The sequence below is a fragment of the Micromonospora sp. WMMD812 genome (assembly GCF_027497215.1).
Classification (GTDB): domain Bacteria; phylum Actinomycetota; class Actinomycetes; order Mycobacteriales; family Micromonosporaceae; genus Micromonospora.
This window is the reverse complement of the sequence record NZ_CP114904.1, coordinates 5828818-5886107: the sequence shown is the minus strand read 5'-3', so window position 1 is coordinate 5886107 and position 57290 is coordinate 5828818. Positions and strand designations below refer to the sequence as shown.

The 57290-nt window shown below is 72.9% G+C and carries 51 protein-coding genes and 2 pseudogenes (1 of these 53 running past the window's edge); 27 read left to right on the top strand and 26 right to left on the bottom strand.

Annotation, left to right across the window (positions count from 1 at the left end; all coding sequences use genetic code 11):
- The first annotated feature begins 97 nt into the window (after positions 1-97).
- Positions 98-322 (top strand): hypothetical protein, encoded by a 225-nt coding sequence (locus tag O7603_RS27245; RefSeq protein WP_281572592.1) that lies wholly within the window; start codon positions 98-100, stop codon positions 320-322.
- A 31-nt stretch (positions 323-353) separates the two neighbouring features.
- Positions 354-551, top strand: a complete 198-nt coding sequence (locus O7603_RS27240) for a hypothetical protein (protein ID WP_281572591.1) — start codon at positions 354-356, stop codon at positions 549-551.
- Positions 552-614: 63 nt separating this feature from the next.
- On the opposite strand, the gene O7603_RS27235 is transcribed toward O7603_RS27240, so the two are convergent.
- From O7603_RS27235 to O7603_RS27225, 3 genes are read right to left on the bottom strand one after another with little or no spacing between them, the layout of a single operon-like run.
- Positions 615-1157: a DUF1360 domain-containing protein gene (locus O7603_RS27235; protein WP_281572590.1), complete on the bottom strand. Its 543-nt coding sequence runs from the start codon at positions 1155-1157 to the stop codon at positions 615-617.
- A gap of 45 nt (positions 1158-1202) precedes the next feature.
- A complete protein-coding gene (locus O7603_RS27230; protein WP_281572589.1) occupies positions 1203-1538 on the bottom strand; it encodes a hypothetical protein in 336 nt (111 codons plus the stop codon).
- Positions 1538-1876 carry a DUF6158 family protein gene (locus tag O7603_RS27225; RefSeq protein WP_281572588.1) on the bottom strand — a complete coding sequence of 113 codons (339 nt, stop codon included), beginning with the start codon at positions 1874-1876 and terminating at the stop codon, positions 1538-1540. Before O7603_RS27225 ends, O7603_RS27230 begins: the two co-directional genes overlap by 1 nt.
- Positions 1877-2009: 133 nt before the next feature.
- Here O7603_RS27225 and O7603_RS27220 point away from each other — a divergent pair, with 133 nt between their 5' ends.
- Together O7603_RS27220 and O7603_RS27215 are read left to right on the top strand one after the other, a co-directional pair.
- A complete protein-coding gene (locus O7603_RS27220; RefSeq protein ID WP_281572587.1) occupies positions 2010-2465 on the top strand; it encodes a hypothetical protein in 456 nt (151 codons plus the stop codon).
- 26 nt (positions 2466-2491) lie between these two features.
- Positions 2492-2821: a DUF3817 domain-containing protein gene (locus O7603_RS27215; protein ID WP_281572586.1), complete on the top strand. Its 330-nt coding sequence runs from the start codon at positions 2492-2494 to the stop codon at positions 2819-2821.
- 69 nt (positions 2822-2890) lie between these two features.
- Here the strand turns inward: O7603_RS27215 and O7603_RS27210 are convergent, their stop codons facing one another.
- Positions 2891-3418, bottom strand: coding sequence for a DUF6232 family protein (locus O7603_RS27210; protein ID WP_281572585.1), 528 nt, complete (start codon positions 3416-3418; stop codon positions 2891-2893).
- A gap of 500 nt (positions 3419-3918) precedes the next feature.
- Here O7603_RS27210 and O7603_RS27205 point away from each other — a divergent pair, with 500 nt between their 5' ends.
- Complete coding sequence (locus O7603_RS27205) at positions 3919-4896, top strand: C40 family peptidase (protein ID WP_281572584.1); 978 nt, start codon at positions 3919-3921, stop codon at positions 4894-4896.
- A 162-nt stretch (positions 4897-5058) separates the two neighbouring features.
- On the opposite strand, the gene O7603_RS27200 is transcribed toward O7603_RS27205, so the two are convergent.
- The 3 genes from O7603_RS27200 to O7603_RS27190 form a co-directional block, all read right to left on the bottom strand.
- Positions 5059-6048, bottom strand: coding sequence for a sigma-70 family RNA polymerase sigma factor (locus O7603_RS27200; protein WP_281572583.1), 990 nt, complete (start codon positions 6046-6048; stop codon positions 5059-5061).
- Positions 6049-6481: 433 nt separating this feature from the next.
- A complete protein-coding gene (murQ, locus tag O7603_RS27195) occupies positions 6482-7441 on the bottom strand; it encodes an N-acetylmuramic acid 6-phosphate etherase (protein ID WP_281572582.1) in 960 nt (319 codons plus the stop codon).
- On the bottom strand, positions 7438-8352 hold the full coding sequence (locus O7603_RS27190) for a MurR/RpiR family transcriptional regulator (protein WP_281572581.1): 915 nt from the start codon (positions 8350-8352) through the stop codon (positions 7438-7440). Before O7603_RS27190 ends, murQ begins: the two co-directional genes overlap by 4 nt.
- Positions 8353-8649: 297 nt before the next feature.
- Between O7603_RS27190 and O7603_RS27185 the strand changes: the two genes are divergently transcribed.
- The gene (locus tag O7603_RS27185; RefSeq protein ID WP_281572580.1) at positions 8650-9342 is read left to right on the top strand and encodes an SDR family NAD(P)-dependent oxidoreductase; all 693 of its coding nucleotides are present in this window, start codon (positions 8650-8652) and stop codon (positions 9340-9342) included.
- Between the two features lie 16 nt (positions 9343-9358).
- Here the strand turns inward: O7603_RS27185 and O7603_RS27180 are convergent, their stop codons facing one another.
- Positions 9359-10141, bottom strand: coding sequence for a dTMP kinase (locus O7603_RS27180; protein WP_281572579.1), 783 nt, complete (start codon positions 10139-10141; stop codon positions 9359-9361).
- A gap of 132 nt (positions 10142-10273) precedes the next feature.
- Between O7603_RS27180 and O7603_RS27175 the strand changes: the two genes are divergently transcribed.
- The 5 genes from O7603_RS27175 to O7603_RS27155 all read left to right on the top strand — a co-directional run bounded on the left by O7603_RS27175 (position 10274) and on the right by O7603_RS27155 (position 12707).
- A complete protein-coding gene (locus O7603_RS27175) occupies positions 10274-10885 on the top strand; it encodes a nucleotidyltransferase (RefSeq protein WP_348651091.1) in 612 nt (203 codons plus the stop codon).
- A complete protein-coding gene (locus tag O7603_RS27170) occupies positions 10882-11157 on the top strand; it encodes a hypothetical protein (RefSeq protein ID WP_281572577.1) in 276 nt (91 codons plus the stop codon). Before O7603_RS27175 ends, O7603_RS27170 begins: the two co-directional genes overlap by 4 nt.
- Positions 11158-11166: 9 nt before the next feature.
- Positions 11167-11928: a metallophosphoesterase gene (locus O7603_RS27165; protein WP_281572576.1), complete on the top strand. Its 762-nt coding sequence runs from the start codon at positions 11167-11169 to the stop codon at positions 11926-11928.
- A 5-nt stretch (positions 11929-11933) separates the two neighbouring features.
- Entirely contained in the window at positions 11934-12077 is a 144-nt protein-coding gene (locus O7603_RS27160; RefSeq protein WP_281572575.1) for a GPGG-motif small membrane protein, read from the top strand.
- 138 nt (positions 12078-12215) lie between these two features.
- The gene (locus tag O7603_RS27155) at positions 12216-12707 is read left to right on the top strand and encodes a TspO/MBR family protein (RefSeq protein ID WP_281572574.1); all 492 of its coding nucleotides are present in this window, start codon (positions 12216-12218) and stop codon (positions 12705-12707) included.
- 101 nt (positions 12708-12808) lie between these two features.
- Here the strand turns inward: O7603_RS27155 and O7603_RS27150 are convergent, their stop codons facing one another.
- On the bottom strand, positions 12809-13582 hold the full coding sequence (locus tag O7603_RS27150) for a peptidoglycan DD-metalloendopeptidase family protein (RefSeq protein WP_281572573.1): 774 nt from the start codon (positions 13580-13582) through the stop codon (positions 12809-12811).
- A 235-nt stretch (positions 13583-13817) separates the two neighbouring features.
- Here O7603_RS27150 and O7603_RS27145 point away from each other — a divergent pair, with 235 nt between their 5' ends.
- The 5 genes from O7603_RS27145 to O7603_RS27125 all read left to right on the top strand — a co-directional run bounded on the left by O7603_RS27145 (position 13818) and on the right by O7603_RS27125 (position 20109).
- The gene (locus O7603_RS27145; protein WP_281572572.1) at positions 13818-15161 is read left to right on the top strand and encodes an ABC transporter substrate-binding protein; all 1344 of its coding nucleotides are present in this window, start codon (positions 13818-13820) and stop codon (positions 15159-15161) included.
- A 66-nt stretch (positions 15162-15227) separates the two neighbouring features.
- Entirely contained in the window at positions 15228-16274 is a 1047-nt protein-coding gene (locus O7603_RS27140; protein WP_281572571.1) for a sugar ABC transporter permease, read from the top strand.
- A gap of 1 nt (position 16275) precedes the next feature.
- Positions 16276-17241, top strand: coding sequence for a carbohydrate ABC transporter permease (locus tag O7603_RS27135; RefSeq protein WP_281572570.1), 966 nt, complete (start codon positions 16276-16278; stop codon positions 17239-17241).
- Positions 17242-17304: 63 nt separating this feature from the next.
- The gene (locus O7603_RS27130; protein WP_281572569.1) at positions 17305-18369 is read left to right on the top strand and encodes a LacI family DNA-binding transcriptional regulator; all 1065 of its coding nucleotides are present in this window, start codon (positions 17305-17307) and stop codon (positions 18367-18369) included.
- A gap of 66 nt (positions 18370-18435) precedes the next feature.
- Positions 18436-20109: a glycoside hydrolase family 13 protein gene (locus O7603_RS27125; protein ID WP_281576828.1), complete on the top strand. Its 1674-nt coding sequence runs from the start codon at positions 18436-18438 to the stop codon at positions 20107-20109.
- Between the two features lie 60 nt (positions 20110-20169).
- Here O7603_RS27125 and O7603_RS27120 read toward each other — a convergent pair whose 3' ends face one another.
- From O7603_RS27120 to xylA, 4 genes are all read right to left on the bottom strand, one after another.
- Positions 20170-21600, bottom strand: coding sequence for an MFS transporter (locus tag O7603_RS27120; protein ID WP_281572568.1), 1431 nt, complete (start codon positions 21598-21600; stop codon positions 20170-20172).
- A gap of 62 nt (positions 21601-21662) precedes the next feature.
- Complete coding sequence (locus tag O7603_RS27115) at positions 21663-22772, bottom strand: DUF5925 domain-containing protein (RefSeq protein WP_281572567.1); 1110 nt, start codon at positions 22770-22772, stop codon at positions 21663-21665.
- Between the two features lie 170 nt (positions 22773-22942).
- The gene (gene xylB, locus O7603_RS27110; RefSeq protein ID WP_281572566.1) at positions 22943-24394 is read right to left on the bottom strand and encodes a xylulokinase; all 1452 of its coding nucleotides are present in this window, start codon (positions 24392-24394) and stop codon (positions 22943-22945) included.
- A 10-nt stretch (positions 24395-24404) separates the two neighbouring features.
- The gene (gene xylA, locus O7603_RS27105) at positions 24405-25592 is read right to left on the bottom strand and encodes a xylose isomerase (protein WP_281572565.1); all 1188 of its coding nucleotides are present in this window, start codon (positions 25590-25592) and stop codon (positions 24405-24407) included.
- 74 nt (positions 25593-25666) lie between these two features.
- Here xylA and O7603_RS27100 point away from each other — a divergent pair, with 74 nt between their 5' ends.
- Together O7603_RS27100 and O7603_RS27095 are read left to right on the top strand one after the other, a co-directional pair.
- Entirely contained in the window at positions 25667-26920 is a 1254-nt protein-coding gene (locus O7603_RS27100) for an ROK family protein (protein WP_281572564.1), read from the top strand.
- A 132-nt stretch (positions 26921-27052) separates the two neighbouring features.
- A complete protein-coding gene (locus tag O7603_RS27095) occupies positions 27053-28738 on the top strand; it encodes a SpoIIE family protein phosphatase (protein WP_281572563.1) in 1686 nt (561 codons plus the stop codon).
- Here the strand turns inward: O7603_RS27095 and O7603_RS27090 are convergent, their stop codons facing one another.
- On the bottom strand, positions 28739-29314 hold the full coding sequence (locus O7603_RS27090) for a MarR family transcriptional regulator (protein WP_281572562.1): 576 nt from the start codon (positions 29312-29314) through the stop codon (positions 28739-28741).
- A 58-nt stretch (positions 29315-29372) separates the two neighbouring features.
- Between O7603_RS27090 and O7603_RS27085 the strand changes: the two genes are divergently transcribed.
- Positions 29373-30503 (top strand): PP2C family protein-serine/threonine phosphatase, encoded by a 1131-nt coding sequence (locus O7603_RS27085; protein WP_281572561.1) that lies wholly within the window; start codon positions 29373-29375, stop codon positions 30501-30503.
- 24 nt (positions 30504-30527) lie between these two features.
- On the opposite strand, the gene O7603_RS27080 is transcribed toward O7603_RS27085, so the two are convergent.
- The 8 genes from O7603_RS27080 to O7603_RS27045 all read right to left on the bottom strand — a co-directional run bounded on the left by O7603_RS27080 (position 30528) and on the right by O7603_RS27045 (position 40903).
- On the bottom strand, positions 30528-31997 hold the full coding sequence (locus tag O7603_RS27080) for a sugar transferase (RefSeq protein ID WP_281576827.1): 1470 nt from the start codon (positions 31995-31997) through the stop codon (positions 30528-30530).
- Positions 31998-32227: 230 nt separating this feature from the next.
- Positions 32228-33985, bottom strand: a complete 1758-nt coding sequence (locus tag O7603_RS27075) for a substrate-binding domain-containing protein (RefSeq protein ID WP_281576826.1) — start codon at positions 33983-33985, stop codon at positions 32228-32230.
- A gap of 244 nt (positions 33986-34229) precedes the next feature.
- On the bottom strand, positions 34230-35267 hold the full coding sequence (locus O7603_RS27070) for a lactonase family protein (protein ID WP_281572560.1): 1038 nt from the start codon (positions 35265-35267) through the stop codon (positions 34230-34232).
- A gap of 97 nt (positions 35268-35364) precedes the next feature.
- Positions 35365-35925, bottom strand: a complete 561-nt coding sequence (locus O7603_RS27065) for an ATP/GTP-binding protein (protein WP_281576825.1) — start codon at positions 35923-35925, stop codon at positions 35365-35367.
- A 73-nt stretch (positions 35926-35998) separates the two neighbouring features.
- The gene (locus O7603_RS27060; RefSeq protein WP_281572559.1) at positions 35999-36379 is read right to left on the bottom strand and encodes a DUF742 domain-containing protein; all 381 of its coding nucleotides are present in this window, start codon (positions 36377-36379) and stop codon (positions 35999-36001) included.
- Positions 36369-36791: a roadblock/LC7 domain-containing protein gene (locus O7603_RS27055; protein WP_281572558.1), complete on the bottom strand. Its 423-nt coding sequence runs from the start codon at positions 36789-36791 to the stop codon at positions 36369-36371. The genes O7603_RS27060 and O7603_RS27055 overlap by 11 nt, the downstream gene beginning before the upstream one ends.
- A complete protein-coding gene (locus O7603_RS27050) occupies positions 36791-39175 on the bottom strand; it encodes a nitrate- and nitrite sensing domain-containing protein (RefSeq protein WP_281572557.1) in 2385 nt (794 codons plus the stop codon). Before O7603_RS27050 ends, O7603_RS27055 begins: the two co-directional genes overlap by 1 nt.
- Positions 39176-39412: 237 nt before the next feature.
- Positions 39413-40903: a catalase gene (locus tag O7603_RS27045; RefSeq protein WP_281572556.1), complete on the bottom strand. Its 1491-nt coding sequence runs from the start codon at positions 40901-40903 to the stop codon at positions 39413-39415.
- Positions 40904-41166: 263 nt separating this feature from the next.
- Between O7603_RS27045 and O7603_RS27040 the strand changes: the two genes are divergently transcribed.
- From O7603_RS27040 to O7603_RS27020, 5 genes are all read left to right on the top strand, one after another.
- Positions 41167-41895, top strand: a complete 729-nt coding sequence (locus tag O7603_RS27040) for a hypothetical protein (protein ID WP_281572555.1) — start codon at positions 41167-41169, stop codon at positions 41893-41895.
- 13 nt (positions 41896-41908) lie between these two features.
- On the top strand, positions 41909-42922 hold the full coding sequence (locus O7603_RS27035) for a hypothetical protein (RefSeq protein ID WP_281572554.1): 1014 nt from the start codon (positions 41909-41911) through the stop codon (positions 42920-42922).
- Positions 42923-43066: 144 nt separating this feature from the next.
- On the top strand, positions 43067-44725 hold the full coding sequence (locus O7603_RS27030) for a sodium:solute symporter family protein (protein WP_281572553.1): 1659 nt from the start codon (positions 43067-43069) through the stop codon (positions 44723-44725).
- Between the two features lie 16 nt (positions 44726-44741).
- Complete coding sequence (locus O7603_RS27025) at positions 44742-45083, top strand: hypothetical protein (protein ID WP_281572552.1); 342 nt, start codon at positions 44742-44744, stop codon at positions 45081-45083.
- A gap of 76 nt (positions 45084-45159) precedes the next feature.
- Positions 45160-45543 (top strand): hypothetical protein, encoded by a 384-nt coding sequence (locus tag O7603_RS27020; RefSeq protein ID WP_281572551.1) that lies wholly within the window; start codon positions 45160-45162, stop codon positions 45541-45543.
- Positions 45544-45677: 134 nt separating this feature from the next.
- Here O7603_RS27020 and O7603_RS27015 read toward each other — a convergent pair.
- A pseudogene (locus tag O7603_RS27015) lies at positions 45678-45934 on the bottom strand (glycoside hydrolase family 6 protein); the annotation flags it as partial.
- 317 nt (positions 45935-46251) lie between these two features.
- On the opposite strand from O7603_RS27015, the gene O7603_RS27010 reads away from it, so the two are divergent.
- Together O7603_RS27010 and O7603_RS27005 are read left to right on the top strand one after the other, a co-directional pair.
- A complete protein-coding gene (locus O7603_RS27010) occupies positions 46252-47247 on the top strand; it encodes a hypothetical protein (RefSeq protein ID WP_281572550.1) in 996 nt (331 codons plus the stop codon).
- Positions 47231-47947 (top strand): class F sortase, encoded by a 717-nt coding sequence (locus tag O7603_RS27005; protein ID WP_281572549.1) that lies wholly within the window; start codon positions 47231-47233, stop codon positions 47945-47947. The genes O7603_RS27010 and O7603_RS27005 overlap by 17 nt, the downstream gene beginning before the upstream one ends.
- A gap of 82 nt (positions 47948-48029) precedes the next feature.
- On the opposite strand, the gene O7603_RS27000 is transcribed toward O7603_RS27005, so the two are convergent.
- Complete coding sequence (locus tag O7603_RS27000; protein WP_281572548.1) at positions 48030-53090, bottom strand: NAD-glutamate dehydrogenase; 5061 nt, start codon at positions 53088-53090, stop codon at positions 48030-48032.
- Positions 53091-53382: 292 nt separating this feature from the next.
- Here O7603_RS27000 and O7603_RS26995 point away from each other — a divergent pair, with 292 nt between their 5' ends.
- On the top strand, positions 53383-55347 hold the full coding sequence (locus tag O7603_RS26995) for a penicillin-binding transpeptidase domain-containing protein (protein WP_281572547.1): 1965 nt from the start codon (positions 53383-53385) through the stop codon (positions 55345-55347).
- Positions 55348-55920: 573 nt separating this feature from the next.
- Here O7603_RS26995 and O7603_RS26990 read toward each other — a convergent pair.
- Together O7603_RS26990 and O7603_RS26985 are read right to left on the bottom strand one after the other, a co-directional pair.
- Positions 55921-56901, bottom strand: a pseudogene (locus O7603_RS26990) (arginase family protein); the annotation flags it as partial.
- Between the two features lie 84 nt (positions 56902-56985).
- On the bottom strand, positions 56986-57290 hold the 3' end of the coding sequence (locus O7603_RS26985) for a tetratricopeptide repeat protein (protein WP_281572546.1). The gene runs 601 nt beyond the window's last position; 305 of the gene's 906 nt are visible here — the last part of the coding sequence; its start codon lies off the right edge, out of view; its stop codon occupies positions 56986-56988.

Sequence of the window (57290 nt, the reverse complement as noted above, 5' to 3'; positions counted from 1 at the left end):
TGTGCGAGGCACCACAACTGCATGATCGGCCGGCGCGGCGGTCGAGCGGCGCGGGCGGGTGACGTTTGACCGATTCCGGCACGGGTAGCTGACCGCCGTGACCGACGACGCACCCGTGACCGACAAGCCGGACACCCGGCGCCTCGACGACCTGCTCGAGGACCTGTACCACGGCCAGGAGCGGATCAGTCAGGCGGACATCTACCGCCGGGCGATCGCCGCGGAGCTCCCCGCGGAGTGGCTCACCCGGATCGCCGCACTGCCCGAGGGCGAGTACGCGGTCGACGAGGCGGCGGACCTGCTCGGCGGGTCGGTCACCTGAGAACCGCGCCCCCCGGCGAGAGGAGAACGCGATGTCCCAACACGAGAAGAACCCCGCACTCGGCCAACCGCCGGACGGGCTGGACACCCTGCCCGAGCCGGACTTCGCCGACGAGCACGACCGCACCGCGGTCGACCGGGACGTGATCACCGGCGCGGACAAGGGCGAGCGGGAGCCGGAGGCCTCCCGGGGCTGGGCCGGCGAGGACCACGGCACGACACCGACCTGAGCGGGACGGCGGCACGCGGAAGGGGCCGAGCGGATCCGCGTCGGCCCCTTCGTCGCGGCCCGCTCAGTCGTCGTCGTGCCCGCCACCCTCGGCGGCCTGCTGCGCCACCGCGTACCCCATCTGGAGGAAGTCGGACGCGGCGACCGCGGTCAACGCCGTGGCCACCAGGCGGGTCAGCCGGGGGGCGAGCACCAGCCCGCCGGTCAACCCGGTGGCGACCCAGACCGCGAGGCAGAACGGGCAGCTCAGCAGCTCCCCGATCGCGTGCCGGGTGGAGCTGCCGGAGTCGCGGACCTGCTCCATCACCTCGCCGCTGCCGATCGGCCGGTCGTAGCGGGTGAACGGGGCGCGCAGCGGGCTGGTCACCGTGTCCTTGGACAGCAGCCGGCTGAGCTTGTGCGTGGCGATCGACAGGAGCACCACGTCTGCCGGCGAGGGCCGCTCGGGCACCTGCCGGCCCGTCACCCGGGCCAGACCGGCGAGCGCTCCGGCCACCCCCGCGTACGTGCCCATCGCGGCCAGGTAGCCGCCCAGCGGGCGGTGTTCGTGCGGCGCGTACGCCTGGCGCAGCCGCGCCACCCTCTGCCTGATGCGGCTGTCGGTCACCCGGTCTCCTCGTCTCGCGTGCCTGCTGGTCGGGGCCGGTGCGGCTCAGCCGGCCTGGAGGTTGTCGGCCACCTCGCGGGCCAGGTTGTCGAGCGCCTCGGCGGCCAACCGGTCGGCGTTCGCCGCGGTGTCGCCCAGGAGGTCGAACCGGATCACGGCGCCGCCGGCGTCCTCCGGGTCCACCAGGATCTCGGCGGAGAGCCGCGCCGGCGCCGGCGCGCTCCACCGGGCGCGCAGCTCGTCGCCTGCGATCTCCGGCGTGGGGGCGCCGTCCGTGCGCAACGCTTCGGGCAGCCAGGCGGAGGCCCGGTCCGGGTCGGTCGCGGTGTTGAAGACGACCTCCGGCGGCGCGGACATCCCCCGTTCGGCGTGTGCCGCCATCACTCGTCCCGCAGCCGGCTCGGGTCGACCTCCCGACCCGGGTGCCGGGCCAGGTACTCGGTCTCCAGCTCCGCGGTGCGGCGCAGGTGGTTGGCGAGCGCGGAGTCGGCGGCGTGCCGCAACGTGTCCAGCCGGGTGCGGTGCAGGCTGTGCATCTCGCGGATCAGGTCCTCGTCGCTCAGCTCGGCCGGGTCCACCCCGAGTTCGCCGTCCACGTCCGGACCCGCGGTGGCCGGGTCGGCCAGGTGGTCACCGCTCCACTCGGGCACCCGCTGCTCCGGGCTGGCTTCCGCGCTGCCGCTCGACGGGTACCCGTCCTGTCGTACTGATCCGGTCATCGTCGGCCCCCTGGTGTCGTTTGGGCTGGCATCTAGACGGATGCCCACACGTGGTGTCAGCAAACCCTCCCGACGCCCCGACAACTACGACACCGCGTCGGAGAGCACCGCGCCTCCCGGTACCCTCGATGCCATGAAGCGGCTCTGGACCCCGGCGTGGATCGCGCGCCACGTGGCCACGGTCGTGCTGGTCGGCGCGTTCCTCGCGCTGGGCTGGTGGCAGATCAGCCGGGCCGCCGGCGGCAACACCCTCAGCTGGGCGTACGCCTTCGAGTGGCCGATCTTCGCGGGGTTCGTGGTCTTCGTCTGGTGGCGTGAGCTGCGGCACACCCTCCGCGGCGACGGGGATCCGGCCGACGCGGAATCCGCCGACACGGAATCCGCGGACGCGGAGCCGACCGCGCCCACCGCCGCGAACGGCGCGGTCGCGGCGTCCGGATCCCGGCCGGCGGTGCGCCGCCCGGTCCGGGTGAACCGGGTGCCGGTGGCGCCCGACGGGGTGGAGGACGCCGACCTGGCCGCCTACAACCGCTACCTGCAATGGTTGAACGCCAATCCGGGCGCCCGGCCCGGTGACTACCCCGGCTGAGCCGGGCTCGGGAAGGACGGACAGAGGTGGGCGGAGCCCTTACCCGGTACCGCGCGATCGCCTGGATCGTGGGCGTGGTGCTGATCCTGCTGGTCGTGGTCGGCATGCCGCTGAAGTACGCGTTCGACAACCCCGTCGTGGTGGAGACCATCGGCCCGGCGCACGGCTTCCTCTACATGATCTATCTGGTGGCCGCCTTCGACCTGTCCCGCCGCGCGGACTGGCCGCTGAAGCGGATGCTCGCCGTGATGCTGGCCGGCACCGTGCCGTTCGTCTCCTTCTACGCCGAGCGCCGGGCGACCAGCTGGCTCAACCGCCCCGCCGAGCCGGCCCCGGAGCCGGCCCTCCGCGGCTGACCTTCCGGCCGCGTCGGCACCGGCGACCGGTCGGCGCCGGCCGGGGTCGGCCTGACCGGCGCCGACCGGTCAGCGGCTCGGTCGCCAGGGGTCGACCGAGGCGAGCGGTTCGTTCCAGCCGCCGTACCGGTTCATCTCCCGGGCCCGCACCAGGGCCCGGGTCACCTGCCCGAACTGCCGTTCCTCGTCGGCGCTGAACAGCAGCACCTCGTCACCCCGGTACAGCCCCCACAACTCGTACGCCGGCGGCCGCCAGCGGTCGCCGGCCACGGCGATCAGCGCGGGCACCAGCAGCACCGCCCCGAGGATCAGGTACGCGCCGGCGGTGAGCCGTTGCAGGCCGCCGGTGAAGCCGAGCAGCACTCCGACGCCGCCGATCGCCACCCCGCTGGTGGCGACGGCGCGGACGGCTATCCGGTCGTGCGGACCCCGGGTGCTGCGCAGGTGGGTCAGCTCGGCGACCCGGAAGGTGTTGCGGCCGACGGTGAACCGGTCGACCGTCACGATGATGCCGGGACGGGCGTAGAGCAGTGTGGTCTTCGCCTCGGTCACCCTGGGTGATCGCGGCGCTCGCGTGGTCGCACGTTCAGGACTCACGGATCCCTCCCACGGCGGTCCGCCGGGTCGGCTCCCGTCGAGGTGGAGGCATCAATGCCGGTCGACGGGAATCCCGGCTCCGCGCTTCATTGTGTTGGGCCCCCGCCAGCGCGAACTGCCATTTGCCGGACTCTCCCGCCCTGGTGGCGACGGGACATTGCCGGGAAAGGGAATCCATTTCGGTCTTTGTCGGTTATGGAGCGCTGCAATCCGGCGGCATGTGTCCAGAACGACGAATGCCATTGTCTGTGCAAATGGTGCAACCCCGGCGCGTCCTCCGGCCACGCGCCTCGTTGGTGATCACGATGGGTCACCCGTCGCAGCCGCACTTTCCACCACTTTGCCAACATTCGCCCCGACTTCCACTGCGGACGACTCCCGTCCCGGGTTAGGTTGGGCGAGCCGGTCCGGCCCAGCGCCCACCATCCGGAGGGCCCCGGTCCGGTGCCGCCGAGGGCGTCAGCAGCCGCCGGCGGGCGTGGGAGAGGAGCCCTCCGCTCTTGTCATCCCTGAACCGACTGCTGCGCACACTGGCGGTCACCGGTCTGTCGGCCGCACTGGTCGCCCCCGCGACTGCGGCCCGCGCCGAACCGTCCCCCGCCGACCTCACCCAGCGGATCGAGCGGTCCTCCGCCCAGTTGGAGCGGGTCGTCGAGGCGTACAACAAGCTCTCCGAGGAGATCAAGTCCAACAAGGCCGCCGCGGACCGATTACAGGCCCGCATCGGCCCGCTGGAACGGCAGGCCGAGCAGAGCCGCGCCGACGTGGCCGAACTCGCCACCACCGCGTACAAGACGGGTGGCCTGCGGACCGCCGACGCGCTGCTGCGCCCCGGCGGATCGGCCGCGGTGCTCGACCGGCTCGGCACGATCGACCAGCTGACCCGGCAGCGGCAGGAGCAGATCGAGGGGTTCACCGCCAGCCAGCGGCAGTTGCTCGACGAGAAGACCCGGCTGAACACGGTGCTCGCTCGGCAGGCCGCCCAGGCCCGCGAGCTGGCCGCCGCGAAGCAACGCATCGAGCGGGACCTGGCCCGCCTCTACGAGCTGCGCCGCCAGGCGTACGGGCGGGCCACCGAGGCGCCGCTCGCCCGACCGGACGCGGACGTCGCCAGGGCGGCACCCGCCATCTCCGGCCAGGCCGGCGTCGCCGTCCGGTACGCCTACGGGGCGATCGGCAAACCGTACGTCTGGGCCGGCGAGGGCCCGCACGGCTACGACTGCTCGGGGCTGACCCTCGCGGCGTGGCGGGCGGCCGGCAGATCGCTGCCGCACAACGCCCGGATGCAGTGGGGCGCGGTGGCGCACATCGGCCGCGGCGACCTTCGGCCGGGTGACCTGATCTTCTACCGCGGGCTCGGGCACGTCGCCCTGTACATCGGCGACGGCCAGGTGATCGACGCGCCCAGCGCCGGGCGCAACGTGCTCAGGCGCGGGATGAACATGATGCCCATCCACGGCTACGGCCGGGTGCGCTGAGACACCGCAACGTCCGGCCGCCGGAGCGTCGGGGGACCCGAAGCCCCGGCTGCCGGAGCCTGAGGCACACCCGGAGCGCTGTGGCACCGCACACAGGTCAGACGGCGAATGGCCGGCGTCCCCCTATCGGACGCCGGCCACTCGCCGTCGTTACTACCCAGCTCAGGCTGCCTGCAGCCCCTCCGCCCGAGCCAGCTCGCGGAGCCGGCCGAGGGCCTGGATCTCCAGCTGGCGGATCCGCTCCCGAGAGAGCGAGAACCGCGAGGCGACCTCGGTGAGCGAGTGCTCACGGCCGTCCTCCAGCCCGTAACGGGCACGCATGATGCCGGCCGAACGGTCGTCCAGGTGGTTCAGCAGGCCCTCGATGCGCTGCCGCTCCAGCCCGGTCAGGACGATCTCCTCCGGCGACGGGGCGTCGCTGTCGGCGACCAGGTCGCCGAGGTTGGTGTCGCCGTCGTCACCGACCGGCGTGTCCAGCGACACGGTGTCCTGCGACCAGCGGACCAGCTCGTTGACCCGCTCGACGGTCACGCCGAGGGCCTTGGCGATCTGCTCCGGCTCCGGGTCGCTGCCCAGCTCGCGGGTGAGCTGCCGGGCCACGTTGCGCATCCGGTTGACGTCCTCCACCAGGTGCACCGGCAGTCGGACGGTGCGCTCCTGCTGGGCGATCGCCCGGCTGATCGCCTGGCGGATCCACCAGGTGGCGTAGGTGGAGAACTTGTAGCCGCGCTCGTAGTCGAACTTCTCGACCGCCCGGACGAGGCCGGTGTTGCCCTCCTGGATCAGGTCCAGCATGGGCATGCCCGAGCGCACGTAACGGCGGGCGATCGACACGACCAGTCGCAGGTTGGCGCGGATGAAGAGGTCCTTCGCGCGCTCCCCCTCGACGACCAGCCGCTCCAGGTCCTCCCGGTCGACGCCGGCGGGGACGCTGTCCTCGTCGAGCAGGTGCTCGGCGTAGAGCCCGGCCTCGATCGCCTTGGAGAGGTCGACCTCCTTGGCGGCGTCCAGCAGTGGCGTCCGGGAGATCTCGTGCAGGTAGACGCCGACCAGGTCGCGCTCCTCGGCAACCTCGTCGGTTCGCATGCCGATGTTCTTGTCCACGTTGCCCACGGTCCCCTCGCTCGCGCCGGTTGCCCGGTTCCTCGCCATCCCCACGTCCATCAGCTCCCCGTAACTTCCGCTGTGCCCCCGGTGCTGACACCTACACAACAGTTGAGACGTGTCGGGGATTCCATGTCGTGAGTCGAAAGTGTCACGAATGCCTGAGTAGTAGCTGAGAGCCCGGTCCATGTTTGCTGTCAGCACCCCGCCGGGTGGCTCGCCGATGGGCACCACGAACGGGTCGGGGAACCGGATCGTCGTCCGCCCCTCGATATGGCAACATCGCGACGTCGTGGGGCACAGCGACCCGGGTCACCAGTCCGGTGCGATCCTGGTCACTGCCAGATACGCGCCGATGGACGGGTCGGTTCATCCACGGAGTTGGTATTACCCCGCGCCTGGATGAACAATCCGGGGCCGGGTTCTATGCCCGCCGATCCCGACGGGCGCCGGACGCGCTCCGGAGGCGGGCCGGGCCGGGTCAGGGGGCGAGCAGGGCGAGCGCGCCGCGGACCTGGTCGGCCGAGCGGGCGAGCGCGGCCCGGGCGGCGGGGACGCCGGCACCGGAGACCAGCGAGACCAGGGCGGTCTTCAGGTCGCCGTCCGCCTCGGTGAGGGCCCGCCGGGAGACCTCCTCCGAGCAGCCGGTCGCCTCCACCAGGATCGAGATCATCCGCCCCCGCAGCTTGGCGTTGGTGGCGACCATATCGATCATGAGATTCGAGTAGACCCGGCCCAGTCGGACCATCACGGCGGTGGAGAACGCGTTCAGCACCAGCTTCTGTGCGGTGCCCGCCTTCATGCGGGTCGACCCGGTGACGACCTCCGGTCCGGTATCCACCCCGATGAAGACATCGACCGACCGGGCGGCCTCCGCCTCCGGATTGGCGCAGAGCAGCACCGTCGAGGCCCCCTTGGCGCGCGACGCGGCGAGCGCACCCAGGACGTACGGGGTGCGTCCGCTGGCCGCCAGACCGACCACCAGGTCACCGGCGCGCACACAGTCGGCCGCATCGGCCGCGCCGCCCCGATCGTCGTCCTCGGCGTCCTCGACGGCCCGCAACATCGCGTCCGGGCCGCCGGCGAGGTGGGCGCAGAACCAGTCACGGGGCGAGTTGAAGGTGGGGGCGAGTTCGGCGGCGTCGAGCACGCCGAGCCGGCCCGAGGTGCCCGCCCCGAAGTAGTGCACCCGGTGCCCGCCGCGCAGCGCCGCCACGGCCAGGTCGACCGTGGCGGCGATCTCGTCGAGCACCGCGGCGACGGCGGCGGGCACCCGCCGGTCCGCATCGTTGATCAGCCGGAGCACGTCGCGGGTCGACAGCAGGTCGAGGTCGAGGCTCAGCGGGTTGCGGCGCTCGGTGGGAGCACCCACGCGGACGGCCGGGCGGCCGTCCGGGACGGGTGACGACACCTCATCCGGCTCCACGGCGCCGGCGGTCATGCCCGCCTCCGTCCGCCGCCCACCCGATGCGTCTGGACGGCCTCGGCGGTCACCTCGAGGGCTTTCTTCGCCCGGGCGCGGTTGCGCGCCGCCACCCCGACGAAGAGGCAGTCGACCACGGTGAGCTGCGCGAGCCGGCTGGCCATCGCGCCGGAGCGGTAGGTGGTCTCCCGGGCCGCCGTCGTGAGCACGAAGTCGGCCACCTCGGTGATGGGCGAGCGCGGGAAGTTGGTCAGCGCCACGGTGGCGGCACCCCGGGCGCGGGCCTGCTCCAGCACCTCGATCACGTCGGAGGTGGTGCCGGTGTGCGAGATGCCGACGGCCACGTCGCCACGGCCGAGCAGCGCGGCCGAGGTCAGCGCCGTGTGCACGTCGGGGAAGTAGAACGCGGTGCGGCCGATGCGGTGCAGCTTCTGCTGGAAGTCGGAGGCCACGAAGCCGCTCGCGCCAGCGCCGTAGACGTCGATCCGACCGGCGCCGGCGATGGCGTCGACCACCTGCTCGCAGACGGCCGGGTCGAGCTGCTCGGCGGTCTCCTCGACGGCGCGGGCGTCGTTGAAGGCGATGGTGGCGATGATCTGGGCGAGGTCGGCGCCGGGCGGGATGTCACCGCCGACCACCCGGGCGTCCGGCGGCTCGATCCGGCGGGCCGCCTCGGCGGCGAGCCGGATGCGCAGCTGGGGGTAACCGTCCATCCCGACCGAGCGGCAGAACCGGATGACGGTCGCCTCGGATGTCTCGGCGGCGGTGGCGAGATCCGTGATCGTCCGGCGGGCGGCGTCGGCCGGGTCGGCGACGACCAGTCGGGCGACCCGCTGTTCGGCCGGCGACAGCGACGGGAGCAAGCCACTGATGTGGACGATCAGCCCACCGGGCTCGTGACTCGCAGAAATCTTCGGACTCTTCGCCACGGATGAAACTTACTTTCATGAGGCGTGAGCGTCAACCATGACTGCGCGTGTTGAGGAAAGTACCGCTGACCGGGTCCACCGACCGGGACAGCGTGTCATCCCCGCGGCGCCACCGCGTCATCCGCCGGGCCGGGTCGCCGTGCCGGACTTGCGGCCGCCGAACGCGGGACCGCAGCCCCGCCCAACCGTACGGCCTCGCCCGGCGGCCCGTCCGGCAGACCCGGATCGGACGACCCGGCGTGGACGAACCGGGCACCCGACTCAGGGCGGGCGGTCGCCGGCGTTAGCGTGTGCCCCATGGCGCGACGCAGTGTGCTGGTGACTGGCGGGACGGGCGGTCTGGGCGGGGCGGTCACGGCCGCGTTCCGGGAGGCGGGCTGGCGGGTGGTCGTACCGGTGCGGGACAGCCCGACCGGGGCGGGGCCGGCGGCCGGGGACCCGGTCCGCGTGATCGCGGACCTCACCGATCCGGCCGGCGCGGCCCGGGCGGTCGAGGCCGCCGCGAGCGACCCGGCGGCATCGCTGCGTGCGGTGGTCAACCTGGTCGGCGGGTTCGCCAGTGGCGGGCTGGTGCACGAGACGCCGATCGACGAGTTCGAGCGGATGTTCACCGCCAACCTGCGCCCCACCCACCTGGTCACCCGGGCAGCCCTGCCGCACCTGGTGTCGGCCGGCGGCGGCGCGGTGGTCTGCGTTTCCGCCCGGGCCGCGCTCACCCCGTTTCCCGGCGCGGCGGGCTACGCCACCGCCAAGGCCGCCGTGCTCGCCTTCGCCAACGCGGTGGCCGTCGAGTACCGGCGCTCGGGTGTGCGGTGCAACACGGTGCTGCCCAGCGTGATCGACACCCCGACGAACCGGGCCGCACAGCCGGACGCGGACCACTCGCGGTGGGTGGCCCCGGCCGAGATCGCCGCGGTGATCCGCTTCCTGGCGTCCGACGAGTCGGCGCCGACCAGCGGGGCGGCCGTGCCGGTCTACGGGCAGGCCTGAGCGGGCCCGGCCGCGGCTATGGGCGGGCCTGGGCGGCGAGCGGCATGACCGCCCCGGGCGCGGGGCCGAGGTTCGGCACCGCGGGCCGGGGTGGCGCGGCGTCCGCGCCGGCGGCCGTGTCCGCGGCGGCCCGGTCGGCCACTCCGGCCGGCTCCTCGGCATCGTCCGAGGGCAGCCACCCTGCGAGATGCCGCTGGATCTGCTGCGACACCTCCTCCGCCGGCCGGCCGGCGTCGACGAGCACGAAGGTGGGGTACTCGGGCAGCGCCCGGTACGCGGTGTCGGCCGCGGTGAGCCACCCCATCGTCTCGTGGTCGGTGCCGCGCCGCTCGATCCGTCGGTACGCCTCGGCCGGGTCGACGGCGAGCAGGAAGGTCACCTGCGGGCGCGGGAAGACCCGGTAGCCGGCCCGGGCCAGCCGCTCCCAGCGGTGCCCGCCGTGGGCGCGGATGCTGGCGTACTGGCAGGCGGCGTAGCGGTCCATCACCGCGGTCCGGCCGGTGAGCAGGCAACTGAGCAGCGCGGCGGCGATCGCGAGCCATCGCAGCACGGACTCGACCGCGAGCAGCCCGTCCCGACCGACCAGCCGCTGGGCGTCCGGCCGGCCGAGCTGCTGCGCGAGCCGGCCGAGCCAGCGCCGGCCGCCGGCGTTGCGGTGGTAGGTGGCCGGGCGGCCGGCCGCGCTGAGCGCGTCGGCGAGCCGGTGGGCCTGGGTGGTCTTGCCCGAGCCGTCGATGCCGATCAGGGCGACGGTGCGCAACCGGCTCCGGCGGCGTCGCCCTCGCAGTGATCTGACCACCTTGCACAGGCTATCCGATCGGCGCTCTCGGGCATTGTGTTATGTACCGGTCGATCCCGGTTCGCACCCACCCGCGACCGACCCAGGTGTGGGTGACCGGAGTGCCGGGTACGGGAGTTCGAATCCAACCGCCTGTTTCACGACCGACGGGAGAACCAGATGGCCGAGCGCGGGGACGAGACCCTGGTGCACACCCTCAAGAAGGTCGCCGCCGTGCTCAAGCAGTCCGAGATCCCGTACGCGCTCGGCGGGAGCTTCGCCGTGTACGCCCACGGCGGCCACTCCAGCGAACACGACGTCGACTTCCTGATCCGGGAGCAGGACGTCGAGCGGGCGCTGGAGGCGCTGGTGGAGGCCGGATTCACCGCCGAGCGCCCGCCGGAGGACTGGCTGGTGAAGGTCTACGACGACGGGCGGATGGTGGACCTGATCCACCGGCCGATCGAGACGCCGGTGACGGAGGAGACGTTCACCGACACCGTGGTACGACCGGTCGACGCGATCCACATGCCGGTGCTCTCCGCGACCCAACTGATGGTGCACAAGCTGCTCAGCTTCTCGCAGCACTACTGCGACTTCGCCCGCGGGCTGCCGTTGGCCCGCTCCCTGCGGGAGCAGATCGACTGGGAACGGGTACGGAAGGAGACGCAGCACTCGCCGTACGCCGAGGCGTTCCTGGTGCTGCTGGACCGGCTGGAGGTGGTGCCGTACTCCGGCACCTCGGCAGAGAAGGGGACATCGTGACCCAGCATCGCGACACCGGCGTCGGCCCACCCGACGAGTACATCGAGGCGGAGGTCCACCGGCTGCTGGCGGAGGATCCGTCCGTCGCCGAGCAGGGCATCACCGTGGTCCGCCGGGAGACCGGCCTCGTCCTCTACGGCGAGGTGGAGAGCCAGCACCGGCGCGAGGAGATCCTCCGCCGGGTCTCCGAGCGCTTCCCGGACGTGCCGATCACCAGTGACATCGGGGTGATCCGCGCCCAGGCGCCGACGCAGATCGAGCAACTGCCCTGAGGGAGGTTCATGGTGATCCGGATCGCTGCCGTCGGCGATGTGCATCTGGACAAGGACGTGGTCGGCCGGTTCCGGCCGGCCCTGGAGGAACTGCCCGAGTGCGCCGACGTGCTGCTGCTCGCCGGTGACCTGACCCGGCACGGCACCGAGTCCGAGGCGCGCTGCGTCGCCCAGGAGTTCGGCGGGCTGGGCGTGCCGGTGATCACGGTGCTCGGCAACCACGACCACCAGTGCGACCAGGTGCCGCAGGTGGTCAAGGTGCTGGAGGACGCCGGGATCACCGTGTTGGAGGGCACCGGCGTCGTGCTGGAGTGCGCCGGCGGTCGGCTCGGCGTCGCGGGGGTCAAGGGCTTCGGCGGCGGCTTCGCCGGGCGGTGCGCCAGCGATTTCGGCGAGCCGGAGATGAAGGCGTTCGTCCGGACCACCACCGACAGCGCCGACCGGTTGGCCGAGGCGCTGGACAGCCTGGACTGCGACCTGCTGGTGGCCCTGACCCACTACTCGCCGGTGCCGGACACGCTCGCCGGCGAGCCGCTGGAGATCTACCCGTTCCTCGGTTCGTACCAGCTCGGCCAGGCGATCGACTCGGCCCCGACCGCGCTGGCCCTGCACGGGCACGCGCACGCCGGCACGGAGCGCGGCACGACGCCGGGCGGGGTCCGCGTTCGCAACGTCGCGCACCCGGTGATCAAGCAGGCGTACAGCGTCTTCCACGTGGGCGACCAGCTCGATCAGAGCGAGGTTTCCCGCGTCAGCGCGTCGGGTACTTGATCGTCATGGAGCTGATTCTCTGGATTATCGCAGTCGTACTGGTGGTCGCCGGCATCCTGGCGCTGTTCCGCCGGCAGATCCTCTGGGGCGCCGTCCTCATCATCGTCGGGCTGCTCGTCGGCCCTGGTGGTGTCAGCATCTTCAATTGACGCGGCACCAGCTGACCCCTCGACCCGCCGGGGTCGTCGTGGCCGGTCTCCGTCCTCCCGACAGGAGTACCGGGCGCGACGACCCCGGCGCCGTGTCCGGAGACGTTTGAGCCGGCGCCGGCGGGAGATATCTCGACCATGGAGATATCGCGGACGGCGCGCCGCACCGGCGCCGGGACCTGGTGGGCGCTGCTCGGCTTCGGCGTGGCGGTGGCGGTGGCAGCCGGAATCGGCGCGCTCGGCGTCGGGGGGACCTCGGCCGAGTACGCCGGGCTGACCCGGCCGGCGTGGGCCCCGCCGGGGTGGCTGTTCGGCCCGGTCTGGACGGTGCTCTACGCGCTGATCGCGGTGGCCGGCTGGCTGGTCTGGCGGCGGACGGGGCTCGGCCGGGCGATCTGGGCCTGGATCGGCCAACTGGCGCTCAACGCCGCCTGGACGCCGCTCTTCTTCGGCGCCGGCCGGTACGGGCTGGCGTTCGCCGAGATCGTGCTGCTGTGGCTGGCGATCGGGGTGACCGTGGCCCTCTTCGCCCGGGTCTCCCGCGCCGCCACCCTGCTGATGCTGCCCTACTGGGCCTGGGTCACCTTCGCGGCCGCCCTCAATTTCGCCATCTGGAGGATGAACGCCTGACCCAGGTCCGGCCCGGGGGGATGCCGGTCGGCATCGGCTCGACCGCCGCGCGCCGGCCAACGTGGGCCCGACCGGTTTCCGGCCGGGCCCAGCGGGGCGGCTCAGCAGCGTGGCACGCCCGGGATGTAGCCGTCGTGCCCGGTGTAGACGTACGCGTCGGAGATGAAGCGGCCGGACCCGATCCGGTCCCAGATCGTGCTGGTGCCGTACGTGCCGGTGACGCTGGTGCCGCTGGTCTGGCACTGGATGGTCACCTGGGCGCCGTCGGCGACCGTCCCGACCGCGCTGTAGCCGGTGCCCGGGCCGGAGCGGACGGTCAGCGGGGTGCCGCTGGTGTTGACCGTGCCCGTGGCGCTGCCGGAGGAGCAGCCGTTGTCGCTGGTGTACGACTTCGTGCCCCAGTAGAGCGCGAGGGCGCCGTTGAACCGGACCTGGATGTCGCTGCCGTTCAGGCGCTGCTCGTAGTGCAGGTGCGGGCCGGTCGAGCCGCCGGTGCTGCCCACCCAGCCGATCACCTTGCCGTAGCCCACGCTCTGGCCGACCGAGACGTTGAAGCCGTTCAGGTGGGCGTAGTAGGTGTGGTACCCACCGGCGTGGCTGATCCGGACGTACTTTCCGTAGCTGGTGCCACCGAGATCGGTGACCCGGTCGACGGTGCCCGGCGCGCTGGCCACCACCGGGTCGCCCAGGTCGTCCGTCCGGTTGAAGTCGACGGCGTACGCCGGGCTGTGGTCAGACCGGGTCTGGCCGGACCAGGACTGGCCGCAGGGGAACGGCACCTTGAACGTCGGGGCGGCCATCGCCGGGGCCGCGGGTAGCAGGGTGGCGCCGACCAGCAGGCCGGCCGCCATCAGGCTGAACCATCGCTTACGCATCCAGGTCCTCCTATGTTGAAAACCTTCGATGTGGCTCGTACAGCCTGACAGATATCGCCAACCTTCGAAAGAGTCGTGGGAGCGTGACCATCGCAGCCCGCCAGGTTTCCGGATTGTTACTAGTCCGTGTCTGACAGGGGGTGGACCGCGCCGGATGCAAGCGCTTACATGTGGGGACGCCCATCGGACCGGCGCCGGGTCAGACCACGACGCGCCGGCAAGAAAGGAGGACGGCATGGCGGTCTTCACCAGACCACGCCAGGCCTTCGTGATCGCCGGCGTACTGGGGCTGGCTATCAGCGCCACGGCCTGCGGCACCGGCAACGACAAGGGAAGCAGCAACGCGGACTCGGCCGAGTGCGCCGCATATGACAAGTACGAGGGCCACGACGGCAAGAAGGTCTCGATCTACGCGTCGATCCGGGACGCGGAGGCCGACCTGCTGGAGCGCTCGTGGGAGCAGTTCACCGAGTGCACCGGCATCGAGATCGACTACGAGGGCAACGCCGAGTTCGAGGCTCAGCTGCCGGTCCGCGTCGACGGTGGCAACGCGCCCGACCTGGCGTTCGTGCCCCAGCCGGGTCTGGTCAAGCGGTTCGCCGACGCCGGCAAGCTGAAGTCCCTCGGGCCCGACACCAAGGCCATGGCCGAGCAGAACCTGCCGGCCGACTGGCTGAAGTACGGCACGGTCAACGGCACCCTCTACGGCGTGCCGCTCGGCGCCAACGTGAAGTCCTTCGTCTGGTACTCGCCGAAGCTCTTCAAGGAGAAGGGCTGGACGGTCCCGACCAGCTGGGACGACATGATCAAGCTCAGCGACACGATCGCGGCCAGCGGCATCAAGCCGTGGTGCGCCGGCATCGAGTCCGGTGACGCCACCGGCTGGCCGGCCACCGACTGGATCGAGGACGTGCTGCTGCGGACGCAGGGCCCCGAGGTCTACGACCAGTGGACCACGCATGCCATCCCGTTCAACGACCCGCGGATCGTCGACGCGGTCGACCGGGCCGGCACCATCCTCAAGAGCGAGAAGTACATGAACGGCGGCTTCGGCGGCGTGAAGAGCATCGGCACCACCGCCTTCGGTGAGGCCGGCCTGCCGATCACCACCGGCAAGTGCGCCATGCACCGGCAGGCGTCGTTCTACGCCAACCAGTTCCCCGACGGCACCAAGGTGGCCGAGGACGGCGACGCGTTCGCGTTCTACTTCCCGGCCATCGACCAGGCCAAGGGCAAGCCGGTCCTGGGTGCCGGCGAGTTCGTCGTCGCCTACGCCGACCGGCCCGAGGTCCAGGCCGTGCAGACCTACCTGGCCTCGGCCGAGTACGTCAACAGCCGGGCGAAGCTCGGCAACTGGGTCACGGCGAACAACAAGCTGGACATCGCCAACGTCGCCAGCCCGATCGACAAGCTCTCCGTCCAGATCCTGCAGGACAAGAGCGGCGTCTTCCGCTTCGACGGTTCGGACCTGATGCCGGCCGCGGTCGGCGCGGGCACGTTCTGGAAGGGCATGGTCGAGTGGATCAACGGCAAGGACACCGCCTCGGTGCTCCAGGGCATCGAGAGCAGCTGGAAGTGATCTGAGCGGTGGGCCGGTCCGCGTGCGCGGACCGGCCCACCCGCGGATCCGGACCTGGGAGGGTCGATGGAGTTCGACTTCGCGGAGGAACAGCCGAAGTTCCTCATGCTGATGTACGGGCTGATCGCTTTCGTCGCGGTGGTGGGCGGCCTGCTCCTGCTCCTCGACGTGGTGCCGGCCTGGTTCGCCCGCCGTCGGGAGGCGCAGCTCGTCGCCGCGTCCACCAGCGGCACCCCGCTCCCCCGGCGTCCGAAGCAACGGGAGGGGGCCTTCGCGCTCTTCTTCCTGCTGCCGACGATGCTGCTGCTCACCATCGGGCTGGTGGTCCCGGCCATCCGCACCACGCTGCTCTCCTTCATGGACGCGGGCAGCAACAACTGGGTGGGGCTGCGCAACTACAGCTGGATGTTCTCCGACGACTCGATCGTCCGGGTGCTGATCAACACCCTCGTCTGGGTGCTCCTGGTCCCGCTCGTGGCGACCTCGTTCGGCCTGATCTACGCGGTGCTGGTGGACAAGGCCCGGTTCGAGGCGGTCGCCAAGTCCCTCATCTTCCTGCCGATGGCGATCTCGTTCGTCGGCGCCAGCATCATCTGGAAGTTCGTCTACGCCTACCGGGGCGAGGGCGACCAGATCGGCCTGCTCAACCAGATCGTGGTCAGCCTCGGCGGCGAGCCCAAGCAGTGGCTGCTGGAATCACCGCTGAACACGCTGCTGCTGATCGTCATCATGGTCTGGATCCAGGCCGGTTTCGCCATGGTGGTGCTCTCCGCCGCCATCAAGGCGATCCCCGCGGACATCGTGGAGGCCGCCCGACTCGACGGGGTGACGGCGTGGCAGATGTTCCGGCAGATCACCCTGCCGAGCATCCGACCGGCGCTGATCGTGGTGGTGGTGACGCTCTCGATCGCCACGCTCAAGGTCTTCGACATCGTCCGGACCGCGACCAACGGCAACTACGACACCAGCGTGATCGCCAACGAGATGTACAACCAGGCGTTCCGGTACGGCCAGAACGGGCAGGGCTCCGCGCTCGCGGTCTTCCTCTTCATCCTGGTCATCCCGGTCGTGATCTACCAGATCCGCAACCTCCGTCAGCAGCGGGAGGGCTGAGATGACCACCGCCACGCCCACGATTGCCGCCGGCACCCAGCAGACCGACGAACCGAAGACCACCGCCGGGCGGGTCCGCAGGCGGCTGAACAGCCGCACCGCGACCCTCGTCTCGATCGTCATCGCGGTGGTCTGGACCATCCCGACCTTCGGTCTCTTCATCTCCTCGCTCCGGCCGGAGGACGAGATCAAGACCACCGGCTGGTGGACCGCCTTCACCAACCCGCAGTTCACCCTGGAGAACTACCAGGAGGTCCTGTTCGGGCGGTCGGCGTCGTCCGGGCAGCTCGCCAGCTACTTCATCAACTCGCTGGCGATCACCATCCCGTCGGTGCTCTTCCCGCTCGCCTTCGCGGCCCTGGCCGCGTACGCGCTGGCGTGGATCAACTTCCGGGGTCGGGACTGGGTCTACATCGCGATCTTCGCGCTGCAGATCGTGCCCCTCCAGATGGCCCTGGTGCCGCTGCTGAAGTTCTTCTCCACCGGCGTCACCGTCGCCGGCGTCACCCTGATGCCGGCCTGGGACCTGGTCGACGAACAGAAGTTCGCCCAGGTGTGGTTCGCGCACACCTGCTTCGCGCTTCCGTTCGCCGTCTTCCTGCTGCACAACTTCATCTCGCAACTGCCCGGAGACCTGATGGAGGCGGCCCGGGTCGACGGGGCGAGCCACCCGAAGATCTTCCGCACCATCGTGCTGCCGCTGATCACCCCGGCGCTGGCCGCGTTCGGCATCTTCCAGTTCCTCTGGGTCTGGAACGACCTGCTGGTCGCGCTGATCTTCGCCGGAGGCGGCAACGAGACCGCCCCGCTCACTGTCCGGCTGGCCGAGATGGCCGGCACCCGGGGCAACGAGTGGCAGCGACTCACCGCCGGCGCGTTCGTGTCGATCGTCGTACCGCTGATCGTGTTCCTGTCCCTCCAGCGCTACTTCGTGCGAGGCCTGCTCGCCGGCAGCGTCAAGGGCTGACCGCGCCTTCGCCGCCGCCCGGCTCCGGGCGGCGGCGGGCGCGGACCCGGAGCGGGGGAAACCGTGACGAGGATTGATGATGTCGCCCGGCTGGCCGGGGTCTCCACCGCCACCGTCTCCCGGGCACTGCGCGGGCTTCCGACGGTCTCGCCCGCGACCCGGCACCGGGTGCTGGCCGCCGCCCAGCAACTGGAGTACGCCGTCTCGCCCAGTGCGTCGCGGCTGGCCGGCGGCCGCACCGGCACCGTCGCCGTGGTGGTCCCACGGATCACCCGGTGGTTCTTCAGCACGGTCGTCGAGGCGGTCGAGGACTTCCTCCACCAGTCCGGCTACGACCTGCTGCTGCACAACCTCGGCGGGCGGGAGCAGATCCGGCAGCGGGTGCTGCGGACCGCGAACCTGCACAAGCGGGTGGACGCCATCATCCTGGTGGCCACCCCGCTGCGCGCCGCCGACCTGACCGCCCTCGCCGCGCTGGACCTCCCCGGCGTGACGATCAGCTCGGGCACCGGCGTGCCGGGCTGGCCCTGCGTCCGGATCGACGACGTGGCCGCCGCACGGACCGCCACCCGGCACCTGCTCGACCTCGGTCACCGGCGGATCGCGCACATCTCCGGCGACCCCGACGACGAGCTGGCCTACACCACCCACCTGGACCGGCGGCGCGGCTACCAGGCGGAGCTGCGGGCGGCCGGGATCCGGCCGGACCCGAGCCTGGACGTGGAGTCGCAGTTCACCATCGACGGCGGCAACCGGGCCACCACGGAGCTGCTGGCCCGGGGCGAGCCGCCGACGGCGATCGTCGCGGCCTGCGACGAGATGGCGATGGGCGCGATCACCGCGCTGCGCGACGCCGGGCTGCGCGTACCGCAGGACGTCAGCGTGATCGGCATCGACGACCACGACCTCGCCGGCGTGCTCGGCCTGAGCACGATCGCCCAACCGGCGGCGGAGCAGGGTCGACTGGCCGCCCGGATCCTGCTCGACCCGCTCGGCGGCCGGGCGCTCGATCCCGTCGCCGGCCGGCCTCTCGAGCCGGCCGCCGGCCCGGACACGTCGAGTCCGCCGGTGATCCTGCCCACTCGGCTGGTCGTCCGCGAGTCGACCGCACCACCCCGGGCACACTGAACACCGACCGCCCGCCAGCGCCGCCGGGACGCCACCGAGCCACCGCACGACACACAGGAGAAGGCCCTGAACACCAACCAGACGCAGCAGAGTCCGTCCGGCGACCCGATCACCGGCTGGTGGACCGAGGCGGTCATCTACCAGATCTACCCGCGGTCGTTCGCCGACTCCGACGGGGACGGGATCGGCGACCTGCCGGGCATCACCGCCCGCCTCGACCACCTCGTCGAGCTGGGCGTGGACGCGGTCTGGCTCTCGCCGTTCTACCCGTCACCGCAGGCCGACGCGGGCTACGACGTGGCCGACTACCGGGACGTTGACCCGCTCTTCGGTCGTCTGCCGGACGCGGACAAGCTGATCAACGAGGCCCGCGCGCGCGGCCTGCGGGTGATCGTCGACCTGGTGCCCAACCACACCTCGTCGGCCCACCGGTGGTTCAGCGAGGCGCTGGCGGCCGCCCCCGGCAGCCCCGAGCGGTCCCGGTACGTCTTCCGGGACGGCCGCGGACCGGACGGCGAGCAGCCGCCGAACGACTGGCAGAGTGTGTTCGGCGGTCCGGCGTGGACCCGCGTCGTCGACCCGGACGGGCGGCCGGGCCAGTGGTACCTGCACCTGTTCGACACCGGCCAGCCCGACCTGAACTGGGACAACCCCGAGATCCGCACGGAGTTCCTGGACATCCTGCGGTTCTGGCTGGACCGCGGGGTGGACGGCTTCCGGGTCGACGTGGCGCACGGCCTGATCAAGCAGGCCGACCTGGCCGACTGGCAGGAGCCGCAGGAGATCCTCTCCGGCAACGAGGTCGAGAAGCCGCGGCCCCCGATGTGGGACCAGGACGGCGTGCACGAGGTCTACCGCGACTGGCGCCGGGTGCTCGACAGCTACCCCGACGAGCGGGTCCTGGTCGCCGAGGCGTGGGTGGAGCCGGCCGAGCGGCTGGCCCGCTACGTACGGCCCGACGAGATGCATCAGGCGTTCAACTTCGAGTACCTGCTCGCCTCGTGGACCGCGCCCGCCCAGTACGCCGTGATCACCCGCTCCCTGGAGGCGACCGACGCGGTCGGCGCTCCCACCACCTGGGTGCTGTCCAACCACGACGTGGTCCGGCACGCCTCCCGGCTCGGCCTGCCGGTCGGCACGCCCCGCCCGAACGGCATCGGCATCGGCGACCCGCAGCCGGACGCCGCGCTCGGCCTGCGCCGGGCCCGGGCGGCCACCCTGCTGATGCTCGCGCTGCCCGGCTCGGCCTACCTCTACCAGGGTGAGGAGCTGGGCCTGCCGGAGCACACCACGATGCCCGACGAGGCCCGTCAGGACCCGACCTGGAAGCGCAGCGGGCACACCCAGCGCGGCCGGGACGGGTGCCGGGTGCCGATCCCGTGGGAGGCCGATGCCCCGTCGTACGGCTTCGGGCCGACCGACGCGAGCTGGCTGCCGCAGCCGGCGCTCTGGGCCGAGTACGCCCTGGACCGGCAGCGGGACGTGCCCGGGTCGACCTACGAGATGTACCGGACCGCGCTGCGGCTGCGCCGCGAGCACGGGCTGGGCCGGGGCACGCTGCGCTGGCGCGAGTCCGGCGACACGGTGCTCACCTTCGACAACGGCGGGCTGACCGTGCTGACCAACTTCGGCGACGAGCCCGTGGCGCTGCCGCCCGGCGCCGAGCCGCTGCACGCCAGCGGCCCGCTGACCGAGGACGGCGCGGTTCCCACCGACGTCACCGTCTGGTTCCGCGGCTGAGCCGGCCGGCGACGAACCGCGGATGCGGGAGGGGCCCCGGCCGCCGGGGCTCCTCCCTCGTCACTCCGCCAGGCGCCCGGCGCGGGCGTGCAGGAGGTCGCGCACGTCGTCGATGTCCTTCGGCGAGGTGCGCGAGGCGAGCCAGTACATGACGCCGGTGGGCACGAAGAAGAGCTGGAACGCGGCCAACCCCACGGCGAAGTTCAGCGGCGGCGGGAAGGCCGTGCGCAGGCCCTGGAAGGCCGCGCCGACCAGATAGTTGCCGGCCGCGCGGCCCACCCCGTTGACCAGGTTGCCCAGGCTGTACACGGTCCCCCGGTGCTCGGGCGGGTTGACGTCGGCGATCAGCGCGAACCAGTTCGGCGAGTTCGCCGAGGTGAGGGCCAGCGCGAGCAGCGCGGTGAGCAGGCTGAGCCCGACCGACGGCTCGGTGACCACGCTGGCCAGGACGGCCCCCACCACCGCGCCTGTGCCGGCGCCGTCCGGCACGTCGATCCGGATCGGCACGAAGAAGAGCACCAGGTAGAACGGCAGCGCGGCGAGGATGCCGACCGACGCGACGAGGGCGCGCCCTCGCGGCGTACGCCGCTGCACCGCGTCACCGACCAGCCCGCCGACGATGGAGAACACCCCTCCGAGCTGGAACAGGGTGGCGAAGACCGCGCCCACCGCCACCGCAGTCGGCTCCGAGTAGCCCTGGGCCTCGGCCCGCTCCTGGAAGAGCACCGGCAGCCAGACCAGCGACCCGAAGGCGGCCTGCGCGGTCAGCCCCTGGAGGACGAGCCACCGGTTGGTCCGCCGGCCCAGGATCCGCGGCAGGTCGGCCCGGCTGATCCGGTAATCGTAGTCGGCGCCGGCGGCGAGCGCGCCGGCCAGCTCCGGCTCGCTCTGCCCCCGCCGGATGTCGTACGTGAACAGGTACGCCGCCGTGGCGGCCAGGCCGGCGACGGTCAGCACCAGGAACGGCCGACGCCAGTCGGTGCTGCCGAGCAGGCCGCCGACCAGCGTGCCGGCCAGCGTGCCCACCCCCTGGGAGAGCCCCCAGAAGCTCATCACCAAGCCGCGGCGGCGGGGCGAGATCAGGTCGGTGACCACGGAGAAGCCGACCGAGCCGACCGCGCCCAGGCCGACCGCCGCGACCAGTTGCGCCACCAGGAAGGTCGCGTAGTTGCCGGCGATCGCGCTGCCGCCGGTGCCGGCCGCCCAGATCAGCGTGCCGACCATGAGCAGCGGCTTGCGGTGGGTCCGGTCGCCGACGTACGCCCAGCCGACCGCGGCCACCGCGCTGACCAGGAAGCTCACCGCGGTGACCAGCCCGAGCAGCCGCTGCGACACGTCGAACGCGTCGGCGATCGAGCCGTACAGCGGCGGCACCAGACCGATGGTCACGTTGTCCAGCGAGGCGAGCAGCACGAACACCACCACGCTGTAGCCGCGGTGCCACGCCGTCCCGCCCCAGGCCCGCGCCATCCCGCCCCGGGTCAAGGTCATGCGTGGCAGCCAAGCAGTCCAAGGTCACGAGCGGGTGACGGCGCGCCGTCGGGGCGGCCGGCTCAGAGGTAACCGCCGATGGTCGCCGAGGAGTCCGTCACGACGGGCGCGCCGGCACGACGCGCGTACAGCTCGGCGAGGGTGGCGCCGCCGGCCGGCACGCCGCCCGCGCCGCCGAGCCAGGTCGTCGCCTCGGCGTACGACAGCGGCCCGACCGGGATCCGGGCCAGGCACCGGCCGGGCCTGACCACAGCGGGGTGGAGCCGCGACAGATCCTCGTTGGTGGTGATCGCGACCAGCACGTTGCGTCCCTGGCCGAGCAGCCCGTCGGTGAGGTTGAGCAGTCGGGACAACGCCTGCCCGGCCGTCTGCCGGGCCTCGGCCCGGATCAACTCGTCGCAGTCCTCCAGGATCAGCAGCCGCCACCGCCGCTCCGGGCCGTCGTCCTCGTCCTCCGATTCACCGACCGCGACCTCGGACAGGTACGCCGGGTCCGCGAACATCTCCTCGGGATCGAGGACGCAGTCGACCTGGCACCACGCCCGCCACTCCTGGGCCAGCGCCCGCAACGCGGTGGTCTTGCCGGTGCCGGGCGGTCCGTGCAGGAGCAGCAACCGGCCCGACACGCCGTCGGGCGACAGCCGCATCAGGTCGGTCAGCGCCGCTGCGGCGTCGGCCGGATAGTTGGGGCGGATGGCCGCCCAGGCCGGCGCCTCTATCCGGCGGCTGTCGCGCTGGGCGCCGCGACGCGGGTGGTGATGCCAAAAGCCGATCGGGACGGCTCCGGCCCCCACCGGCTCGGCGCCGCTCTTGACGATCTCGTCCAGCACGCCCGCCCCGGTCTCGGCGTCGACCGCGGTGACGGTCACCTCCGCGCCCCGCCCTCGCCAGCTCACCACCCGCACGGTCCAGCCGTCGCCAGCGGCGAGCCGCGCGACCTTGTTGCGCTCGATGGCGGTGCGGATGAGTCGGGCCCGTTGCGGCAGCAACTCCGTCCCGGACCGGAGCTTGGCCAGCCGTACGGTCCGGGCCCAGGGATGCCGGCCGCTCACGAACTCGTCGAGCAGGAGGGCGTCGACCACGTCACAGGGGCTGTCGACGTCGTCGTACTGCATGACCGGCAGCGGGGTGACGCCAGCCGGAGCGGCCGGCGGACGGGGAGAGGAAGGCACGCGGAGATCATCGCCAATGGGCACGATCCGCGTACAGCCCATTACCGTCGCCGGCCGGCCGGGGTCCCAGCGTGGGCCGGGCCCGGCTCGCCTCGGCACGGGCGCGGCCCCGCGCGGGACAGACGTGCCGCCTGCCGCAGGACGGACGTGTTGCCCGCCCCGCGGCGCGGTCAGCGCTCGATGATGTGGTCCCGGGCGGCGGCGTACCGCTCCCGGACCGCGGGGACGGGCTCGGCGGCGTACTCCTCGGTGCCGTCGAGACGCCACGCGGGCGGCGCGTCGCCGCCCAGGGCGACCCAGGCGGCCTGGCGGGCCGCGCCGTCGGCGACGTACTCGCCGGGCGGGGGCACCACCACGGGGCAGCCGAAGACCTGCGGCGCGATGCGGCGCACCGCGGCCGACCGGGCGCCGCCGCCCACCAGGATCACCCGGCGCGGGGTCACGCCCTGCGCCACGATGGCGTCCAGGCCGTCGGCGAGGGCGCAGAGCATGCCCTCGACGGCCGCGCGGGCGAGGTGCGCCGACGTGGCGGTGCGCAGGGTCAGCCCGTGCACGGCACCGGTGGCCGTCGGCCGGTTCGGGGTCCGCTCCCCCTCCAGGTAGGGGACCATCACCAGCCCGTCCGCGCCGGCCGGCGCGGAGAGGGCCAGGTCGGCCAACTCGTCCAGGCCGACCCGGAGCATCGACGCGGCGGCGTCGAGCACCCGCGCCGCGTTGAGCGTGCAGACCAGGGGCAGGAACCGGCCGGTGGCGTCGGCGAAGCCGGCCACGATCCCGGTGGCGTCGGCGGACGGGGCCTCGGCGACGCTGAACACCGTGCCGGAGGTGCCGATCGAGATCACCACGTCCCCCGGGCCGGCGCCCACCCCGAGCGCCGCCGCGGCGTTGTCGCCGGTGCCCGGGCCGAGCAGCGCGCCGCCGCCGGGGGATCCGCCCGGCACCCCGTCGGCGCCCAGGGCGCCCGGGTGCAACTCACCCGCCGGGTCGGCCGGGCCGAGCGCGATCGGCACCGCGGGGCGCCGGCCGAAGGCCCGCTCCAGCAGGTCGGGCCGGTACTCCCCGGTGGCCGGGGACCAGTAGCCGGTGCCGCTGGCGTCACCGCGGTCGGTGCGCAACGCGGCCAGGTCGCTCGCGCCGGTCAACCGCCAGGTGAGCCAGTCGTGCGGCAGGCAGACCGCGGCCACCCGGGCGGCGTGCTCCGGCTCGTGCTGGGCCAGCCAGCGCAGCTTGGTGATCGTGAAGCTGGCCACCGGAACGCTGCCGACGGCGTCGGCCCAGAACCGCCGCCCGCCCTCCCCGCCGCCGGCCTCGGCGATCAGGTCGGCGGCGGCGTCGGCCGAGCGGGTGTCGTTCCACAGCAGGGCGGGCCGGACCACCCGGCCGGTCTCGTCCAGCGCGACCATGCCGTGCTGCTGGCCACCGATCGAGACCGCCGCCACGTCGGACAGGCCCCCGGCGGCGTCGACCGCCGCCCGCAGCGCCGTCCACCAGGCGGCCGGGTCGACCTCGGTGCCGTCCGGGTGCGGCGCCCGGCCCTGTCGGACCAGGGCGCCGGTCTCCGCGTCCCGGATCACCACCTTGCTGGACTGGGTGGACGAGTCCACCCCCGCGACGAGCGGCATGACGACCGCCTCAGCGCGCGCCGAGCAGGTGCTCGACGGCGAGCTGGTTGAGCCGGACGAAGCCGAAGCCGCGCGCGGCGGCCGCGTCCACGTCGAACTCCTCGAAGGCGGACCGGTCGCTCAGCAGGTCGGCGTAGCCCTCCCCGTCGCACAGCGTCGGCGTGGCCAGCTCGGCCACCTTGCTGGCGGCCAGCGCCTCGGCCACCTCGGGGTCGGCCCGGAACGCCGCGGCACGCTCCTTGAGCAGCAGGTAGGTGGCCATGTTCGCCTCGGCCGACGCCCACACCCCGGCGATGTCCTCGGTGCGGGACGGCTTGTAGTCGAAGTGCCGGGGGCCGTCGTACGCGGGCCCGCCCCCGGGACCGCCGTTCTCCAGCAGGTCGACCAGCGCGAACGCGTTCATCAGGTCGCCGTGGCCGAAGACCAGGTCCTGGTCGTACTTGATGCCGCGCTGCCCGTTGAGGTCGAGGTGGAACAGCTTGCCCTGCCAGAGCGCCTGGGCGATGCCGTGGGCGTAGTTCAGACCGGCCATCTGCTCGTGCCCGACCTCCGGGTTGAGGCCGACCAGCTCGGGGTGCGCCAGGGTCGAGATGAAGGCCAGCGCGTGCCCGACGGTGGGCAGCAGGATGTCGCCGCGCGGCTCGTTCGGCTTGGGCTCCAGGGCGAAGCGCAGGTCGTAGCCGCGGTCGATGACGTACTGGGTGAGCAGGTCGACGGCCTCGCGGTAACGCTCCAGCGCGGCACCGACGTCCTTGGCAACGTCGTACTCGGAGCCTTCCCGGCCGCCCCACATCACGAAGGTCTTGGCGCCCAGCTCGGCGGCCAGGTCGACGTTGCGCAGCACCTTGCGCAGGGCGTAGCGCCGGACCTCGCGGTCGTTGCTGGTGAAGCCGCCGTCCTTGAAGACCGGGTGGGTGAAGAGGTTGGTGGTGACCATCGGCACGACCAGGCCGGTCTCGTCGAGGGCCTTGCGGAAGCGGGCGATGTGCTGGTCGCGGGTGGCGGCGTCGACGCCGAACGGGATCAGGTCGTCGTCGTGGAAGGTGATGCCGTACGCGCCGAGCTCGGCGAGCCGGTGCACCGCCTCGACCGGGTCCAGCTCGGGGCGGGTGGCGTCGCCGAACGGGTCGCGCGCCTGCCAGCCCACGGTCCAGAGCCCGAAGGAGAACTTGTCGGCAGGGGTGGGACGGGGTGCCATGGCAGCCTCCGGGGTGCGGTCCACTATTTGTTCAGCGATTGAATTATTTGCGTGACCTGTGGCACTGTCAAGGGGTGAGCCCTACCGCCGCCAGCCCTGCCTCCGCCGCAGCCGGCGCCGTCCGCCAGGGCAGCCTGCGCGAGCTGAACCTCGCCGTGGTGCTCGGCCGGATCGCCGTCGCCGACCGTCCACCGTCGCGGGCCGACCTGGCCGCCGAGACCGGCCTCACCCGGGCCACCGTCTCCGCGGTCGTCGAGGACCTGATCACCGGTCGGCTGGTCACCGAGGCCGAGCCGGCACCGCGCGCCGGAGCCGGCCGGCCGGCCCGGGGCCTGGTGCTGGCCGGCGACGGCCCGGCCGGGCTCGGCCTGGAGGTCAACGTCGACTATCTCGCCGCGTGCGTGGTGGACCTCGCCGGCCGGGTCCGGCACCACACCGTGCACCGTGCCGACCTGCGGCCGGTCGCCCCCGCCGACACGCTTGCCCGGCTGGTCGAGCTGGCCGGGCGGGCCCGGGCCGACGCCGCGGCGCGCGGTCTCACCCTGGCCGGTGCGGCGCTCGCCGTGCCCGGCCTGGTCGACGACGCGGGCCTGGTACGACTGGCGCCGAACCTCGGTTGGCGGGACGTGCCCGTGCGGGCGCTGCTCGCCGGGCACCCACCGCTCACCGAGCGGGTCGACGGCGTGCCGCCGCTGGTGGTCGACAACGAGGCCAACCTCGCCGCGCTCGGTGAGCTGCACGCCGGTCCCACCGGCCCGGCCAGCTTCCTGCACATCTCCGGCGAGGTCGGCATCGGCGCGGGGATCGTTCTGGACGGCTCGCTGTTCCGTGGCGCACGGGGCTGGAGCGGCGAGATCGGGCACATCCCGGTCTCTCCCGAGGGGCGTCCCTGCCGGTGCGGTGGCCGGGGCTGCCTGGAGCAGTACGCCGGCCAGGAGGCGATCCTCGCCGCCGCCGGCCTGGCCGGGGCCGACCTGCCGGCCGACACCGCCGCGGCCCGGCTGGCCGAGCTGGCCGAGGCCGGCACGGCGGACGCGCTCCGCGCGCTGCACGACGCGGGCACCGCGCTCGGCGTGGCGGTCGCGGGCGTGGTGAACCTTCTCGACCTGGACACCGTCGTGCTCGGCGGCGGCTACGCCCCGCTCACCCCGTGGCTGCGGCCGCCGGTGCTCGCCGAGATCGGCCGCCGGGTGCTGACCGCGGCCTGGTCGCCGGTCACCGTGCGGCCGGCGGTGCTCGGCGCGGACGCCGCCGCGGTGGGCGCCGCCGGTTCGGTGGTCCGCCGGATCATCGCGCGGCCCGCCGGCTGGCTCGCCCGCGCCGCCTGACTCGCCCGCGCCGCACCACCCGCTCCGCCTGCACCGCCCTCGGTACCCTGGCCGGCAGGCAACGATTCTCAGCGAGGGGTGCGGGACCAGCATGCGGACAGGTCGAGAGACCGGGGCGCCCGGCGACCGGCGGTGAGCGTGACCCGTCGCGACGGCACGGCCGACCCGGTCGGCGGCACCGGTAGGCCGCGCCCGCCGGTCCGGCGGCCCGCCGGCGCCTCCCGCTCCGCCCTGCCGGCCGACCCGGGCCTCGCCCGCGAGCTGCTCGACGGGCTGGCCGAGGCCGTCGTCATCACCGACGCCGCCGGCTTGGTCGCGCTGGTCAACGCGGCGGCGACAGAGCTGCTACCGGACGTCACGCCCGGCGACGCGTTGGCAGGCTGCCCGGTGCCCGCGCTGGCCCGAGCGGTCCGCGACGGCGCGGACGGCTTCGAGAGCGAGCATCGCGGCCGGTGGCTGCGCGGAGCCCGCCGCGCGCTGGCGGGCGGCCGGCACGCCTGGTACGTCCGGGACGTCACCGAGGAGCACGCCCGCGACGACGCCCTGCTGACCGAGCGTTCCCGCACCGCCTTCCTCGCCCATTCCGGCAGTCGACTCGGGTTGTCACTGCACCGCGAGCAGGCGCTCCTGGCCACCGTCACCCTGGCCGTGCCCTACCTCGCCGACGCCGCCGTCGTGCTGCACCACCCGGCGCCACCGGCCGATCCGAGCCCACACTGGCACCGGCACACCGACGTCGAACCGGCCCCGGTCAGCGGGGTGGCCCCGGCCGAGCTGACCACCACGCTTCCCAGGCTCGCCGAGGCGCTGGCCGGTGAACGGCCGGTCGGACCCGACCGGTGGTCGGGCGCCGACCTCGCCCGGCTGGCCCCGCTGCTGCCGCCCGGGTTCGGCGCACCCGGCACGGTGCTGGTCAACCCGATGCCCGCGGCCGCGGGCACGGCCGGCGCCCTGCTCCTGGTCCGCCGGACCGACCGGGCGGGCTTCGACGGGCGCGACGCCGAGCTGGCTCGCGAGTTCGCCGCGCGGGCCGGTGCCGCGCTGGCCACCGCCGAGCTCTACGGCGCGCAGGCGCACCTCGCCCGGGTCCTCGAGAGCAGCCTGCTCCCGCCGGACCTGCCGAACGTCCCGCGGCTCGCCGTCGCGGGCGGGTACCGCGCCGCCGGTGACCGCCTGCGCATCGGTGGCGACTTCTACGACCTCTTCCCGACCGCGCGGGGCGCGCTGTTCGCCATCGGTGACGTCAGCGGCCGGGGCGTCGGGGCCGCCGTGCTCACCGGCCGGGTACGCCAGTCGCTGCAGACCCTGCGCCTGGTCGAGCAGCGCCCGCTGGCGTTGCTGGGGCTGCTCAACCGGGCGCTGCTCGACGCGCCTGACGCCGCCCGGCGCAGTCAGTTCACCAGTCTGCTGCTCGGCACCGGGGAGCCGCTCGCCGACGGTGGCCTGCACATCCGGATCGCCGGTGGCGGGCACCCGGCACCGCTGGTGCTGCGGGCCGACGGGACCGTCACGCCGGTCCGGGTCGGCGGGATGCCGGTCGGCGCGCTGAGCGCCGCCCGATTCGTCGAGGCGGAGGTCCGGCTCGACCCGGGTGAGCTACTGCTGACCTACACCGACGGGGTGACCGGCGGGGGCGACGGCACCGGTCCCGGCGAGCCGAGCGGCGAGGCTCGCCTGCGCGCCGCGCTGGCCGCGTCGGCCGGTCTGCCCGCGGCCGCGCTCGTCGACCGCCTGCTCCGCGTCGTGGACGAGTGGCCCGCCGGGCGGGGCCACGACGACCTGGCCATGCTCGCCGTGAGCCCGGGCGAGCCCGCCTGATCAGGCGGTACGGGCCACCGGCGGCTCGCCCGCCGGCCAGTCCCGGGGGGCCGGGAGCGGGTGGCTCTCGCCGTCGAGGCCGTCCGGCCGGACCGGCACCGGTTCCACCGGGGCGGCGACGGCCTCCTGCCGGCGGGCCGTCTCGTCGAACTCGCGCATTCCGCTGAGCAGTGCCTCCCGGCCCTGCGACGTCATGCCGCCGAGGATCCGGGCGAGCTGCTCGCGCCGGTCGTCCCGCAGCTCGACGAGGAGCCGGCGCGCCTCCGGGGTGAGGTGCAGCGAGATCTCGCGGCGGTCGAGCCGGCCCGGCTCGCGTTCCAGCATGCCCGCGGCCACCAGCCGGTCGCAGAGCCGGCTCGCCGAGCTGAGCAACATGTCGAGGCGGCTGGCCAGCCGGCGGAGGTTGATGCCGTCGTGCTGCTCGACGACCATGACGGCGCGCAGCTGGGCGCCGGAGACCCGGCTGGTCGTCCGCTCCCGCGCCGCCTCCCACACGGTCAGCAGGGCACCCGCCGCCGCATCCAGTGCGGCGGCCATACTCGTCTCGGGGTCCGAGGGACCGTGCAGTTCGGCCATGGTGGCCCGAGAGTACTCCGAAGACGGTGTGGTTGAGCTGGCGATCAAGGAGCGGGCCATGAGCGAACCGGTCAACCGGGCACGACGCAGCCTGAACGGGGCACCCGCCGATCTGCTGGTCGAGCGGATCGCCGACGTCCTCGCCCGGTCGTACGGGATCACCGACACCGAGCTGCTCCAGGTCGACTACCGGCTCGCCGTGCTGCTGCCGCTGCAGGAGGGTGAGGGGATCACCGGCCCGGGCCACCCGGCCTGGCGCTGCTTCGACCACCAGGAGCCGGTGTCCAGCGCCGGGACCGCGTACCTTCCGGTGACCATGCGCGGCGAGCGGCGCGGCGTGCTGCGGGTGGCCCCGGCGCCGGACGACCAGGGCGTGCTCGGCGAGCTGGCGGAGATCGCCACCGCCCTCGCCCACGAGCTCTCCGCGGTCTCCGCCGGGACCGACGTCTACCGCTCCGCGCGGCGCAGCCAGCGGCTGACCCTCGCCGCCGAGATGCAGTGGGAGCTGCTGCCGGGCCGGAGCCGCACCCGGCCCGCGTTCCGCCTGGCCGGGCAGTTGGAGCCGGCGTACGCGGTGCGCGGCGACAGCTTCGACTGGTCCGACGACGGGCAGCGGCTCTGGTTGTCGACCGTCAACGGGATGGGCGAGGGCGTCGCCGCGTCGATGCTCACCGCGCTGGCCACCAGCGCCCTGCGCAACGCCCGCCGGGCCGGGCTCTCCCTGGCCGACCAGGCCGCGCTCGCCGACCAGGCGATCTACGACGTGCACCGGGGCAGCCAGCACCTCTCCAGCCTGCTGATGGAGCTCGACCTGGCGAGCGGGGTGATGACCGTGGTGGACGCCGGCTCGCCCCGGCTGATCCGGCTGCGCGACGGAGAGGTGACCGATCAGGCACTGGAGGCCCAGTTCCCGCTCGGCATGTTCGAGGCGACCGACTACCACGAGCAGCGGTTCCAGCTGCAGCGCGGCGACCGGCTCTTCGTGGTCAGCGACGGGGTCGTCGACGCGACCGCGCACGACGTCCCGTACGGCGGGACGGCACTGGACCGGTTCCTGCGCCGGACCGGGTCGATGGACGCCCTGGACGCCGTCCGGTCGCTCCTCGGCGACCTGCGCGCGTTCGTGGCCGGTGACCTGGTGGACGACGCCGTGGTGGTCTGCCTGGACTGGACCGGCCCACAGGAGTGACCCGACCCCGCCCGGCAGCCGGGCTCAGTAGGCGCCGCGGCTGTTGACCACCGCGCCGAAGGTCTTCCACAGGATGGTGAGGTCGGCCGCGAGCGACCAGTTCTCGACGTAGTAGAGGTCGAGCCGGATGCCGTCCTCCCAGCTGAGGTCGGACCGGCCGCTGACCTGCCAGAGCCCGGTCATGCCGGGCTTGACCAGCAGCCGCCGGGCCACGTCCCCGTCGTAGCGGGCCACCTCGGACGGGAGCGGCGGGCGGGGACCGACCAGGCTCATCTGCCCGAGCAGGACGTTGGCCAGCTGCGGCAGCTCGTCCAGCGACCACTTGCGCAGCAGCCGCCCGACCCGGGTGACCCGCGGGTCGTCGCGCATCTTGAACATCAGGCCGTCGGTCTCGTTCCGGGCGACCAACTCGGCGAGGAGCTCGTCCGCGTTGACCACCATCGTGCGGAACTTCCAGACGCCGAACTCGCTGCCGCCCTGGCCGACCCGAGTCTGCCGGAAGAAGACCGGCCCCCGGCTGTCCAGCCGGATGGCCACCGCGATGATCGCCAGCAGCGGCAGCAGCACGGTCAGCGCGATCGTGGCGGTGGCCCGGTCGACGAGGCCCTTGACCAGCTTGCGGGCGCCCCGGAACTCGGGCGCCTCCACGTGGATCAACGGTAGGCCGGCGACCGGTCGGGTGTGGATCCGCGGACCGGCGACGTCGGTCAGCGCCGGCGCGACCACGAGGTCGATCCCGGTCCCCTCCAGCTGCCAGCCGAGCCGGCGCAGCCGGGTGGCCGTCAGCTCCCCGGAGGCAGTGACGGCGATGGTGTCCGCCCCGATCGCGGCGGCCGCCTCCGGGATGCCCCGCAGCGACCCGACCACCGGCACGTCCCCCAACCGCTGCGCGACGGGTGCCAGCAACGCGTCCGGGATGCACGCCCCGACCACGTGGTAGCCGGCGTACGGCTCCCGGCGCAGGGTGAGCACCAGTTCCAGCACGTGCGCGGTGTCGCCGACCACCAGCACCCTGCGGGACCAGCCGTCGCCGTTCGACCGGGCCCGGTGCAGCCGCTTGCGGGCGGCGAACCGCGCCGCCTCGAGGCCGACGAGGCCCACGGCGAAGGAGATGGCCAGGAAGCCCCGGGAGACGTTCAGGTCGGCGACGTAGCCGAGGATGGCGACCCCACCGGCCAACCGCAGGCTCGCCGTGCCGACCCGGCGGTACTCGTCCGCGCCGTAGCCGATCACCCGGTCGTCGTAGCAGCCGAGCGCCTTGAGCGAGACCAGCCAGGCGAGCATCAGCGCGGGGGCCACCAGCACGTACGAGATCTGCCAGCTGCTCGGTTCCCCGTCGCCGAAGCGGGCCAGGTAACCCACCAGCAGCGCGACGGTCAGGACGGCGGTGTCCAGCACCACCAGGACCCGGATGTAGGCCCGCTCGTCGGCCCGGTCGAGGGCGCCGGACGCGTCGGCGTCCGTGCCCGACGCCGTCCTGGCAGGGGTCAACAGCGTCGCTGAGGTCACCGGCACCTCCCACTTCGCGCGGCACGACCATGGTCGACGATCGGCCGGGGTGCGGACCGACGACGCCGGAACACGTCGACATCCTGCCCCGACAACTATCGCTGCCGATTGCTTCCGACGTATTGCCGTCACTTTTACCGGTCGCCAACACCACGAAAAAGGGCCCGCCGTACGGCTTCAGCCGCACGACGGGCCCTTGTCGACTGTCCGGGCAGTCAGCGCGGTGCTGGCGGCCGCAGCGCGATGGCCTTGAGGAAGATCGCGCCGATCTCCGTCGGGTTCTTGGTGACGAAGCTGCCGCCGCCGGTCTCCTTGACGATCGAGTCCAGCTCGGCCTTGCTGACGCCGTCACCGATACCGATGATGATGACCTGCACCGGGCGCTCCGGGTCGGCGAGGCGCTTCAGCTCGGAGAGCAGCTTCGCCTGGGTGATGCCGTTGTCGTCCTCGTTCTTGCCGTCGGTGAAGAGCACGATCGAGTTCACCCGGCCCGGCTGCCAGTCCGCCTGCACCGTCTTGTAGGCGGCGAGCATGGTGTCGTAGAGGCCGGTGTTGCCGCTCGACGGCTTCACGGTGCTCAACGCGCCCTCGAGCCTGCCGCGCTGACTGGAGAGCGGGCCGATCGGCACGAGTTCCTTGTAGTCCCGGCTGCCGACCAGGTTGGTGGAGAAGGTCCAGAGGCCGATCTGCCACGAGTCGTCGAAGAGGCTGAGACCGCGCATGGCGGCCTCGACCGTGACCTCCTCGCGGGTGCGGTTGTTGGCGGTCGGCACCTCGTCCTTCATCGAGCCGGACACGTCGATGACGGCGAGCATGCGGCCCGTCTGGGTGGCGATGGACCAACTGGAGACGACGCGGTCGATCGCGACCGGGTCCAGCCCGCCGGCCGCCGTGCCGCCGTTGGCCGGCGCGGTCGACGGCCCGCCCGCCGGGCTCGGTGCGCCCTGCGGCGCCTTGAAGCCGTCGCCCCAGTTGCCGTCCGGCGCGCGCAGCGACACGCCTGCGAGCCGGTTGCGGAAGGTCGCGGTGGTGAGCACCTCGTACAGCACCCGCGCCGCGGAGGCCTTGGCCGGCTCGATGCCAGGCAGCACCGCGTATGGGTAGTCCAGCGGCGCCGGCGCCGGCTCCAGGTAGAGCGCGGCCAGCGGAACCGGCGGCTTCTTGCTGTTGTACGCGATGACGTCCTCTTCGGAGAGCGCCGCGGCCCCGAGACCGCTCGCGATCGCCGTCGGGTCGTCGGAGGTCGGGAACCGGGCCAGCAGGTCGTTGCGCAGCGCCGAACGGCCGGTCGCCAGCGCGCGCAGCGCGCCCACCGTGTTCCGCTGGGCGTCGCCACCCGCCCCGTTGGCCGCCGTGGTCAGCGACATCAGACCGGAGAGACCGGCCGCGTCCCGGGTGGGCTCGACGATGCCGGTGCGCAACGGCTTGCTGCCGTTCACCTGCTTCAGCAGGTCGGTCCAGGTCAGCTTCGCGTCCGGCCAGCCGATCCGCGTCGCGATCGGCTCCGGCATCGCGACGACCACCGGGCTGCGCGCGATCGAGGCGCCGTTCGTCGGGGCGAACGCCGTCGCGTCCTTCTTCAGCCGCAGCAGCCAGGTGGAGGAGTCCGGGATCCACACGTCCGGGGTGACCGCGGTGCCGCTGGCCTGGCCGACGCCGGCGAGGATCGCGCCGTGCTTGGCGGCGACCACCGAGGCGACCTCCATCGGGTCGGACGCGGAGACATTGACCGCGATGCAGGTGCCGCCCACGGCGGCACCGTCGTCGACCCACTGCGCGGCGGCGGCGTCCACCGCGGGCGCGAGCTCGGAGGCGACCGCCACGGAGAGTTCGATCTTCCCGGAGCAGGAGGGTTTTATCAACTCCCGGTAACCGAACCAGGTGCCCGCCGCAACGACGACGAGCGCCGTCGCCGAGGCGGCGGCGGCGACTCCACGGAGTTTTGAATGCATGCGATGGCGGCCCGCTGACACGGAGACCATCTTGCGTATCCGAATGGCGTCTTGCCACAACCGAACGGACGAAAGTTACGGAGGAGATACAGTTGATCGCCAATTGTCGACGGAGAGTGGCGGCCTGGCCTCGCCGAGTGGTGACATGGGTCGATGATCCGAGCCGACCGGCGGGCCGTGGCGCGGCCCCGGTGGCCCATGGCCCAGGGTGGCCGGTCCCCGTGCCGCCGTCGCCGGGGGCGCGCGGGCTCGCGGCGCGGTGCAGTCAGGCCAGGACGCAGGTCGGGCTCGGCACCGGGACAGGTTCACCGACCGCGACGGGCGCCGCGGTCGCGGGGTCGACCCGGAAGACACGGACCATGTCGGCCCGCTCGTCGGCGACGTAGAGGTGCTCGCCGATCAACGCGAAGTGCCGTGGCCACTCCCCGCCGGTGTCCACTTCGGAGACCAGCTCCGGCTGCTCCCCTCGCAGGTCGAAGACGGCAATCGTGCCGACTCCCCGGTTCGCCACGTAGAGGAACAGCCCGTCCGGCCGCACCGCGATCTCCGACGGCTGGACGTGGCCGGGGCGCCCGCTCGCGTCCACCCGGCTGCGCTGGTGCAGTGACCCGTCGGCCGTCAGCTCGTAGCCGGTCACCGTCGCGTCCAGCTCGCCGACCAGGTAGCACCGCCGCCCGTCCGGATGGCGGGCCAGGTGCCGGGGCCCCGCGCCGGCCGGCGTACGCACCCGCGGCGCCCGGGGCACCAGCCGACCGGAGGCCGCGTCGAGGTCGTACCGGTAGACCGAGTCGGTGCCCAGGTCGACGGCGAACAACGGGCCGCGGCCCGGGTCCGGCGAGACCATGTGCGCGTGCGCCTGGCCCTGGCGCTCCGGGTCTGCCCCGTGGCCCTCGTGCACGACGAGGTCGCTGCGCTCGCCCGGCACGCCCCGCGGGTCGAGCGGGAAGACGGTCACGCTGCCCCCGCCGTAGTTGGCCGCCACGAGGTGACCGCCGTCCGGGAGAACGGCCAGGTGACACGGCTCGGCGCCGCCGGTGGGGCGGCTGCCCAGCGGCGTCAGGTCGCCGTCGACGCCCACCCGCCACGCGCCGACCGCACCGGCGGGCAACTCGTTGACCGCGTACAGCACGGGCAGGGTGGGGTGCCGGGCGAGGAAGGACGGTGCGGCGGTCTCCGCGACCGTGCCCAGCAGGGTCAGCCCGCCGGAGGCCGGGTCACGCCGGGCGGCCACGATGCCCGTCCCGCGCCCGCCGCTGTCCGCCGTGTAGCACCCGATGTGGACGACCTCGCCCCGACCGTTCACCGATCCCGCCCTCCGCCGCTCCTCCGTCAGATCCAACCAGAGGCTTCCCGGGATCCCGCCCGGTTAGCCCTCCCGGTGCGGCCGAATTCCGCGCCTCTCAGGCCGCCGGCACCGGTTCGCCCCGCTGACGGGCCACATGCTCGACCAGCGAGATCAGCACGAGCTTGCCGGACTGCCGGTCCCGCGCGTCGCAGAGCACCAGCGGAACCTCGGGGTCGAGGTCGAGGGCCTGGCGCACGGTGTCCAGGTCGAACCGGCGGGAGTTCTCGAAGCAGTTCACCCCCACCACGAACGGGATCCCGCGCTGCTCGAAGTAGTCGATCGAGGGGAAGCAGTCGGCCAGCCGCCGGGTGTCGGCGAGCACCACCGCTCCGAGCGCGCCGAAGGCCAGCTCGTCCCAGAGGAACCAGAAGCGGTCCTGCCCCGGCGTGCCGAAGAGGTAGAGCTGGAGGTCGTCGTTGATGGTGATCCGGCCGAAGTCCATCGCGACCGTCGTGGTCGACTTGGCCTCCACCCCGGAGAGGTCGTCCGTGCCGACGCCGGCGCCGGACAGGATCTCCTCGGTCTGCAACGGCCGGACCTCGCTCAACGCGCTCACCAGCGTCGTCTTGCCGGCCCCGAACCCGCCGGCGACGAGGATCTTCAGGGCCAGCGGGATCCGGGTGCCGTTGCCCCCGGCCCGGGCCCCGGCCCGGGCCCCGGTCCCGGCCCCGGCCCCGGCCCCGGCTCGGTCATAGCGCACGGAGTCCACTGACCACCGCCTTGAGGATCTCGTCGTGGGGTAGGTGGGCCGCGGCGGGCGGCTCGTGCACCGCGACCAGACCGCGGTCGAGCAGGTCCCCGAGCAGAACCCGGACCACGCCGACGGCGAGGTCCAGCTCGACGGCCAACTCCGCCACGGGGACCGGCTGGTGGGCCAGCTCCACCAGGCGCCGGTGCTCCGGCGGCAGCTGCGGGTCGGCGGCGTCGGGCCCGGCCAGGACGTACGCGACCAGGTCGAAGCCGTCGACCGCGGAGCGCACCCGACCGCCGGTCAGGGTGTAGGGGCGGACGACCGGGCCGGCCTCGCCGTCCAGCCACTCGTGCTGCGGCCCCGGCGGCTCAGTCCGCATCGCCGGCCCCCGCTGTCGGACGGGCGGGGGCGCTCAGATTCTCACCCACCCGGATGACCAGCATCGCCATCTCGTACGCGACCAGACCGATGTCCGCGTCCGCGTCGCTCACGACGGCGAGGCAGGCGCCCTGACCGGCGGTCGTGACGAAGAGGTACGCGGACTCCATCTCCACCACGGTCTGCCGGACCGGCCCGCCGTCGACGTGTCGGCTGGCCCCCCTGGCGAGGCTGGCGAAGCCGGCGGCCAGGGCGCAGAGGTGCTCGGCGTCGGCCCGGTCGAGGTCGGCGGAGGCGCCGATCAGCAGGCCGTCCGCCGACAGCACCACGGCCTCACGGGCGGCCGGTACGCGTTGCACCAACTCGTCGAGCAGCCAGTCGAGATCGGCGCTCTGCTTCGTCGATTGCCGCACTAGGCGTCCCTCTCAGTCTCGGTCGGGGGTTCCGCGGCCGCCGGGGCGTCGGGCGTCCGGGGCGGTTCGTCGGGGGACGGCGCCGGGCGGGCCACCCCGGCGGCCTGGCGCCCCCGGGTGGTGCCGGCCTGCAGCGCCGACATCACCCGGCGCACCTCCTCCGGCGCGCGCGGGGTGGGCTGGTCGGTGACCGCCGGCCGGGGGCGGGCGCTCGGAGCGCGCCGTCGGACCCGGCGGGGCAGGCCGTCGATCTCGCCGACGATGTCCGAGCCGGCCGGGGGCTCCTCGTCCGCTGCCGGCGTGGGCCGAGGCCCGGCGCCGTTGCCCCCCGGCTCGCCGGACACCGGCGCGCCGGCCGACCGGCCGGGGCCCGCCGGGTCGGTAGCCGCACGGCGGTTCGCCGCGGCGCGTGGCCGGGGGACCGTGCTCCGCCGCGCCCCGCGCGCCAGCCGCCGGTCCGGCCGCGCCGCGGCACGGCCGGCCGGGTCCAGACCGGCCGGCGGCGGTTCGTCGGTGACCAGATCGCTGGGCACGAGCACCACCGCGATCACCCCGCCCGGCTCGGACCGGCGCAGACTCACCCGTACGGCGTGCCGGGCCGCCAGTCGGGCCACCACGAACAGGCCGAGCCGGGCGCTCTCGGCCGGGTCGAACTCGGGCGACCGGGACAGCCGACGGTTGGCGTCCTCGAACGCGGCGTCCGACATGCCCAGACCCTGGTCGGTGATCTCCAGCGCGTAGCCGTTGGCGACCCGCTGGCCGGCGACGGTGACCCGGGTGGCCGGCGGGGAGAACGCGGTCGCGTTCTCGATCAGCTCGGCGAGCAGGTGGATCACGTCGCCGACCGCCCGCCCGAGCAGGCCCGCCGGCTGCACGGCGGTGATGTCCACCCGGTCGTACGCCTCGACCTCGGAGATCGCGCCGCGGACAAGGTCGACCATGGCGACCGGGTTGCGCCATCCTCGGCCGGGCGCCGCGCCGGCCAGGATGACCAGGTCCTCGGCGTGCCGGCGGAGTCGGGTGGCGAGGTGGTCCACCTGGAACAGCTCGGCCAGCTCGTCCGGGTCCTCGGCGCCCCGCTCCATCCGGTCGAGCAGTGCCAGCTGCCGGTGCACCAGGCCCTGACTGCGCCGGGCGATGTTGAGGAACACCTCGTTGAGACCCCGGCGCAGGGTGACCTCGTCGACCGCCGACTGGACCGCCGTCCGCTGCACCTCGGTGAACGCGCGCGCCACCTGACCGATCTCGTCGTCGCCGGACTCCAGCGGGGGCGCCTCGCGGGCGACGTCGACGTGCTCGCCCCGGCGCAACCGGGCCACCACGTCCGGGAGCCGGTTCTCGGCCAGCTCCAGGGCGGCGCTCCGTACGCCGCTGAGCCGCCGGGCGAGCGAACGGCCGACCCGCACCGCCACCAGCACCGACACCACGACGGCGACCAACCCGAGCACGCCGGCGGCGGCGAGCCGGACCAGGACGCGCACCGCCGTCGGCACCGAACGGTCCGCCAGACCGTCGGCCGCCGCCAGCTCGAACTCGCGCAGCTCCTGCTGGACGGCGTCGTAGCTGGTCTGCCACGCGGCCGGGTCGACCGAGGGTGTCGACCGGTCGGCGACGACCAGGCTGTCCTGCATGGTCCGCAGCCGGGCGAACGCCTCCCCCTCGGTCAGCCGCTGGTAGGTCGTCCGGTCCGCGGCGGGCAGGTCGGCCACCGCGTTCTCGGCGAGGAACCGCTGGTTGCCGATGATCTGCACGAGCTGGAGGTGCTCCCCCTCGGCGAACCGGCCGGCGGTCAGCGCACCGGCGAGCAGGGCGTCGGCCTGCCCGAGCAGCTCCCGGGACCGCCCGAGGTCGGTCAGTGCGCGGGCCTGCCGGTTGAGGTCCACTTCGGGTAGCGCGGCCATCCCGGAGAACGCCTGGAAGGCCGAGGAGATCACGCCGGTGTAGAGGCCCAGGGCGCCGGCGCGGTCCAGCTTCCGCTGGTCGATGAAGTCCCGCCCGGCCGGCAGCGCGTCCAAGCCGGTGACCAGCCGGTCGACGCTGGCCTCCAGCGCCTCGCCGGCGGCGTCCCGCAGCTCCTCGCCGGCCACCCGCCGGCGCAGCTCGTCGATCGCCCGGTCGGTCCGCTGCCGCTGTTCGGCCAGTGCGGGCAGCGGCTCGGTGCCGGCGAGCTGCACCACCGTGAGCCGACGTTCCCGTTGGAGCTCGGCGACGACCGCCTCGCCGGGGCGGCCGAGGTCGTAGAGGAAGGTCCGCGCGGCGAGCAGGTCGAGCGCGGGGCCGAAGGTGAGCGTGGTGGCGAAGATCCAGAGCGCGAGCAGGGCCGTCACCGGCACGACGACCAGCGCCGTCAGCTTCGAGCGGATCGGCCAGTCGCGCGTTTTCATCAGACCTCGCCCGGACGTGTGGCAGGAGGGGCGCCGGCGACGGCCGGGCAGCGCTCCCACCGGGCAAGGCTCCCGGCACCCGGCGCCGGGCACCGGCACGGGCGCCTTGGGCAGGATACGTAATCCCGGGCGGATGCACTACCGCCCGTTGCGACTACCACGACGCTCCGGTGTGGAGCCCACCACACGCCGTGCGCCCCGCCGGCGCTGACCGACGGGGCGCACGGAACGGGTCGATCAGGCGTTGACGGCGATGCCGAGCCCCTCGGCGACCCGCCGGCCGTACTGCTCGTCGCACTGGCTGAAGTGCCAGACCATCTTCTCCTGGATGTGCTTGTCACACTGGCCGAGCAGGTTGATCATGTTCGTCACCAGGTCGTCACGCTCCCACTCGGGCATGGTGCGGAACCGCTCGCCGGCCTGGGCGTAGTTGTTCTGCCGCTCGAACGGCGCGCGCATGATCCGGCCCGAGACGAACGGGCGGTACTCCCGGTAGGACTCGTCGGCCTCCCGGAGGCCGGCCACCGAGGACGGCTCGAAGTTGATGTGCGGATTGCCACCCCGGTCGTCCACCTGGTACGACATCTGGCCGCCGTCCTGGTTCGTGCTGACCCGGACGTCCTCGCGCGGCGCGTTGATCGGCAGCTGGAGGTAGTTCGGGCCGACCCGGTAGCGCTGCGTGTCCGAGTAGGAGAAGGTGCGGCCGACCAGCATCTTGTCGTCGGAGAAGTCCAGGCCGTCGACCAGCACGCCGGTGCCGAACGCGATCTGCTCGTTCTCGTTGTGGAAGTTGGTGACGTTGCGGTTGAGCGTCATCATGCCGACCGGGCGGAGCGGGAAGACGTCCTCCGGCCAGGTCTTGGTGTCGTCCAGCGGGTCGAAGTCCAGCTCGGGGTGCTCGTCGTCGCTCATGATCTGGACGTTGAGCTCCCACCGCGGGTACTCGCCGCGCTCGATCGCCTCGTAGAGGTCCTTGGAGGCATGGCCCAGCTCGGTGGCCTGGATCGCGGCGGCCTGCTCCTCGGTCAGCGACTCGATGCCCTGCTGCGACTTCCAGTGGTACTTGACCAGCACGCCCTCACCGGCCACGTTCACCATCCGGTAGGTGTTCACCCCGAAGCCGTCCTGGGTGCGGTAGTTCGCCGGGATGCCGCGCGGGCTGAACAGCCAGGTCAGCATGTGCATCGACTCCGGCGTGTTCGACATGAAGTCGAAGATCCGGTTCGGCTCCTGGCGGAAGGTCACCGGGTCCGGCTTCAGCGCGTGGATCACGTCCGGGAACTTGATCGCGTCCCGGATGAAGAAGACCGGCAGGTTGTTGCCGACCAGGTCCCAGTTGCCGTCCTCGGTGCGGAACTTGACCGCGAAGCCGCGCGGGTCGCGGGTCGCCTCGGAGGAGTCCCGGCCGCCGATGACGGTGGAGAAGCGGACGCTCACCGGCGTCTTCCGGCCCTTGGCCTGGAAGAGCCGCGCCCGGGTGTAGGTGGACGCCGGCTCGGCGCCGATCGTCCCGTACGCCTCGAACTCGCCGTGCGCGACGAAGCCGCGGGCGTGCACCACCCGCTCCGGGATCCGCTCCCGGTCGAAATGGCTGATCTTCTCCAGGAAGTGGTAGTTCTCCAGCGTCGCCGGACCGCGCGAGCCGACCGTCCGCTGCTGCTGGTTGTTGTGCACGGGATGGCCCTGACGAGTCGTCAGGACCGGCTTGCTGGCCTGGGGGTCGCTCATCGCTCTCCTCCTGAACGCGTCGCTCGTGGCAGTCGGGCGCCCACCCGCCGAACACCACGCGGGCCGTCCGGCGGCGGTCGGACCCGACCGGCATCACCTCACCCACCCAAGCGCGTTCTCTGGAATGAGTCAAATTTTGGCGGGACTGGCCCCGTACTCCCGACACTCACCTCGACCGCCCCGCGTGGATCGCGCAGGAAAGTGCCCCGGATCGGGATTGGCGATCAGCGACCCGAGGGAATACCGGTGGCGAAGGAGGAGCCATGTCGCCCACGCAGATAGTCGTCATCGTTCTCGTCGTACTGGTGGTCGCGGCGCTGGCCGTCGCCGGGTGGACGCTGGCCCGCCGCCGGTCGCTGCGCAGCCGGTTCGGGCCGGAGTACGACCGGACGGTCGCCGAGCGGGACAGCCGCGCGGCCGCCGAGCGGGAGCTGCGCGACCGGGAACGCCGGCACGCCGAACTCACACTCACCCCCCTCGACCCGGAGTCCCGGGCCCGCTACGCCGCCGCCTGGGAGGAGCTTCAGGTCCGCTTCGTCGACTCCCCCGCGGAGACCGTGGGCGACGCCGACGAACTGGTCACCCGCCTCGTCGCCGAACGGGGCTACCCCACCGGGGACTTCTCGGACCAGATCGCCCATCTCTCCGTCGAGCACGCCCGCACGTTGACCCACTACCGGGACGCCCACGAGATCCACCTGCGCAACAGCCGGGGCGAGGCCGACACCGAGGAGCTGCGCCAGGCCGTCGTGCACTACCGGGCGCTCTTCGCCGACCTGCTCGGCGAGGACCCGGTCGGGCACCGGCCGCCGGAGCAGCGCCAAGCGGACCCGAGCGAGGAGCCGGCCCACCCGGACACGTCCCACGACCAGGACCGCGCCCCGGCCTCGGCCGAGCACGCCCACCCGGACGCGGCCGACGGGCAGGCCCGACCGGACGCACCCCGGGAGCAGCGCCACCCGGACACGCCCCACGACGTCACGAGCCGCTGAGGAGGCCATCGCCATGCGCCAGGAAGAGCAGCAGGTGAGCAAGGACCACCCCGAGGCCGTCGGGTCGGCGCCGGTACCGGTGCCGCCCGCCGGCGACCGGGGCGCCCGGTCGGACGTACCGGAGGACGCGCTGGACGACCGGGGCACCTTCGACGATCCCGAGGTCGCCGGGGAGCCCACCGACGCCGGCCGGACCGACGCGGACCGGGACGACGACGGGCGGGTCGTCCGGACCGCGTCGCGGGACGCCGACGAGGGCGGCTTCCACGACCCCGGGCCGACGCCGACCGCCCTGGGCGCTCCCACCGTCGGCGGGGCGGTCGCCGCGTCCGCCCTGGCCAGCCCCCGTCCCGAGGACGAGCCGGACCCCCGGGAGGAATGGACCGCCCGCCCGGGCGACGGCGCCGAAGAGGGCGAGCGGGAAGGACTGCGGGCCGACCCGACCGCCGAGCTGGGCTGGGGCGAGGACAACCGGGCCGGGTCGGGGCCGGCCGGCCGTACCGTCGTGCCGCCCGGCGCCACCGAGGGCGACCCGGAACGCCGCGGTGACCTGACCGGACCGGGTGGCGATCGCGACGCGGGCGTCGGAAGCCCGGCCGCCTACGGCAGCCCCGCGCCCCGGATGGTCGACCCGGACGCGGTGTCGCCGGACGCCGACCCCGCGATCGCCGGGGCGACCGGTGCGGCCACCACGGGCGCGGCCGGCGACCTGGCGGCGGCGGGGACCTCTCGACCGGCCGGTTCGACCGTGGCGGCCGAGCCGGTGTTCCTCTTCGACGCCGACACCGCGCAGGGCTTCCGGGACCGCTGGCGGGACGTCCAGCTCCGCTTCGTGGACGACCCGCGAGCCGCGGCCGGCGACGCCCAGGCGCTGGTCGAGGAGGCCATGGAGGCGCTCTCCGCCGCGCTGGCGGCGCAACGGACCGCGCTCGGCGGCTGGCAGGGGGCGGGCTCGGCCGACACCGAGGAGCTGCGGATGGCGGTCCGCCGGTACCGGGACTTCCTGGACCGGGTGCTCGGCCGCTGAACTGGTCCCGTGGGCGCCCCGGCCGGTCGGCGGGGGCGCCCACCCATGTCCGCCCCCGGCCGGGGACAGGCGTGGAATTTCGCGTTCGGGGTAATAGGGCGCGCGCACCAACGGACACGGGACGGCGGGACGAAAGGTGACGGGATGGACGGCGGCGGACTTCGGCTGGACATGAACGCCCTGGACTACGTCCTCCTGGCGCTCTACTTCGTCACCGTCCTCGGCGTCGGCTTCGCCGCCCGGCGCGCGATCCGCACCAGCGTCGACTTCTTCCTCTCCGGTCGTTCGCTGCCGGCGTGGGTGACCGGCCTGGCCTTCGTGTCGGCGAACCTCGGCGCGCTGGAGATCATCGGCATGGCCGCGAACGGCGCCCAGTACGGCATCATGACGGTCCACTACTACTGGATCGGCGCCGTGCCGGCGATGGTCTTCCTCGGCATCGTGATGATGCCCTTCTACTACGGCTCGAAGGTCCGCAGCGTCCCCGAGTACCTGCGGCTGCGGTTCAACCGACCGACCCACCTGCTGAACGCGATCAGCTTCGCGATCGCCCAGGTGCTCATCGCCGGCGTCAACCTGTACGCGCTGGCCCTGGTGATGCAGGCGCTGCTCGGCTGGCCGCTCTGGGTGGCGATCGTGGTCGGCGCGGCGATCGTGCTGGCCTACATCACCATCGGCGGTCTCTCCGGCGCGATCTACAACGAGGTGCTCCAGTTCTTCGTGATCCTGGCCGGCCTGATCCCGGTCACCGTGATCGGCCTGGTGAAGGTCGGCGGCGTCTCCGGGTTGATGGACGCGGTGCGCGAGTCGAAGCTCGGCGAGGCGGGGCTGCACGCGTGGCAGGACACGACCACCACCGCCAACCCGCTCGGCGCGCACTGGATCGGCATCGTCTTCGGCCTGGGCTTCGTGCTGTCGTTCGGCTACTGGACGACCAACTTCGCGGAGGTGCAGCGGGCGCTGTCGGCGAAGAACATGAGCGCCGCCCGGCGTACGCCGATCATCGCCGCATACCCGAAGCTGCTGATCCCCGCGGTCACCGTGATCCCGGGCCTGGTGGCGCTGGTGACCGTGCAGGGGCTCGGCGCGCCGAGCGGCGACCTGCAGTACAACAACGCCATTCCGCTGCTGATGCGGGACCTGCTCCCCAACGGCGTGCTCGGGGTCGCGGTGACCGGTCTGCTCGCCTCGTTCATGGCCGGCATGGCGGCGAACGTGAGCGGCTTCAACACCGTGTTCACGTACGACATCTGGCAGGCGTACGTCCGCCGGGACCGGCCGGACGACTACTACATCCGGATCGGCCGCTACGCCACCATCGCCGCCGTGGTGATCGGCATCGGCACGGCCTTCATCGCGGCCGGCTTCAGCAACATCATGAACTACATCCAGGCACTGTTCTCGCTGTTCAACGCGCCGCTGTTCGCCACGTTCATCATCGGCATGTTCTGGAAGCGGATGAGTGCCCTGGCCGGGTTCTGGTCCCTGCTGCTCGGCACCCTGGCCGCCCTCGCCACCTACCTGCTCTACAAGGGCGGGGTGATCCACTTCAACTCCGACCTGGAGGAGAGCTTCTGGGGCGCCGGCATCGCGTTCGTCACGGTGGCCGTGGTCGCCGCGATCCTCACCCCGCTGACCGCGCCCAAGCGCGACGAGGATCTCCGCGGGCTGGTCTACGGCACCGGCGGCATAGACCTGAAGGCCGACGTTCTCGCCGGTGACCGGGCCTGGTACCGCTCCCCCGTCCTGCTCGGCGTGATCGCCGTGGCGCTCGCCATCCTCTTCTACATCCCGGTCTTCTAGGAAAGGTGTTCGCGAGATGGACAACCGCAGCGAGCCGGCCCGCGACCCGCTGATCACCGGGGCCGAGTCGGAGCAGCGTCGCTCCGCCGCCGCACGCCTGTTCGACATCCGCCGGGTGATCGGTGGGCTCTTCGCGGTGTACGGGATCATCGTCACGCTGATCGGGGTGTTCGACAGCCAGGCCGAGATCGACAAGGCGGAGGGCGTCCGGATCAACCTCTGGGCCGGCCTGGCGATGCTCGGCTTCGGCCTGCTGATGCTGCTCTGGCAGTGGCTGCGCCCGGCCGAGCCACCGGCCAGCCCCGAGGAGCGGGGCGTGATCGGTCCGCCGGGCTCCGGCAGCGCGACCGACCGCTGACGCGGGCATGAGGGCCGCCGCACGGGGTACGCGGGAAGGGGTCAGGTAACGCGCCTGGGGACAGGAGGGCAGCAGCATGACCGATCGCGACCGCCAACCACCGCTGGAGGAGAGCCCGGAGATGGCCGCGGCGGTGGACGACGACAGCACCGTCCCGCAGCTGATGACCGGGGGCGGCGCCGACCGGGACAACCCGGCCTTCGCCGAACCGGGTGATCGCGCCGACCGGGGCGCGCCGACCGACGATCTGCTCGGCGACCCGTACGCAGCCGGGACCGGCGCCACCGGGACCGGGACCGGCGCGGGCGGGGACAACATCCGCACCGGTGCCGAGCAGCCCTGGGACCCGGAGGACCTGGTGATGGCGCGCGGTCAGGACCTCACGCCGGAGAACATCGAGCGAGCCCGCCGGGACCTGGCCGAGCTGGGCCAGGCAGCGGTGGAGCGAACCGTGCCGTGACCCGTACTCGCGAGGGGGTCCCTGACCCGACCGGGGAGCGGTCGGGTCAGGGACCCGGGACACCCGCCGCCGGAGTGCCTCACCTGCCGCCGGCGGCCGGCAGGCGGCACCCGTACAGCGGCGGGTAGGCGTTCCATCCGGTCGAAGCCCTCGCCCTCGTCGTTCTCGATGAGGCGGCTCGAGCCGTCTGACTCGCCCGGGGCCTTCACCCGGACGTACGCGTCGATGCCCGACTCCGGGGCGGCCTTGAGTCGCTCACCCGGTCCCGCGCCAGACTGGTCGCACCTGTTGCCGGCGTGGATCGGCGGTCGACGCGTCCCCCGTTGACGTAGGTGTCCACGCTGGTCGTCGCGCCCGGGCCGGGGTTGGGCCGGGCGGTGCCGCCCCAGCCCGGCGGACCCGCGTTCGCCACGGTGACCTGGATGGTCACCAGCCCTGTCGGCTATCGCGTGGGAGCGCTTCCGTGGCATCCCTCGGCGCCTCCCCCGTGCGAGAACGGGGCCGGCGGCGCGGACGGGCCCCGGACCCGGCCACCGGGCGGAAACACCACCATCCAGCCCTGAACACGGCATACCACCCTTATCGGGCTTAACTCCGACAGACGTATAAACACGAATGTTTCCCTTCATAGCTCGTGAAACGGTCTAACGTCGGCGTTAGCTCGGGTGTCGCCGAGTTCAAGACAACAGGGATGGAGTGACGCAGGTCATGGCTAAGAAGATGCTCGGGAAGGTCGTCGCGGGCGCCGCCCTCGGGGGCGCGTCCCTCCTGGTGTTCGCGCCGGGGATCGCGTTCGCGGACGGACACCACGACGGCAAGGACAAGGACGGCAAGGTCCTGGCCAAGCCCCACGTCGTGAAGGCCGGCGAGGAGGTCAAGCTTCTCGAGATCTGCTCCGAGAAGCAGGAGCACGCCTTCGTCTGGTCGAAGGTCACCGGCAAGGTCGAGCTCAAGCCGGTGAAGGACGACCACGGCGACAAGCGGGACGACTGGCGCGGCGGGGAGGAGGACTCCTACGGCCGGGACGGCAAGGACGAGCACGGCAAGGACGACAACGGCAAGGACCACAACGGCAAGGACGAGAACGGCAAGGACCACAACGGCAAGGACGAGAACGGCAAGGACCACAACGGCAAGGACGAGAACGGCAAGGACGAGAACGGCAAGGACGAGAACGGCAAGGACCACGAGAACGGCAACGACGAGGCCAACGGCGGCTACGGTGCCGGCGCCGCCGCGGCCGACGGCAAGGACGAGGACCGCAAGGACTGGAACGGCTACGAGCACGGCCAGGATCGCGGCGACGACAAGGGCGACAAGAAGGACGACGGCAAGAAGGACGAAGACAAGTCCGACCACGAGGAGAACGGCTCGTGGGACTCGAAGGACCGCGAGAACGGCCGGGAGGACGACAAGTCCGACCACGGCAAGGACGAGGACCGGTGGGAGCACAAGCGTGACTTCCTCTACTACGGCGAGGCCAAGGTCGACAAGCACGCCAAGCCGGGCAAGTACGAGCTCAAGGGCTCGTGCGGCGAGGGCACCCTGGTCGTGGTGCCGCGGGGCGGGGTCGACGGTGGTGACGGTGGCGCCACCGGCACCGACCGCGGCCTGGCCGCCGGTGGGGCGAGCCTGCTGGGCGCCGCCGCGCTGGGCGGGATCGTGCTGATGCGTCGCCGGCGGACCGATGAGTCCCTCGTCTGACCGGACGACGACACGGGCCGGCGGCCGTCACGGGAAACCGTGGCGCGCCGCCGGCGCCGCCGTCGTCCTCCTCCTGGTCGCGATGACCGGCGCCGCGATGATCGGTGCCGGCATGAAGCCCCGGCCCGCACCCCGCCCGCCGCAGCCGCTGGCCCAGACCGCTCCCGAGCGCACCGGGCCGGACGAGGCGGACCAGCCGGGCGAGGGCGCGTCCGCCCCCACCGAACCTCCCCGGAGCGCGCTTCCCCGCTCCGCGCCCACCACCATCACGATCCCCCGGATCGGGGTCGATGCGAAGATCATGCCGCTCGGCACCAACCCCGACGGCACCATCCAGGTGCCCCCGCTCGACCAGGCCCAGCTCGCCGGCTGGTACGAGCCGGGACCGAGCCCGGGCGAGGTCGGCAACGCGGTCGTCGTCGGGCACGTGGACTCCGCCAAGCTCGGGCCCGCGGTCTTCTTCGACCTCGGCGCCGTGCAGCCCGGGGACACCGTGACGGTGAACCGGGCGGACGGCAGGCCGGTCACCTTCCGGGTCGACTCGGTCAGGTCCTACCCGAAGACGTCGTTCCCCACCGAGCTGGTGTACGGGCCGAGCGATCGGCCCGGCCTTCGGGTGGTCACCTGCGGCGGTCAGTTCGACCAGAACGCGCGCAGCTACCTGAACAACATCATCGTCTTCGCCAGCCTGGTCGACTGAGCAGGCCCGATCGACTGAAATGAAGCGGAACGGTCCGGCCGGTCGGGGTCACCGACCGGCCGGACCGCGTCCGGCTTCCTGGTCAGGCCGCGGCGGAGGTCCGCACCAGCGTGCGGATCTGGCGCAGCAGCACCGACAGCGCGGCGAGGTCCGCGCGGGACTCGTCGAACTCGCCCATCGCCCGCTGCGCGCGGTGGATGGAGGTGGCGTTCGACTGCTCCCACTGGTGTACCCGCTCCTGCGGCGGCTGGCTGTCCGGCGTGGAGCCGAGCACCTCCGCGGTGAGCGCCGCCAGCGCGGCGTAGAGGTCGTAGCGGAGCGCCATCCGCGCCAGCGTCTGCCACCGGTCCTCCCGCGGCAGCAGGGAGATCTTCGACAGCAGCGCGTCGACCCGGAACAGGTCGGAGAGGACGAAGTAGACCGACGCCACCTCGCCGACGTCCCGGCCGCTGCTGGCCGCGGTCTCCACGACGTCGAGCAGGCCGAAGCTGTACATCAACCGGGTCGCCTGCTCCGCCAGCTCACGCGGCAGCCCCCGCTCGACCATCGAGTCGATGTGCGCCGTGATGGCCTCGCGCTCGCTGCCGAAGAAGAGGTTCTCCAGCCCCGGCAGCAGCCGGGCCACCCCGTTCCGCAGCCGGTTGATCTCCGCCGGCACGTCGATCGGCGAGCGGCGGTTGGTCACCAGCCACCGCACCGCCCGGTCCAGCAGCCGTCGGGTGTCCAGGTAGACGCTGGTCTGCAGCTCGGGCGAGACCTTGTTGTCCAGCGCCTCCACCGCGTCCCACAGCTCGCGCAGCCCGAACACCTCGCGGACCACCACGTACGCCCGGAGCACGTCCGCCGCGGAGGCGGCCGTCTCCTCCGTCACCCGGAACACGAACGAGATGCCACCCCGGTTGATCGCCTCGTTCACGAGGACCGTGGTGACGATGTCCCGGCGCAGCCGGTGCCGCGACATCCGATCGGCGAAGCGCTCGCGCATCGGGGTCGGGAAGTAGTTGACCAGAACGTCGGTCGTCCACTCCTCGTCGGCCAGCCCCTCGGCCAGGATGTCCCGCTCCAGCACGATCTTGACGTACGCGAGCAGCACCGCGAACTCCGGCGCGGTCAGTCCGGACTCGATCCGTACGGCCAGCTCCTCGTCCGGCGGCAGTGCCTCCAGCGAGCGGTCCAGCGCGCCAGAGCGCTCCAGCTCGTTGATCATCCGCCGGTGCACCGGGAGCAGCGAGGCGGCCTGGGCCTGGGCGTTGTTGATCGCCCGGGCCTGGTCGTAGTTGTCCCGCAGCACCAGCTCGGCGACCTCTTCGGTCATATCGGCCAGCAGCTCGTCCCGGTCCGCCGTGGTCAGCTCGCCGTCGCCGACCGCGGTGTTCAGCAGGATCTTGATGTTCACCTCGTGGTCCGAGGTGTCCACCCCGGCCGCGTTGTCGATGAAGTCGGTGTAGATCCGACCACCGGTCAACGCGTACTCGATCCGGCCGAGCTGGGTGAAGCCCAGGTTGCCGCCCTCGCCGACGACCCGGCAGCGCAGGCTCTTGCCGTCCACCCGGATCGCGTCGTTGGACTTGTCGCCCACCTCGGCGTTGGTCTGGCTGGACGCCTTGACGTACGTGCCGATGCCGCCGTTCCAGAACAGGTCCACCGGTGCGGTCAGGATCGCCCGCATCAGCTCCTGCGGGGAGAGCTGGGTGGCGTCGTCGTCCAGGCCGAGCGCCGCGCGGACCTGCGGCGTGATGGCGATGGACTTGGCGGTACGCGGGTAGACGCCGCCCCCGGCCGAGATCAGCTCCGGGTTGTAGTCCTCCCAGGACGACCGGGACATCTCGAACAGCCGCTTGCGCTCGGCGTACGAGGTGGCCGCGTCCGGGGCCGGGTCGAGGAAGATGTGCCGGTGGTCGAAGGCGGCCACCAGCCGGATGTGCTCGGAGAGCAGCATGCCGTTGCCGAAGACGTCGCCGGACATGTCCCCGACCCCGACCACGGTGAAGTCCTCGGTCTGGGTGTCGTGCCCCAGCTCCCGGAAGTGCCGCTTGACCGACTCCCAGGCGCCTCGGGCGGTGATGCCCATCTTCTTGTGGTCGTATCCGGCGGAGCCGCCGGACGCGAACGCGTCACCGAGCCAGAAGTTGTGCGCCGTGGAGATCTCGTTGGCGATGTCGGAGAACGTGGCCGTGCCCTTGTCCGCCGCGACCACCATGTACGGGTCGTCCGAGTCGTGCCGCACCACGTCGTCCGGCGGCACGATCTGCCCGCCGACGATGTTGTCCGTGACGTCGAGCAACGCCGAGACGAACTCCTTGTAGCAGACCACCGCCTCGTCCCGGTCCCCCGGCTTCTGCTTCAGCACGAAGCCACCCTTGGCGCCCACCGGCACGATGACGGTGTTCTTCACCATCTGCGCCTTGACCAGGCCGAGCACCTCGGTGCGGAAGTCCTCCCGCCGGTCGGACCAGCGCAGCCCGCCCCGGGCCACCGGCCCGAACCGCAGGTGCACGCCCTCGAACCGGGGCGAGTAGACGAAGATCTCGAACTTCGGACGCGGCGCCGGCAGGTCGGGGATGGCCTGCGGGTCGAGCTTGAACGCCACGTACGACTTGGGTCGCCCGTCGGAACGCCGCTGGTAGAAGCTGGTCCGCAGGGTGGCCTGGATCAGCGTCAGGTACGAGCGCAGGATCCGGTCCTGGTCGAGGCTGGCCACGTCGTCCAGCTCCGTACGGATGGTCTCCACCAGCTCCGCGCTGCGCCGCTGCCGCTGGGCGGTGTCGGCCTCGCCGGGTGCGAACCGCGTCTCGAAGAGCTGGACCAGCAGCTCGGCGATGCGCGGGTAGGCGATGAAGGTCTGCTCCATGTAGTCCTGGGAGAAGACCGTGCCCGCCTGCCGCAGGTACTTCGCGTAGGCCCGGATCACCACCACCTGGCGCCACGTCAAGCCGGCGCGCAGCACCAGCTCGTTGTAGCCGTCCACCTCGGCCTCGCCCCGCCACGCCGCCGCGAAGGCGTTCTCCACGTGCGGGCGCACCTCGGCCAGTTCCTGGTGCCCCTCCGGCAGGTGCAGGCCGAAGTCGTACAGCCAGATCCGGCCGTCGATCCGGTCCACCTCGTACGGGTGCTCGTCGACCACCCGTACGCCGAGCGAGTGCAGCACCGGCAGCACGGCGGAGAGCATCATCGGCTCGCCGTACCGGTAGACCTTGAAACGGACGTCCATCGTCTCGTCCAGGTCCGCGCCCGGCGCCCGGGCGCCCGGCCGGGGTGCGAGCTGCTTGCGGAACAGGTGCATCTCCAGCTGGCCCGGCTCCTCCAGCAGCTCCAGCTTGGCCAGGTCCTTCATCGCCTCGTACGGCGTGTGCCCGTCCTTGTAGCCCTCCGGGAACGCGTCGGCGTACCGGGAGAACAGGTGCTTGGCCTGCTCGTCACCGAGCTTGCGTTCCAACACCAGGCGGTAGTCGTCGTCCCACAGCCGGGTCGCGTCGGCCAGCTCCTCGGCGAGCAGGTCGGCGTCGATGTCGCCCGGCGGCTTGGTCGGGTCGGTGCGGACGATGAAGTGGACCCGGGCGAGCATCGACTCGGTGACGCGGGTGGTGTAGTCCACCCCGACCCCGTTCAGCTCGCGCAGCAGGATGTCCTGCATGCGCAGCCGGTTCTGCGTGGTGAACCGGTCCCGCGGCAGGTAGATCAGGCAGGAGATGAACCTCCCGTACGCGTCCCTGCGCAGGAAGACACGCAGCTGCCGCCGACCGGCCATGCGCAGCACGCCGATCACCGCGTGGTACAGGTCGTCGGTCTTGATCTGGAACAGCTCGTCGCGCGGATAGGTCTCCAGGATCTGGAGCAGATCCTTGCCGGAGTGGCTGCGCATGCTCAGGCCGGAGCGGTCCAGCACCTCGGCGACCTTGCGGCGGACCACCGGCAGCTCCCGCACGCTGGTGCGGTACGCGGCGGTGGAGAACAGACCCAGGAAGCGCCGCTCCCCGACCACCTCGCCGGCCTCGTTGAACACCTTGAAGCCGATGTAGTCCAGGTACGCCGAGCGGTGCACGGTGGCCCGCGAGTTGGCCTTGGTGATGATCAAGAGGCGCTTCTCCAGCACCTTCTCGTGCGCCTCGGGGGTCATCGACGACAGCGCCCGAGCCTCCGGCGAGTCCTGCCGGAGGATGCCCAGCCCGGTGCCGAGCACCGCCTCCAGCGCCGGGCCGCCCTCCGGGTTGTCGACCAGCCGGTACTCGCGGTAGCCGAGGAACGTGAAGTGGTCCTGGGCCAGCCAGCGGAGCAGCTCGACCGAGTCGGTGATGTCCTTCTCGGGCACCGGGGGGCGGTTGTCGCTCGTCCGCGCGGCGGCGAGCTCGTCGGCGAAGGCGAGGGCGCGCTGGCGCATCTTCGGCCAGTCCTCGACCGCCTCACGCACGTCGGTGAGGACGCGCTGGAGTTCGCGGCGGAGCCGGTCCCGTTCGGCGGCGTCGCGGACCGGATCGATCTCGATCCGCATCCAGCTCTCCACCAGGTCGCCGGCGATCGCGTCGTCCGGCTCGACGTCCGCCGCCACCTCGGTCAGCCGGCCGAGCGGCTCCCGGCGCACCACCAGCAGCGGGTGGACGAGCAGGTGCACGTCCAGGTGGTACGAGTTGAGCAGCGCGGTCACCGAGTCGACCAGGAACGGCATGTCGTCGGTGACGATCTCGATCACGCTGTGGTGCTGCTCCGCGTCCGGCTCGTGGATGCGCAGCTTCAGCTCGCCCGGCACCCGCTGCTGGGCGAGGTCCCGGTGGGCGCGGGCCGCGTCGAGCATCTCCTCGGCCGTGAAGCCGATCAGCTCCTCGTCCGGGGCGAACCGCCAGAAGCGGCCGACCAGGGTCGCCGCGTCGTGGTCGTCCCCGGCGAGCGCGACGGCCTGGGCCACCAGGCGCTCCGCGTTGGGTACCGGTTCGTCGAGTTCGGCGTCCTCCACGTCGTCGGCCAACGCCTCCGCGGGCAGGCCGAGATCGTAGATGGTGTCGATGCTCGAACCGGTCAACCCGGTCACCCCCGTGTCGAGCCGGCCGTAGCCGTCCCCGTCGGTCGCCGAATCGAAGCTGTCGTCGTCCCGGCCGGTGTCAACCTGCCGGAGGTCGGGTTCCGGTTTGATCGCCGGACGCCGGTCCATCGGTGCCACTCCCCTCGACCCACCGCGTTGTGGGTCACTCTCCCGCCCAGCCTAGGCCCTGCCGCCCTGCCCCTTCCTCGGCGGACCACCGGCCGGACGTCCGGATCGGGACTCTGTCCTTTCACCCGTTGCGGGTCCGAGGTTGGCCGCTTGGCGTGTACCCCGCAGCGCGATGTTCATCACACTGTCGCGGGTCCGTCTTTTCGCACGTCGCCCCCCATCAGGGGACGCCGGGGACAGCGTTCGCGTACTACCGTTCAGGGCAGCTTCAAGATCGGAGGGGACCCGCTTCATGCACCTGTCGTACCCACACCGCACCGGTCACTCCCACCTGCGCCGCGCGCTCGTCGCCCTCACCGCGACCGCGCTCGCCGCGGGCAGCCTCAGCGCGTGCTCGGACAGTGACGGCCCCGAGCGCAGCGTCGACGCGTTCCTGACCGGTTGGCAGAAGGGCGACCTCCAGGCGGTCGGCTTCGTCGACGCCACGGGTGCCAAGATCCCGGCGGCCGAGATCACCCAGCAGCTCAAGGATCTCTCCGGCGAGCTGGCGTCGACCCCGCCCAAGCTGACCCGGCAGGGCGATCCGAAGATCACCGCCGACACCGCCACCGCCGGCATCCGGGTGGAGTGGACCCTGCCGGGCGACACCCGCTGGACGTACGACCGGCAGGTGCGGATGACCCGGGGCGGCGACGACCAGTGGCAGGTGATCTGGGAACCGCAGGTCGTACAGGAGAAGCTCACCAAGGGTGATCGGCTGGGGCTGCGTCGGGACGCCGGTGCCCGGGCCGGGGTGCTGGACGGCGCGGGCCAGCCGATCGTGGCGCCGCGGCCGGTGGTGCGGGTGGGTATCCAGCCGAACCAGGTGCCCGACGTGAAGGACCTGGTCGGCAAGCTCGACGCCGCCTTCCGCGCGATCCGCCCGGCGCTGGTGCCCTCGGTCGACCTCTCCGACCTGCCCAAGCGGCTCGCCGAGGCCGACCCGGGCGCGTTCGTCGAGGTGGTGACGCTGCGCGAGGATGCGTATCGGCAGATCAAGCCGCGCATCTACGACCTGCCGGGCACCAAGTTCCAGTCCGAGAAGCTGGACCTGGCACCCACCCGGGAGTTCGCCCGGGCGCTGCTCGGCTCGGTCGACCCGGCCCAGGCCGACGACCTGACCGCCCACCCGGACAAGTACGTCGCCGGCGATCTGGTCGGCCACGGCGGTCTGCAGGGCCGCTACGACGACCGGCTGCGCGGCAAGCCCGGCCTCACCGTGATCATCGAACGCCCCGGCGAGGACGGCAAGCTGGTACCGACCGGCACCGAGGTGTTCCACCGCGACCCCGAGCCCGGGCAGGCGCTGAAGACCACCCTCGACGTCGCCACGCAGAACGCGGCTGACGCGGCGCTGCGCGCCGAGCGGCGGCGGGCCGCCGTGGTGGCGGTACGGATCAGCGACGGCGCGGTGCTCGCCGCGGCGAACGGGCCCGGACCAGCCGGCGAGAACCTGGCGTTCACCGCCCAGGTGCCGCCCGGCTCGACGTTCAAGATGGTGAGTGCGCTCGGCCTGCTCGACAAGGGCGCGGTGACGCCGGACGCGCCGGTCGACTGCCCGAAGACCTTCGAGGTGGAGGGCCGGTCGTTCAAGAACTCCGACAACTTCGCACTCGGCCGCGTACCGTTCCGCACCGACTTCGCCAAGTCCTGCAACACCGCCTTCGCCGCCCTGGCACCGAAGCTGGGCGGCGACGGGCTGGCCGTCGCCGGCCGCTCGCTGGGGTTGGAGGGGCAGTGGGACCTGGGCGTCGACGCCTTCAGCGGAAAGGTCTCGGTGAACGGGTCCGGGGCCGAGCAGGCCGCCGCGGCGTTCGGGCAGGGCACCACCGTGGTCAGCCCGCTGGCGATGGCCGGCGCCACCGCGGCCGTCGCCCGCGGGCGCTTCGAGCAGCCGAAGCTGCTGCTGGACCCGGCCCCGGCCAAGCCGGCGGCGGCCGGCCCCCAGCTCAGGCCGGAGTCGGTCGAGGCGGTCCGGGCCATGATGCGCGAGGTCGTCACCGCCGGCACCGGCGACGCGCTGAAGGACGTGCCGGGCCAGCCGGTGTACGGCAAGACCGGCACCGCCGAGTACGACAACAACCCCGCGCACACCCACGCCTGGTTCGTGGGCTGGCAGGGCGACGTCGCGTTCGCTGTCTTCGTCGAGCAGGGCGGCTCGAGCACCGCCTCCGCCGTCCCGATCGCCGAGCGCTTCCTCCGCGCCCTCCCCCGCTGACCCCCCTCCTCCCACACTCCCGCTCACCCACACCCCATCCCCCCGCCAGTCGGTCGGCGCCTCCCGGCGGCCGGCCGGCTCGGGTGATCAAGAGGTTTGCGTCACCGGGCACCCGGGTTCCGACCCAAACCTCTTGATCACCGCGCCGGAGTGCGGGCCGGGCCGGTCGGACCGGCTGGCTCAGGCGAAGCCGGCTGCGGAGCGGGGGGTGTCTTCGTCCGGCGGCGGGAGCGTCGTCTCCGGCTCGGCCGCCTCCGACGGGACCGACGACCGGCGAAGACGGCCCGGCTCGGCCTCCTCCGACGGGACCGCCGGGCGGCGAAGACGGCCCGGCTCGGCCTCCTCGGACGAAACCGGAGACCGGCGCAGACGGCCCGGACCGGCCGAGGCGGGCGGTCCGACCGGCTCCAGCCCGAGCGCCTCCACCGGAGCCGCCGGCCCGGGGACCGCTGCCGGACCCAACACACCCACCGCGCCGGTCGAACCCGCCGGGCCGAGCGGACCGGCCGCCGCGGGCGGGCCCGCGATGGTGGCCGGTTCGGCGATCGGGGGGACGGCCGGGCGGCCGTTGCCGCGACGCGGGGCGGGCGTGGGCGGCGGGGCGGACGGGCCGGGGAGCAGCCGGGGTGGTACGGCCTCCGGAGCGGTCACCGGCGCCAGGCCGGCCACCACGGTGTTGACGATCTCTGCCGCGTACGCGCCGTCGGGATCGTAGTCGGGGTCGAAGACGGTCAGCTCCACACCGAGGCAGTGCGGGGTGTCGACCAGCCCGGCGAGCAGGATCTCCAACTCGGCGAAGGCGATGCCCCCGGGGTCGGGGGCGTCCACCGCCGGCAGCACCGCCGGGTCGAGCACGTCCACGTCGATGTGCACCCAGTAGCCGGCGCAGTCGGCGAGCTGCTCGTGCGCCCACTGGGCGGTCCGGGCGGCGCCTTCGGCGCGCAGCGCCGGCACCGGCCGGGTGATGATCCCGGCCGCCTGGAGGTCGAGCCGGTATTCGTCCTGGGCCCGGATGCCGAGCACCACCACGTCGATGTCCCGGAAGTACGGCCGCCGCCCCTCGATCGCCGCGAGGTCGGCCTGCCCCCGGCCGGTGACCAGGGCGAGGTCCTCCCCGGCGGCGGCGCCGACGTAGGAGGCGTTGCCCGGGTGCCGGAAGTCGGAGTGACCGTCGACGAACACCAGCCCGATCCGGCCGCCGACCGCCTCGCCGAGGCGGTGCATGGCCAGTGCCGAGCCGAGCAGGACGGAGCAGTCGCCCCCGAGCACCAGCGGGAACTCACCCCGGTCGATGATCGAGCCGATCCGCTCGGCGAGCGCCACCGAGTAGTCGGCGATCTCCCGGGCGTGGCAGACCCCGTCGCCGGGCCGCCAGTCGCCCGGGTCGTAGCGGGGCGCGGTGAGGCAGCCGGCGTCCCGGGCCCGCAGCCGGGCCAGCAGGTCGTGGTCGCGCAGCGCGCCCGGCGCCTTGGCGCAGCCGGGGACCGAGCTGGGCGTGGGTGGGCGCAGGCCCAGGTTTGTCGGCGCGTCGAGGACGGCGATCCGGCGCATCATGGGCTCCCGTCCTCGGTGGTTGGGCGGGCCGGCCGGTACGCCGGCCCGCGCTGGCGTGTTACGTGTTCGAAGCCGTTCCGCTGCTCAGAACAGGGCGCTGGCCAGGGACCGGCGGGCCGCGGCAACCGCGGGATCCTCCGGGGCGGCCATGGTGAAGAGGCCCACCAGGTGCTGGCGTACCTTCTCCCGCTCGTCTCCGGCGGTGCGGCGGACCACGCCCACCAGACGCCGGTAGGCCTGATCGGCCAGCCCGCTGAGCACCTCGATGTCGGCGGCGAGCAGTTGGGCGTCGACGTCGTCGGGGTTGGCCTCCGCCGCGGCGAGCGCCGCCTGCGGGTCGGCTCCGGCGACCCGGCGGGCCAGGCCGACCTGGGCCAGACCGGCCTCCG

Coding starts and splice junctions, on each gene's coding strand:
- O7603_RS27035 (WP_281572554.1), top strand. CDS start 41,909: ATGCGCCAGGAAGAGCAGCAGGTGAGCAAGGACCACCCCGAGGCCGTC.
- O7603_RS27225 (WP_281572588.1), bottom strand. CDS start 1,876: ATGACCGGATCAGTACGACAGGACGGGTACCCGTCGAGCGGCAGCGCG.
- O7603_RS27185 (WP_281572580.1), top strand. CDS start 8,650: ATGGCGCGACGCAGTGTGCTGGTGACTGGCGGGACGGGCGGTCTGGGC.
- O7603_RS27160 (WP_281572575.1), top strand. CDS start 11,934: ATGGAGCTGATTCTCTGGATTATCGCAGTCGTACTGGTGGTCGCCGGC.
- xylA (WP_281572565.1), bottom strand. CDS start 25,592: ATGGCACCCCGTCCCACCCCTGCCGACAAGTTCTCCTTCGGGCTCTGG.
- O7603_RS27135 (WP_281572570.1), top strand. CDS start 16,276: ATGACCACCGCCACGCCCACGATTGCCGCCGGCACCCAGCAGACCGAC.
- O7603_RS27010 (WP_281572550.1), top strand. CDS start 46,252: ATGGCTAAGAAGATGCTCGGGAAGGTCGTCGCGGGCGCCGCCCTCGGG.
- O7603_RS27060 (WP_281572559.1), bottom strand. CDS start 36,379: ATGCGGACTGAGCCGCCGGGGCCGCAGCACGAGTGGCTGGACGGCGAG.
- O7603_RS27145 (WP_281572572.1), top strand. CDS start 13,818: ATGGCGGTCTTCACCAGACCACGCCAGGCCTTCGTGATCGCCGGCGTA.
- O7603_RS27020 (WP_281572551.1), top strand. CDS start 45,160: ATGACCGATCGCGACCGCCAACCACCGCTGGAGGAGAGCCCGGAGATG.
- O7603_RS27220 (WP_281572587.1), top strand. CDS start 2,010: ATGAAGCGGCTCTGGACCCCGGCGTGGATCGCGCGCCACGTGGCCACG.
- O7603_RS27045 (WP_281572556.1), bottom strand. CDS start 40,903: ATGAGCGACCCCCAGGCCAGCAAGCCGGTCCTGACGACTCGTCAGGGC.
- O7603_RS26995 (WP_281572547.1), top strand. CDS start 53,383: ATGCACCTGTCGTACCCACACCGCACCGGTCACTCCCACCTGCGCCGC.
- O7603_RS27155 (WP_281572574.1), top strand. CDS start 12,216: ATGGAGATATCGCGGACGGCGCGCCGCACCGGCGCCGGGACCTGGTGG.
- O7603_RS27230 (WP_281572589.1), bottom strand. CDS start 1,538: ATGGCGGCACACGCCGAACGGGGGATGTCCGCGCCGCCGGAGGTCGTC.
- O7603_RS27200 (WP_281572583.1), bottom strand. CDS start 6,048: ATGGCGAGGAACCGGGCAACCGGCGCGAGCGAGGGGACCGTGGGCAAC.
- O7603_RS27120 (WP_281572568.1), bottom strand. CDS start 21,600: ATGACCTTGACCCGGGGCGGGATGGCGCGGGCCTGGGGCGGGACGGCG.
- O7603_RS27005 (WP_281572549.1), top strand. CDS start 47,231: ATGAGTCCCTCGTCTGACCGGACGACGACACGGGCCGGCGGCCGTCAC.
- O7603_RS27025 (WP_281572552.1), top strand. CDS start 44,742: ATGGACAACCGCAGCGAGCCGGCCCGCGACCCGCTGATCACCGGGGCC.
- O7603_RS27030 (WP_281572553.1), top strand. CDS start 43,067: ATGGACGGCGGCGGACTTCGGCTGGACATGAACGCCCTGGACTACGTC.
- O7603_RS27140 (WP_281572571.1), top strand. CDS start 15,228: ATGGAGTTCGACTTCGCGGAGGAACAGCCGAAGTTCCTCATGCTGATG.
- O7603_RS27150 (WP_281572573.1), bottom strand. CDS start 13,582: ATGCGTAAGCGATGGTTCAGCCTGATGGCGGCCGGCCTGCTGGTCGGC.
- O7603_RS27085 (WP_281572561.1), top strand. CDS start 29,373: ATGAGCGAACCGGTCAACCGGGCACGACGCAGCCTGAACGGGGCACCC.
- xylB (WP_281572566.1), bottom strand. CDS start 24,394: ATGCCGCTCGTCGCGGGGGTGGACTCGTCCACCCAGTCCAGCAAGGTG.
- O7603_RS27090 (WP_281572562.1), bottom strand. CDS start 29,314: ATGGCCGAACTGCACGGTCCCTCGGACCCCGAGACGAGTATGGCCGCC.
- O7603_RS27165 (WP_281572576.1), top strand. CDS start 11,167: ATGGTGATCCGGATCGCTGCCGTCGGCGATGTGCATCTGGACAAGGAC.
- murQ (WP_281572582.1), bottom strand. CDS start 7,441: ATGACCGCCGGCGCCGTGGAGCCGGATGAGGTGTCGTCACCCGTCCCG.
- O7603_RS27040 (WP_281572555.1), top strand. CDS start 41,167: ATGTCGCCCACGCAGATAGTCGTCATCGTTCTCGTCGTACTGGTGGTC.
- O7603_RS27240 (WP_281572591.1), top strand. CDS start 354: ATGTCCCAACACGAGAAGAACCCCGCACTCGGCCAACCGCCGGACGGG.
- O7603_RS27050 (WP_281572557.1), bottom strand. CDS start 39,175: ATGAAAACGCGCGACTGGCCGATCCGCTCGAAGCTGACGGCGCTGGTC.
- O7603_RS27000 (WP_281572548.1), bottom strand. CDS start 53,090: ATGGACCGGCGTCCGGCGATCAAACCGGAACCCGACCTCCGGCAGGTT.